65 protein-coding genes, 1 pseudogene and 1 riboswitch (1 of these 67 only partly in view) are annotated in these 56685 nt (G+C 46.1%); of the genes and pseudogenes, 60 read left to right on the forward strand and 6 right to left on the reverse strand.

Annotation, left to right across the window (positions count from 1 at the left end):
* Nucleotides 1-93: 93 nt before the first annotated feature.
* Nucleotides 94-534: a peptidylprolyl isomerase gene (locus tag AB1K91_RS05765; RefSeq protein ID WP_413088834.1), complete on the reverse strand. Its 441-nt coding sequence runs from the start codon at nt 532-534 to the stop codon at nt 94-96.
* 353 nt (nt 535-887) lie between these two features.
* Between AB1K91_RS05765 and AB1K91_RS05770 the strand changes: the two genes are divergently transcribed.
* Complete coding sequence (locus AB1K91_RS05770) at nt 888-1241, forward strand: GNAT family N-acetyltransferase (protein ID WP_413088835.1); 354 nt, start codon at nt 888-890, stop codon at nt 1239-1241.
* Nucleotides 1242-1290: 49 nt separating this feature from the next.
* On the opposite strand, the gene AB1K91_RS05775 is transcribed toward AB1K91_RS05770, so the two are convergent.
* Nucleotides 1291-1371: a YjcZ family sporulation protein gene (locus tag AB1K91_RS05775; RefSeq protein ID WP_038561009.1), complete on the reverse strand. Its 81-nt coding sequence runs from the start codon at nt 1369-1371 to the stop codon at nt 1291-1293.
* 136 nt (nt 1372-1507) lie between these two features.
* Between AB1K91_RS05775 and AB1K91_RS05780 the strand changes: the two genes are divergently transcribed.
* The 14 genes and pseudogenes from AB1K91_RS05780 to AB1K91_RS05845 all read left to right on the forward strand — a co-directional run bounded on the left by AB1K91_RS05780 (nt 1508) and on the right by AB1K91_RS05845 (nt 14047).
* Nucleotides 1508-2260, forward strand: coding sequence for a segregation/condensation protein A (locus AB1K91_RS05780; protein WP_413088836.1), 753 nt, complete (start codon nt 1508-1510; stop codon nt 2258-2260).
* A complete protein-coding gene (gene scpB / locus AB1K91_RS05785) occupies nt 2241-2816 on the forward strand; it encodes an SMC-Scp complex subunit ScpB (RefSeq protein ID WP_413088837.1) in 576 nt (191 codons plus the stop codon). The genes AB1K91_RS05780 and scpB overlap by 20 nt, the downstream gene beginning before the upstream one ends.
* A gap of 288 nt (nt 2817-3104) precedes the next feature.
* Nucleotides 3105-3719: pseudogene (locus AB1K91_RS05790) on the forward strand (superoxide dismutase); the annotation flags it as partial.
* Between the two features lie 339 nt (nt 3720-4058).
* Nucleotides 4059-5114, forward strand: coding sequence for a D-alanyl-D-alanine carboxypeptidase family protein (locus AB1K91_RS05795; protein WP_413088839.1), 1056 nt, complete (start codon nt 4059-4061; stop codon nt 5112-5114).
* Entirely contained in the window at nt 5108-5701 is a 594-nt protein-coding gene (locus tag AB1K91_RS05800) for a nucleoside recognition domain-containing protein (protein WP_413088840.1), read from the forward strand. Before AB1K91_RS05795 ends, AB1K91_RS05800 begins: the two co-directional genes overlap by 7 nt.
* Nucleotides 5698-6231: a spore maturation protein gene (locus tag AB1K91_RS05805; RefSeq protein WP_413088841.1), complete on the forward strand. Its 534-nt coding sequence runs from the start codon at nt 5698-5700 to the stop codon at nt 6229-6231. Before AB1K91_RS05800 ends, AB1K91_RS05805 begins: the two co-directional genes overlap by 4 nt.
* A 62-nt stretch (nt 6232-6293) precedes the next feature.
* The gene (locus tag AB1K91_RS05810) at nt 6294-7034 is read left to right on the forward strand and encodes a pseudouridine synthase (RefSeq protein ID WP_413088842.1); all 741 of its coding nucleotides are present in this window, start codon (nt 6294-6296) and stop codon (nt 7032-7034) included.
* 56 nt (nt 7035-7090) lie between these two features.
* Nucleotides 7091-7624, forward strand: a complete 534-nt coding sequence (locus AB1K91_RS05815; RefSeq protein ID WP_413088843.1) for a redoxin domain-containing protein — start codon at nt 7091-7093, stop codon at nt 7622-7624.
* 17 nt (nt 7625-7641) lie between these two features.
* Nucleotides 7642-9192 (forward strand): cytochrome c biogenesis protein ResB, encoded by a 1551-nt coding sequence (gene resB / locus AB1K91_RS05820; RefSeq protein ID WP_413088844.1) that lies wholly within the window; start codon nt 7642-7644, stop codon nt 9190-9192.
* On the forward strand, nt 9192-10349 hold the full coding sequence (gene ccsB / locus AB1K91_RS05825) for a c-type cytochrome biogenesis protein CcsB (RefSeq protein WP_413088845.1): 1158 nt from the start codon (nt 9192-9194) through the stop codon (nt 10347-10349). Before resB ends, ccsB begins: the two co-directional genes overlap by 1 nt.
* Before the next feature lie 26 nt (nt 10350-10375).
* Nucleotides 10376-11092 carry a response regulator transcription factor gene (locus AB1K91_RS05830; protein WP_413088846.1) on the forward strand — a complete coding sequence of 239 codons (717 nt, stop codon included), beginning with the start codon at nt 10376-10378 and terminating at the stop codon, nt 11090-11092.
* The gene (locus AB1K91_RS05835) at nt 11092-12855 is read left to right on the forward strand and encodes an ATP-binding protein (protein WP_413088847.1); all 1764 of its coding nucleotides are present in this window, start codon (nt 11092-11094) and stop codon (nt 12853-12855) included. Before AB1K91_RS05830 ends, AB1K91_RS05835 begins: the two co-directional genes overlap by 1 nt.
* Nucleotides 12856-12870: 15 nt before the next feature.
* Nucleotides 12871-13049: riboswitch (cobalamin riboswitch) on the forward strand.
* A gap of 75 nt (nt 13050-13124) precedes the next feature.
* Nucleotides 13125-13517, forward strand: a complete 393-nt coding sequence (locus tag AB1K91_RS05840; protein WP_413088848.1) for a DUF4430 domain-containing protein — start codon at nt 13125-13127, stop codon at nt 13515-13517.
* Entirely contained in the window at nt 13517-14047 is a 531-nt protein-coding gene (locus tag AB1K91_RS05845) for an ECF transporter S component (RefSeq protein WP_413088849.1), read from the forward strand. Before AB1K91_RS05840 ends, AB1K91_RS05845 begins: the two co-directional genes overlap by 1 nt.
* A 16-nt stretch (nt 14048-14063) precedes the next feature.
* On the opposite strand, the gene AB1K91_RS05850 is transcribed toward AB1K91_RS05845, so the two are convergent.
* Nucleotides 14064-14312 carry a ferredoxin gene (locus AB1K91_RS05850; RefSeq protein WP_093728324.1) on the reverse strand — a complete coding sequence of 83 codons (249 nt, stop codon included), beginning with the start codon at nt 14310-14312 and terminating at the stop codon, nt 14064-14066.
* Nucleotides 14313-14416: 104 nt separating this feature from the next.
* On the opposite strand from AB1K91_RS05850, the gene AB1K91_RS05855 reads away from it, so the two are divergent.
* The 25 genes from AB1K91_RS05855 to AB1K91_RS05975 all read left to right on the forward strand — a co-directional run bounded on the left by AB1K91_RS05855 (nt 14417) and on the right by AB1K91_RS05975 (nt 38190).
* Nucleotides 14417-15415, forward strand: coding sequence for a YpbB family protein (locus AB1K91_RS05855; protein WP_413088850.1), 999 nt, complete (start codon nt 14417-14419; stop codon nt 15413-15415).
* On the forward strand, nt 15412-16932 hold the full coding sequence (locus tag AB1K91_RS05860) for a RecQ family ATP-dependent DNA helicase (RefSeq protein ID WP_413088851.1): 1521 nt from the start codon (nt 15412-15414) through the stop codon (nt 16930-16932). Before AB1K91_RS05855 ends, AB1K91_RS05860 begins: the two co-directional genes overlap by 4 nt.
* 27 nt (nt 16933-16959) lie before the next feature.
* Complete coding sequence (locus AB1K91_RS05865; RefSeq protein ID WP_413088852.1) at nt 16960-17259, forward strand: hypothetical protein; 300 nt, start codon at nt 16960-16962, stop codon at nt 17257-17259.
* 196 nt (nt 17260-17455) lie between these two features.
* Nucleotides 17456-18037: a genetic competence negative regulator gene (locus tag AB1K91_RS05870; RefSeq protein ID WP_413088853.1), complete on the forward strand. Its 582-nt coding sequence runs from the start codon at nt 17456-17458 to the stop codon at nt 18035-18037.
* A gap of 161 nt (nt 18038-18198) precedes the next feature.
* Nucleotides 18199-19470, forward strand: coding sequence for a Glu/Leu/Phe/Val family dehydrogenase (locus AB1K91_RS05875; RefSeq protein WP_413088854.1), 1272 nt, complete (start codon nt 18199-18201; stop codon nt 19468-19470).
* A 92-nt stretch (nt 19471-19562) separates the two neighbouring features.
* A complete protein-coding gene (locus tag AB1K91_RS05880) occupies nt 19563-20540 on the forward strand; it encodes a YpdA family putative bacillithiol disulfide reductase (RefSeq protein WP_413088855.1) in 978 nt (325 codons plus the stop codon).
* A 16-nt stretch (nt 20541-20556) separates the two neighbouring features.
* The gene (locus AB1K91_RS05885) at nt 20557-21516 is read left to right on the forward strand and encodes an asparaginase (protein ID WP_413088856.1); all 960 of its coding nucleotides are present in this window, start codon (nt 20557-20559) and stop codon (nt 21514-21516) included.
* A 100-nt stretch (nt 21517-21616) separates the two neighbouring features.
* On the forward strand, nt 21617-22294 hold the full coding sequence (prsW, locus tag AB1K91_RS05890; protein ID WP_413088857.1) for a glutamic-type intramembrane protease PrsW: 678 nt from the start codon (nt 21617-21619) through the stop codon (nt 22292-22294).
* A 91-nt stretch (nt 22295-22385) separates the two neighbouring features.
* On the forward strand, nt 22386-23222 hold the full coding sequence (sleB, locus tag AB1K91_RS05895; protein ID WP_413088858.1) for a spore cortex-lytic enzyme: 837 nt from the start codon (nt 22386-22388) through the stop codon (nt 23220-23222).
* A gap of 15 nt (nt 23223-23237) precedes the next feature.
* The gene (gene ypeB / locus AB1K91_RS05900; protein WP_413088859.1) at nt 23238-24587 is read left to right on the forward strand and encodes a germination protein YpeB; all 1350 of its coding nucleotides are present in this window, start codon (nt 23238-23240) and stop codon (nt 24585-24587) included.
* 84 nt (nt 24588-24671) lie between these two features.
* Nucleotides 24672-25340 carry a flagellar brake protein gene (locus tag AB1K91_RS05905; RefSeq protein ID WP_413088860.1) on the forward strand — a complete coding sequence of 223 codons (669 nt, stop codon included), beginning with the start codon at nt 24672-24674 and terminating at the stop codon, nt 25338-25340.
* 89 nt (nt 25341-25429) lie between these two features.
* Complete coding sequence (cmk, locus tag AB1K91_RS05910; protein WP_413088861.1) at nt 25430-26110, forward strand: (d)CMP kinase; 681 nt, start codon at nt 25430-25432, stop codon at nt 26108-26110.
* Nucleotides 26111-26122: 12 nt separating this feature from the next.
* On the forward strand, nt 26123-26707 hold the full coding sequence (locus AB1K91_RS05915; RefSeq protein ID WP_413088862.1) for a lysophospholipid acyltransferase family protein: 585 nt from the start codon (nt 26123-26125) through the stop codon (nt 26705-26707).
* A 108-nt stretch (nt 26708-26815) separates the two neighbouring features.
* Nucleotides 26816-27961: a 30S ribosomal protein S1 gene (gene rpsA / locus AB1K91_RS05920; protein ID WP_413088863.1), complete on the forward strand. Its 1146-nt coding sequence runs from the start codon at nt 26816-26818 to the stop codon at nt 27959-27961.
* A 103-nt stretch (nt 27962-28064) separates the two neighbouring features.
* Nucleotides 28065-28652 (forward strand): YphA family membrane protein, encoded by a 588-nt coding sequence (locus AB1K91_RS05925; protein WP_413088864.1) that lies wholly within the window; start codon nt 28065-28067, stop codon nt 28650-28652.
* 105 nt (nt 28653-28757) lie between these two features.
* Nucleotides 28758-30068 carry a ribosome biogenesis GTPase Der gene (gene der / locus AB1K91_RS05930; protein WP_413088865.1) on the forward strand — a complete coding sequence of 437 codons (1311 nt, stop codon included), beginning with the start codon at nt 28758-28760 and terminating at the stop codon, nt 30066-30068.
* Between the two features lie 21 nt (nt 30069-30089).
* The gene (locus tag AB1K91_RS05935) at nt 30090-31127 is read left to right on the forward strand and encodes an NAD(P)H-dependent glycerol-3-phosphate dehydrogenase (RefSeq protein ID WP_413088866.1); all 1038 of its coding nucleotides are present in this window, start codon (nt 30090-30092) and stop codon (nt 31125-31127) included.
* 57 nt (nt 31128-31184) lie between these two features.
* Nucleotides 31185-31445 carry a stage VI sporulation protein F gene (locus AB1K91_RS05940; protein ID WP_413088867.1) on the forward strand — a complete coding sequence of 87 codons (261 nt, stop codon included), beginning with the start codon at nt 31185-31187 and terminating at the stop codon, nt 31443-31445.
* A gap of 337 nt (nt 31446-31782) precedes the next feature.
* Nucleotides 31783-33261 (forward strand): stage IV sporulation protein A, encoded by a 1479-nt coding sequence (gene spoIVA, locus AB1K91_RS05945; protein WP_413088868.1) that lies wholly within the window; start codon nt 31783-31785, stop codon nt 33259-33261.
* Between the two features lie 227 nt (nt 33262-33488).
* Nucleotides 33489-33761: an HU family DNA-binding protein gene (locus AB1K91_RS05950; RefSeq protein WP_093728344.1), complete on the forward strand. Its 273-nt coding sequence runs from the start codon at nt 33489-33491 to the stop codon at nt 33759-33761.
* 146 nt (nt 33762-33907) lie between these two features.
* Nucleotides 33908-34690: a heptaprenyl diphosphate synthase component 1 gene (locus AB1K91_RS05955; RefSeq protein ID WP_413088869.1), complete on the forward strand. Its 783-nt coding sequence runs from the start codon at nt 33908-33910 to the stop codon at nt 34688-34690.
* 2 nt (nt 34691-34692) lie between these two features.
* Entirely contained in the window at nt 34693-35412 is a 720-nt protein-coding gene (menG, locus tag AB1K91_RS05960) for a demethylmenaquinone methyltransferase (protein WP_413088870.1), read from the forward strand.
* Nucleotides 35413-35447: 35 nt separating this feature from the next.
* On the forward strand, nt 35448-36419 hold the full coding sequence (gene hepT / locus AB1K91_RS05965) for a heptaprenyl diphosphate synthase component II (protein ID WP_413088871.1): 972 nt from the start codon (nt 35448-35450) through the stop codon (nt 36417-36419).
* 65 nt (nt 36420-36484) lie between these two features.
* A complete protein-coding gene (gene ndk / locus AB1K91_RS05970) occupies nt 36485-36934 on the forward strand; it encodes a nucleoside-diphosphate kinase (RefSeq protein ID WP_413088872.1) in 450 nt (149 codons plus the stop codon).
* 482 nt (nt 36935-37416) lie between these two features.
* Nucleotides 37417-38190 carry a CheR family methyltransferase gene (locus AB1K91_RS05975; RefSeq protein ID WP_413088873.1) on the forward strand — a complete coding sequence of 258 codons (774 nt, stop codon included), beginning with the start codon at nt 37417-37419 and terminating at the stop codon, nt 38188-38190.
* A gap of 234 nt (nt 38191-38424) precedes the next feature.
* Here AB1K91_RS05975 and AB1K91_RS05980 read toward each other — a convergent pair whose 3' ends face one another.
* Nucleotides 38425-38658, reverse strand: a complete 234-nt coding sequence (locus tag AB1K91_RS05980) for a DUF2798 domain-containing protein (RefSeq protein ID WP_413088874.1) — start codon at nt 38656-38658, stop codon at nt 38425-38427.
* Between the two features lie 112 nt (nt 38659-38770).
* Between AB1K91_RS05980 and AB1K91_RS05985 the strand changes: the two genes are divergently transcribed.
* From AB1K91_RS05985 to AB1K91_RS06040, 12 genes are all read left to right on the forward strand, one after another.
* Entirely contained in the window at nt 38771-39064 is a 294-nt protein-coding gene (locus AB1K91_RS05985) for a MerR family transcriptional regulator (protein ID WP_413088875.1), read from the forward strand.
* A gap of 113 nt (nt 39065-39177) precedes the next feature.
* Nucleotides 39178-40344, forward strand: a complete 1167-nt coding sequence (aroC, locus tag AB1K91_RS05990; protein ID WP_413088876.1) for a chorismate synthase — start codon at nt 39178-39180, stop codon at nt 40342-40344.
* On the forward strand, nt 40344-41423 hold the full coding sequence (aroB, locus tag AB1K91_RS05995) for a 3-dehydroquinate synthase (RefSeq protein ID WP_413088877.1): 1080 nt from the start codon (nt 40344-40346) through the stop codon (nt 41421-41423). The genes aroC and aroB overlap by 1 nt, the downstream gene beginning before the upstream one ends.
* Complete coding sequence (aroH, locus tag AB1K91_RS06000; RefSeq protein WP_413088878.1) at nt 41420-41794, forward strand: chorismate mutase; 375 nt, start codon at nt 41420-41422, stop codon at nt 41792-41794. The genes aroB and aroH overlap by 4 nt, the downstream gene beginning before the upstream one ends.
* Nucleotides 41791-42891, forward strand: coding sequence for a histidinol-phosphate transaminase (gene hisC, locus AB1K91_RS06005; protein WP_413088879.1), 1101 nt, complete (start codon nt 41791-41793; stop codon nt 42889-42891). The genes aroH and hisC overlap by 4 nt, the downstream gene beginning before the upstream one ends.
* A 1-nt stretch (nt 42892) precedes the next feature.
* On the forward strand, nt 42893-43990 hold the full coding sequence (locus AB1K91_RS06010; protein ID WP_413088880.1) for a prephenate dehydrogenase: 1098 nt from the start codon (nt 42893-42895) through the stop codon (nt 43988-43990).
* 11 nt (nt 43991-44001) lie between these two features.
* Nucleotides 44002-45291, forward strand: a complete 1290-nt coding sequence (gene aroA, locus AB1K91_RS06015; protein WP_413089070.1) for a 3-phosphoshikimate 1-carboxyvinyltransferase — start codon at nt 44002-44004, stop codon at nt 45289-45291.
* Between the two features lie 120 nt (nt 45292-45411).
* The gene (locus AB1K91_RS06020) at nt 45412-46665 is read left to right on the forward strand and encodes a tetratricopeptide repeat protein (RefSeq protein WP_413088881.1); all 1254 of its coding nucleotides are present in this window, start codon (nt 45412-45414) and stop codon (nt 46663-46665) included.
* 44 nt (nt 46666-46709) lie between these two features.
* Complete coding sequence (locus AB1K91_RS06025) at nt 46710-47279, forward strand: ReoY family proteolytic degradation factor (protein WP_413088882.1); 570 nt, start codon at nt 46710-46712, stop codon at nt 47277-47279.
* A 143-nt stretch (nt 47280-47422) separates the two neighbouring features.
* Nucleotides 47423-48001, forward strand: coding sequence for a lipoprotein heptaprenylglyceryl N-acetyltransferase LhaT (gene lhaT / locus AB1K91_RS06030; RefSeq protein ID WP_413088883.1), 579 nt, complete (start codon nt 47423-47425; stop codon nt 47999-48001).
* Between the two features lie 73 nt (nt 48002-48074).
* Complete coding sequence (locus AB1K91_RS06035; protein WP_093728360.1) at nt 48075-48395, forward strand: sporulation protein YpjB; 321 nt, start codon at nt 48075-48077, stop codon at nt 48393-48395.
* A gap of 66 nt (nt 48396-48461) precedes the next feature.
* Complete coding sequence (locus AB1K91_RS06040) at nt 48462-49148, forward strand: zinc metallopeptidase (protein ID WP_413088884.1); 687 nt, start codon at nt 48462-48464, stop codon at nt 49146-49148.
* Nucleotides 49149-49177: 29 nt separating this feature from the next.
* Here AB1K91_RS06040 and AB1K91_RS06045 read toward each other — a convergent pair whose 3' ends face one another.
* On the reverse strand, nt 49178-49702 hold the full coding sequence (locus AB1K91_RS06045) for a type 1 glutamine amidotransferase domain-containing protein (RefSeq protein WP_413089071.1): 525 nt from the start codon (nt 49700-49702) through the stop codon (nt 49178-49180).
* A 66-nt stretch (nt 49703-49768) separates the two neighbouring features.
* The gene (locus AB1K91_RS06050) at nt 49769-50641 is read right to left on the reverse strand and encodes a YitT family protein (protein WP_413088885.1); all 873 of its coding nucleotides are present in this window, start codon (nt 50639-50641) and stop codon (nt 49769-49771) included.
* 144 nt (nt 50642-50785) lie between these two features.
* On the opposite strand from AB1K91_RS06050, the gene AB1K91_RS06055 reads away from it, so the two are divergent.
* The 8 genes in view from AB1K91_RS06055 to panC are tightly spaced (at most 10 nt apart) and all read left to right on the forward strand, a layout consistent with a single transcriptional unit that may run on beyond the window.
* On the forward strand, nt 50786-51136 hold the full coding sequence (locus tag AB1K91_RS06055; RefSeq protein WP_413088886.1) for a nucleotide pyrophosphohydrolase: 351 nt from the start codon (nt 50786-50788) through the stop codon (nt 51134-51136).
* Nucleotides 51129-51935: a 4-hydroxy-tetrahydrodipicolinate reductase gene (dapB, locus tag AB1K91_RS06060; protein WP_413088887.1), complete on the forward strand. Its 807-nt coding sequence runs from the start codon at nt 51129-51131 to the stop codon at nt 51933-51935. The genes AB1K91_RS06055 and dapB overlap by 8 nt, the downstream gene beginning before the upstream one ends.
* Nucleotides 51936-51945: 10 nt before the next feature.
* Nucleotides 51946-52359, forward strand: a complete 414-nt coding sequence (gene mgsA, locus AB1K91_RS06065) for a methylglyoxal synthase (RefSeq protein ID WP_413088888.1) — start codon at nt 51946-51948, stop codon at nt 52357-52359.
* Complete coding sequence (bshA, locus tag AB1K91_RS06070; RefSeq protein WP_413088889.1) at nt 52356-53483, forward strand: N-acetyl-alpha-D-glucosaminyl L-malate synthase BshA; 1128 nt, start codon at nt 52356-52358, stop codon at nt 53481-53483. Before mgsA ends, bshA begins: the two co-directional genes overlap by 4 nt.
* Nucleotides 53480-54649 carry a CCA tRNA nucleotidyltransferase gene (locus tag AB1K91_RS06075; protein ID WP_413088890.1) on the forward strand — a complete coding sequence of 390 codons (1170 nt, stop codon included), beginning with the start codon at nt 53480-53482 and terminating at the stop codon, nt 54647-54649. The genes bshA and AB1K91_RS06075 overlap by 4 nt, the downstream gene beginning before the upstream one ends.
* A complete protein-coding gene (locus AB1K91_RS06080; RefSeq protein ID WP_413088891.1) occupies nt 54633-55613 on the forward strand; it encodes a biotin--[acetyl-CoA-carboxylase] ligase in 981 nt (326 codons plus the stop codon). Before AB1K91_RS06075 ends, AB1K91_RS06080 begins: the two co-directional genes overlap by 17 nt.
* 4 nt (nt 55614-55617) lie before the next feature.
* Complete coding sequence (gene panB, locus AB1K91_RS06085) at nt 55618-56448, forward strand: 3-methyl-2-oxobutanoate hydroxymethyltransferase (protein WP_413088892.1); 831 nt, start codon at nt 55618-55620, stop codon at nt 56446-56448.
* A gap of 2 nt (nt 56449-56450) precedes the next feature.
* Nucleotides 56451-56685: the 5' end (the start) of a pantoate--beta-alanine ligase gene (gene panC, locus AB1K91_RS06090; RefSeq protein WP_413088893.1), read on the forward strand. The gene runs 635 nt beyond the window's last position; the window shows 235 of its 870 coding nt (coding positions 1-235); its start codon is at nt 56451-56453; its stop codon lies off the right edge, out of view.

Here is a 56685-nt window from a genome sequence, read left to right on the forward strand (position 1 = left end):
TTAAATTCTTGACTATATTTAACCATAATAAAGCACCCCAAAAGTTAGTGTTACTCTAACTTTTGGGGTGCAGTTCACATACAGGTTTTTTTATTATTCTTCGTCGAACACTTTGACAGTTTCCATTGTGTCGCCGTTTCTCATATTGCGAGCAGTTTCCAGACCGGAAGTCACTTTACCGAAGACCGTATGGACGCCGTTCAAGTGCGGCTGCGGCTCATGCACGATGAAGAATTGGCTGGAGCCAGTATCTTTACCCGCGTGTGCCATGGAAAGGCTGCCCGCTTCATGTTTATGCGGATTGCCTTCTGTTTCACATTTGATTGTTTTGCCGCTGCCGCCCATACCAGTACCTGTAGGGTCGCCGCCTTGGCTTACGAAACCAGGAATGACACGATGGAATACCACACCATCATAAAAACCGGAGTTGGCGAGCTCTTCAAAGTTCGCTACTGTGTTCGGTGCTTCCTCCGGATAAAGTTCAAATTCGATTTTATCGCCATCCAGCATTAGGATGTAACCTTTTTTAGCCATTAGTTTGTCCTCCTAAAATTGAAAAGAGTATGTACTCCTTGATGATAATACCACATAAACACTTATCCTCGCCATATTCTGCTTGCATCCATTGTATGGCGCATGAAATATAGGGAAAACTAGCAAGGAATTCCCTTGTTGCAGTCGGGTAGTGAGAATATGGATGAAAAGAGAAAGTAAAGTTGACAAAAAACGTAGATAGGTTTTAAATAAGACTACGTAAGCTAGGAGCTGAAACACAGTTGCAGGATAGTGACAAACAAGAGAAGGTGCTTTTTTGGATCATGATGGGAGCGAGTGTCCTTTTTCTTCTGTCTATGATCAGAAGGTTATTTTCTTAATGAGGGGTTATTATGCTAATACGTTACAAGAAGTCAATGGAAAAAATCGCAATGGGACTTTTATCTTTCATGCCCAATGTAAAAGAAGTAAAAAAACTGCAGGGAACGATTCAGGAATACAATGACAATCCAAATTGGCACTTGTTTCTTTGGAAAGATGAAGATGATATCCTTGGGGCGATAGGTGTCGCAATCGATGGGGATGACGCGATCGTGCAGCATATTTCAGTCGACCCATCCCACCGGGGAAATGGCATCGGCAAACAAATGGTTTGTGAGCTGCGCAATATGTACGCGCCGATGCACCAGGTCATGGCGACAGATGAAACAAAGAATTTCCTTGAGAAATGCGAAACAGAAGCTTAAAATAAAAACCAGCCTCCTTTTGAAGGCTGGTTTTCTTTGTACTATCGGCTTATAGCCAAGCAGCACCTACGATGATTAGAAGAATGAAAAGCACAACGATCAAAGCAAATCCTCCGCCGTAGCTACCCATGGTGGAATTCCTCCTTTGTATGAAAGACTCAGATAAATGCTGGAACTACCGAACATTTATCTTACGGTATAAGGTATGACAGGAGGAATGCATAGGGTTGGGCGGTTGTGAACTTTTTTCGGAAGGAGGAGATTCTGTGCAAGGCTACAGTGTAAAACTGGATGGATTCGAAGGACCGCTCGATCTGCTCCTGCATTTGATCAACCAATACGAAATCGATATTTATGATATACCGGTGGCAGTGATCACCGAGCAATATATGCACTATATACATACGATGCAGCAATTGGAACTCAACATTGCCAGTGAGTATCTGGTCATGGCGGCAACACTGCTTGCCATGAAAAGCCAGCTGCTTTTGCCGAATCAAGCAGCACTTGATGAAGAAGCAGTGATGGAGGAGGAAGATCCTCGGGATGAGCTGATGCATCGCTTGATTGAATACCGTAAATTCAAGGAAGCAGCAGAAGAGCTGAAGGCGAAAGAGCTGGCAGCCGACAAACTTTACACAAGACCGCCTGCTCCGCTGCCTGATAAACCGGAATTAAAACCGCTGGAGCCGGGTGAAGTGACTGTTTATGATATGGTGGCCGCTTTGCAGCGGGTCTTTCGCAGAAGGGAATGGAGCCAGCCGCTTGATACGAAAATACAGCGGGCTGAAATCGTCTTGGAAGATCGGATGGGTGAAGTGCTTCAAACTGTCAGGAACAGACAAAATGGAGTCGATTTCTTCGATCTGTTCCCGGAACGGACGAAGCAGCATATCGTGGTCACCTTTATGGCCATATTGGAATTAATGAAGAAACAGCAGATTTTCTGCAGACAAAAACAACATTTTGATGAGTTAATCGTATTTGAAATGGGGATGCATGATGGAAGTACCATATAACAGTATTTTAGAAGGGCTGTTGTTTGCAGCCGGTGATGAAGGACTAACGAAAAAACAGCTCATGCATGCCTTGGAATTAGGGGAAGAGGAAATCGAGAAGGAACTGGCTGCGCTGAGGGAAGCTTATAATGCTCCGACCCGTGGATTATCCATCATGGAACTCAAAGGTGCCTATCATCTGACAACAAAGCAAGAGCATGCAGTTTATCACCGTAAACTTCTCGAATCACCTCAAAACAGCAAGCTATCGCAGGCAGCGCTGGAGACGTTGGCGATCATTGCCTATAAACAGCCGATAACAAGGATCGAAGTCGAGGAAGTGCGTGGCGTTAAAAGTGAGAGACCGATTCAAACGCTCGTAGCCAGAGGTTTCATCGAAGAAAGCGGCCGGAAAGAAGGTATCGGCAGACCGATCCTTTATGTGACGACACTTGCATTCCTTGCTTATTTCGGTCTGCATTCATTGGATGATCTGCCTCCGTTGCCAGAAGGTGTCGACGATCCGGAAAATGCAGCCGAATTGTTCTTTGAAGATTTCCCTGCTGAAATCGATTGACAAGATTCACCTCGCTGCCTGGGTACATATGCTAGGGCGAGGTGAGCGATCTTGAACAATAGAAATTATTTGGAGGCTTTGCTGGAATGGAGCAATGCCATGGAAGCATATGCGGGCGCGTCAAATAGAGGGGAATGGGCAGCCGATCTCAGTGAGCTGCAGCACAACTTGCAGATTACGTTATCGTCGGAAACCATTTCACCGGAGGCAATACTTGAGCACAGGCAGGCTGCGGAAAGAATTGCAGCCAGGGCAGAGCAGGCAGCCCGTCAGAATAGCATTCGCTGGGGGCAGCACCGGCTGCCGCCGCTTCCATACCGTTTTGATGCATTGGAGCCGTATATCAGCAGGGAGATCATGGAACTTCATTACACGAAGCATCATCAATCCTATGTTGATGGACTGAACAAAGCCGAAGAAATGCTTTATCTGAATCGGGAGGATAAAACCAGCTCAGATTATAAGCATTATTTAAGAGAACAATCTTTCCATGGTTCAGGGCATTTTCTGCACACCATCTTTTGGTATAATATGTCGCCTAATGGAGGAGGAGAGCCAACTGGTCAGCTGGCTCAGCAAATCCGAAAAGATTTTGGCTCCTTCAGCAGATTCAAGAAGATGTTCTCCGCTGCTGCGGACAGTGTAGAAGGCGTTGGCTGGGTTGTCCTCGTTTGGGAACCGAGATCACATCACTTGGCTATCCAGACATTGGAGAAGCACCAATTCTTCAGTTTGCTTGATACGATTCCTTTACTTGTCTTGGATATGTGGGAGCATGCCTATTATCTCCAATATAAAACTGAAAAAAAGCAGTATATCGAAAACTGGTGGAACGTTGTCAACTGGGCGAATGTGGCACAAAGATTCCAGACTGCCAAACAAGTGAAATGGGCTCCGTTTTGAGATAAAGGGTATAGGACAAATGTAATTTCAGCTTATTGTAAAACCGAACTTTAGGGCAAAATCCAATTGGATTTTGCCCTAAAGTTCGGTTTGTTTATTTGGGTGTATTTATTTGAGATTTGAAAAATACATTAGACCAGCGCAAGCAGAATACGAGACTTCTGCAGGATAAATGCCTAGGAGAAACCCCGTATTGTGCAGCAAAAGCAGTCTCACCAGTCGCCCGCAGGAAAACGGGGCATTCTGCCGGTCAGGTTTTGTCACCGTCTCTTTTCACTTGTTCATAAGCTTGTCTCTGCTGCATACACTGAAGATAGATGACCAAGGGAGGTTCGAAACATGTTAAAGCGCATGCTGATTGTAATGACTGCCATTATCCTTTGTGTTATGCTCCTGCCGGGACAAGCAGCTGCCAAACCTGAAGTGTCAGCGGATGCTGCTATCTTGATGGAGCTCTCTACAGGCAGGATTCTATATGAAAAGAATGCAACTGATCCAAAACGGATTGCCAGTATCACAAAAATCATGACGGCTATCATCGCCATCGAATCCGGAAAGATGGATGAGGAAGTCACTGTCAGCAAAAACGCTGTGTATACCGAGGGTTCTTCCATTTATTTGGAGGAAGGTGAAAAGATTCCGCTGAAAGACTTGGTATATGGTCTGATGCTTCGATCCGGCAATGACGCAGCAGTAGCCATTGCGGAGCATGTTGGCGGCAGCGAAGAGGGTTTTACCCATCTGATGAATGAGAAGGCTGCTTGGCTAGGGATGCAAGATTCCCATTTTGATAATCCGCACGGGCTGGATACGGAAACACATCACAGTTCAGCATATGACATGGCATTACTGACGAAATATGCCATGCAAAATGATACGTTCCGAAAAATCAGTGCTGCGAAACAATACAAAGCGGACACCAAGAAGTATGCCTGGGGCAACAAGAATAAGATGCTGACCCGTTACTATGAATATTCGACAGGCGGGAAAACAGGTTATACGAAGAAAGCTGGCAGGACACTTGTGAGTACGGCAGAAAAGGACGGTATGGAACTAGTCGTCGTCACGATCAACGATCCGGATGACTGGCGGGATCATATGAATCTTTTTGATTGGGGCTTTGAGGAATATAAGCTCACCAGGCTGAAACAGTCCGAAACGGGCACTTCGATCATCTATCCTGTATCCGAACAGGAAAAGCAGCAGGCCCAAACGAAGACGTATCTTCTGAATACGGACAAACAAGAAGACAAACAGCAGATTGGTGCGGATGTTTATTATCTGAATGATAAAAAAATCGGCACTGTCCCGATTTACTCAGTTCCGCAAAAACCAACACTGGCAGGCATGACCAAGCAAGTCTTTGATGAACTGGCAGGTGTCCGGTTATGGTGAATTACATTTGGGCAGTGATGGCAATCGGGGGCATCATTTATGCCATGATAAACGGTACGATGGACGAAGTGAATAAAGCAATCTTCCAAAGTGCGGATGATGCGGTGGTACTTGCGATCAGTTTAATCAGCGTGATGGTGTTTTGGCTTGGTATCACGAAAATAGCAGAAGCAGCAGGGCTTTTGAATGGCCTTGTCAAGGTGGCAAAACCATTCATCGCCAGATTGTTTCCGGAAATCCCGAAAGATCACCCTGCCATGGGGTATATTTTATCCAATTTGACCGCCAACTTTTTCGGGCTCGGCAATGCCGCGACACCAATGGGAATCAAAGCGATGGAAGAGATGAAAAAATTAAGCAACAGTCCGAAGGCGAGCCGTTCGATGATCACCTTCCTGGCCGTCAACACTTCCAGTTTGACGCTCATTCCGACGACAGTGCTGGCTGTCCGGATGAAATATGATTCCCAGTCACCAACCGAAATTGTCAGCGCTACCTTGCTGGCTTCCATCATTTCTTTCATCGGGGCGATCCTAATCGATCGGATTTTCCATGAAATCCGGAGGCGGAAGGAGCGGCATATATGAGCCTTCTCACAACAGCCAGTATTTGGATCATCCCTTGTCTGATCCTCGTAGTATTGGCTATCGCGACAGCCAAACGGCTGCCGACATATGAGCTGTTTGTGGATGGTGGGAAGGAAGGCATCAGTCTGGCAATCTCCATTCTGCCTTTTTTGCTTGGCATGCTCGTCTCCATTTCCATTCTCCGGGCATCCGGTGCATTGGATGCGCTTATTGGTCTGATTACACCTATTTTAAGTTTTATCGGGATGCCTGCTGATATCGTTCCGCTGGCACTTGTCCGACCGATCAGTGGGACAGCTGCCCTGGGCATGACCACGGAGCTGATAGCGACCCATGGTCCCGACTCTTTCATCGGCCGGCTCGCATCTGTCCTTCAAGGGAGTACGGATACGACCTTCTATGTGCTGACTGTGTATTTTGGTGCTGTTGGTATCCGGAAAATGGGAGATGCATTAAAAGTTGGACTGTTGGCAGATGTTATTGGTATAATGGCTTCAATCATTGTAGTAACGATTATATTCGGAGCATGAGAAGCGTTGACAATCGTTAACGCTCTTTCTTTGTTCCTGATGATAAAAGTGAGGATCAGTACATGGATAAACAAGCAGAACGTTTGCAGAAAGTCATCGCACATAGCGGTATTACATCAAGAAGGAAAGCAGAGACGATGATTTTGGAAGGCAAAGTCAAAGTAAATGGCAAAGTCGTAAAGGAACTTGGCGTAAAAGTAACCGATAGGGACACCGTCGAAGTGAATGGTATACCGCTTGAGAAAGAAAAGTCGGTCTATTATATGCTGTACAAGCCGCGCGGCGTCATTTCCAGCGTGCAGGATGAGAAAGACCGGAAAGTCGTGCTGGATTTGATGCCGGAAGTGATGGAAAGGGTCTATCCGATCGGCCGACTTGATTACGATACTTCTGGCTTGCTGCTTTTGACCAACGATGGGGAATTTGCCAATATGCTCATGCACCCGAGCCAGAAAATCGATAAAGTCTATGTAGCCAAGGTCAAAGGCATACCGAATCAGGAAGAATTGAAACAACTGAAACGGGGCGTCATGATCGATGGGCATAAGTGCAAAGCTGTCTATACGAAATTGATGAGCGCAGATAGGAAGAAAAACACAAGTCTCATCCAGATCATCCTGCACGAAGGGCGCAACCGTCAGGTGAGAAAGATGATGGAAAAAATTCAATTCCCAGTCCAAAAACTCAAGCGGGAACGGTACGGATTCCTGACACTCGAAGGATTGCAGCCGGGGGCCTATCGCAAACTTACACCGGAAGAAGTTCATCGTTTCAAAAAGGAATACAAAGAAAAACGTAAATAATTTGTCAAAATTGGCAGGTGGTCGACATGCTATACTTGGCTAAGAGGTGAGTATATTTGACATCCACTCGCAAAAAGCGTTTCTACATACGACTGACCGTGCTTGCTGCCTTGGCGGGCCTAGTTTTGACAGCAGGCTGGCAACTGCTGGTTGAGGGAAAGTCCGAGAAGGTGGAAACCGGGGAGAAAGCTCCGGATTTCATGCTCAAGGATATCCAGACCGGCGAGGAGTTCAAACTATCCGAGATGAAAGGCAAAGGAGTCCTTGTCAACTTTTGGGCAACCTATTGCGAACCTTGCAAGCAGGAAATGCCTTTATTCGAGGAAGCATCCAATACATATGAAAATGATAATGTCATCTTTGCCGCCATCAGCGAGGATGAAAGTAAGCTCGTAATCGATCGCTTTCGTGAGCAACACAATCTTTCTTTTCCGATCATGCAGGATAACGGACAGGTGATGGAAGCATATGGAGTAGATGCACTGCCGGCTACCTTTTTCATTCGTGCCGACGGAACTGTCAGCAGGACAGTATATGGTCCATTGCAGACTGATCGTCTGGAGGATTATCTGGATGAGATAGTGCCTTGAGGGAAGAGGCGATATATATGCAGCAATGTCCTTTTTGTAAGGATGGAAACAATTTGGATGGCGGTCCATGTCCAAGCTGTGGGTACCATATGACCGAAAAATTGGATATGCGCTATGAAGGGACTGTCCGGCGCTCGCAGCGGTATAATCGGACGTTGATCGATAAGGTATGGCGTTTTTTCTCCTCTGTACGTAACGGGATGTATATTCTGCTCCTGACATTACTGGCGACAGCCGCCGGAACCATCCTGCCGCAGCGGGCTTACATACCTATCGGAAGGCTGCCTGGGGAATTTTATGAAGACGAATATGGTGCGTTCGGCAGATTATATCATTACTTAGGTCTTGATCAGCTGTATAGCTCATGGTGGTATATGACACTGCTTGGGTTGCTGGGAGCAAGTATCCTGATTGCCAGTATCGATCGATTTTTCCCTTTGTACCGCGCTTTGAGAATGCAGCCTGTAAAACGGAGGGAGCATTTTTTGAAGCGTCAGCTGTATGTCCGACATAGCGTAATCCATGATCGGGAAGGATTGATGAAGGATTTACGAGCTAGGCGCTATCGCATTCGGCAGGACGGGGATGACTATTTGGCAGAGAAGAACAGATTCGCCAGATGGGGCCCTTATGTAAACCATATCGGCTTGCTCCTCGTTTTGCTTGGTGCTTTTTTACGCCTGTTCCCTTTTTTCTATCAAGATGAATTCATCTGGATAAGAGACGGAGAGACTGTAGTCGTACCAGACACCAACCAATCGCTGTTCATCAAGAATGAACAGTTCAAAGTGGATACATATGACACGGATGATCCAAAATTCAAAGCTGCTATCGAACAAGAAGGCAGAACGATACCGAAAAACTTCACGACGGATATTACGGTTTTTGAAGCGGGGGAACATATCGCTGGTGATACACCGGATTTAAAACCACTGAAACAAATGCAGGTTGCCGTGAACCATCCAGTACATGCAGCTGGATACACAATCTATCAATCAGGTTATCAGCTGCATGAGTTCTCCAGCCTGACTCTCCGTACAGAGAATCAAAATGGCAGCACAGCGGATTTTCGTGTCGATACAGAGAATCCGCAAGTGATGTATGAGCTTGATAATGGGCTGCACGCGGAATTGATCGATTATTATCCGGATTACCGATTGGAAGAAGGCAAGGTTATCACGGCAACAAAATATCCTCGTAATCCAGCTTTTGTTTTCGATATATCTGATAGCGAGGATCACACGGAAAGACTGTTCGTAGCAATTGATGATGTAGTGTCAGAATCAGGAACGAACCGATACAGCATCCGTGCAGTCGATTACGATACCCATCATGTAAGCGGGTTATCGGTGAAACGGGATTTGACATTACCGATATTTTTGCTCGGAGGTGTCATCTTCATGATCGGCCTCGTGCAAGGGCTTTATTGGCAGCATCGCCGAATTTGGCTCCAAAGGCAGGCCGATGGGTCATATCTGATTGCCGGGCATACGAATAAACATGCCTCCTCCTTTGAAAGAGAATTGGAGCGATTATTGGATGGCTATAAAAAAGGGGGGAGCAGCTGATGGAAAATCTATCTATCATAAGCGGTCATCTGCTTGAAGCTGCTTTCATCAGTTATTTGTTTGGTGTCATCTTGTTTACATGGTCTGCAGTCAAAAAACAGCAGCGCTACCTTGAACGGTTCGCTTGGGGGATCACTGCTGCCGGATGGCTTGCGCAGCTTGGCTTTTTCACCCTCCGATGGATATACAGCGGTCATGCACCCGTCAGCAATCTATTCGAATTCATGACTTTCTTTGGTATGATGCTCATTTTAGTATTGTTGATCATGTATCGCTTCTATCGCTTTCCGTTGTTCGCGGTGATGGCTTTGATGATCAGCATCCTGATCATTGGCTGTGCCGCTATGTTTCCTCGTGAAGTGGCGCCGCTTGTGCCTTCCTTGCAAAGTCATTGGCTGTACATCCATGTAACGACCGCAGCACTTGGGGAAGCGGTACTTTCCGTCAGCTTTTTTGCGGGTTTTTTATATATCCTGCATGAAACGAACCAGGAGAAACAGCATAAAAGAGCATGGGTGATCGAAGGTTTTCTCATTCTTATTCTTTCTGTGGCAGGCTATGTACTGCTTGCATTTTCGTTCCGGATGTTCGGTTATACTGCTAATGTGACAGGAGCAGAGGCAAGCATCATCTACCAGCTTCCGCCTGTCTTTGTTCCAAGTGACACGGTATCTTCGTCGCTTCCGATCCGGATTATGGTACCGGAATGGCTCCGCGGCGAGAATGCTGCGCAAAAGCTTAATACAATCGTATTATCTTTGGTCGCAGGCTGTTTGCTTTACACGGTTATCCGAATCATTACCAGGAAAAGGGTTGGAGCAGCATTGCAGCCATTGGTGCGAAAATTGCCGAAGGATGTGCTGGATGACATCGGCTATCGATCTGTGGCAGTCGGGTTCCCCATCTTCACGCTTGGCGCGCTCATTTTCGCGATGATTTGGGCCCAGCAGGCCTGGGACCGTTTCTGGGGCTGGGATCCCAAAGAAGTATGGGCGCTGGTCACTTGGCTTTTCTATGCTGCTTATCTGCATATCCGCATGCAAAAAGGCTGGCAAGGTATTCGTTCTGCTTGGCTTGCGGTGATCGGCTTTTGTGTGATCATGTTCAATTTACTGGCAGTAAACTTGCTTATCGTAGGATTACACGCGTATGCTTAACATAAAAAGAGAAAAGGGGAAGGATCATGGAAACAGATGCACATATTCTTGTAGTGGACGATGAAGAAAGAATCCGCAGACTCGTACGTATGTATTTGGAAAAGGAAGGCTATACGCTTGATGAAGCAGCTGACGGAGAGCAAGGACTTCAAATGGCGCTCGAGACAGATTACGATATCATCCTGCTGGATGTCATGATGCCTGGAAAGGATGGAATCGAGGTTTGCCAGGAAATACGTAAGGAAAAAGGTACGCCGATCATCATGCTCACTGCCAAAGGGGAAGAAGCCGACCGGGTGGAAGGTTTCGAAGTCGGCGCAGATGATTATATCGTGAAGCCATTCAGTCCACGTGAAGTTGTTCTTCGAGTAAAAGCCTTGCTGAGACGCTCTTCGACGACAAAATACTTGCATACCGATGCAAAAGCGAAGGATCTGCTTGTATTTTCCCATCTGACCATCGATAAAGATGCCCACCGGGTGACAGCTGATAACCAGGAAGTGACATTGACACCGAAAGAATATGAACTGCTCCACTTCCTTGCTTCGACACCGGATAAAGTATACGGACGGGAAGAGCTGTTGAAGCAAGTTTGGAAATATGAATTCTTCGGGGATCTGCGCACAGTGGACACGCATGTCAAAAGACTACGTGAAAAACTGAGCAAGGTTTCGGAAGAGGCAGCCAGCATGATTGTGACCGTATGGGGTGTCGGTTACAAATTCGAAGCGGATAAGAACTGATGCTTTGGGGAAGTGTTGTCAACAAGCTATGGCTGACCATCTTGGCACTGGTGTCAGTCGTGCTTGGTCTGCTTACTTTCCTCCTGCTGGAGTTCTTCGGCAACTTTCATATTGAAGAGGCGGAAGAAAGTCTGCTGCAGACAGCGACAAAGGTTTCTATCTTGATGGAAGAAATAAACAACAGGGATACGGTTTATGATACAGCTGAGCGTGTACAGGATAAGAATTCTCGCATCGCCATCCTCCAAGATGACCAAGTATGGTTATCCGACCCAGACCAAGAGTCGGAGCCTTTGCCGGATGTGGACAGAGAGTGGCTGTTACAGGATACAGAATTGAAAAAGGCCGCTACAGAAGGTGAGGATGTTTCGAAGCAGCTTATCCTGCCTGATACCGACAGAAGTGTCATTGTTGTCGGGACTCCGCTCCAGGACGGATCAGGCGCTGTTTATGTCTATCAGTCTCTCTCTGTCGTGAAGGAAACCGGTAACCAAACGACACAAATCATCCTGCTTGGAGCAGGTATTGCCTTTGTCCTTACTACTGTATTTGCCTTTTTCCTGTCATCCAGAATCACCAAACCGTTGATCAAAATGCAGGATGCGGCACTGAATGTCGCCAGGGGTCAATTCGGGACCGAGGTGCCTGTAGTCACGCATGATGAAATAGGGATGCTGGCAACGGCTTTCAACAAGATGGGAAAACAGCTGGAATTCAATATAAATGCCCTCAGCCAGGAAAAAGAACATCTATCACGCGTCGTCAATGCGATGGTGGATGGTGTCGTCATGATCAACCGGCAAGGGGAACTGACAGTGTCGAATCCGCCAGCTGAAGCATTCATTCATGATTGGCAGTTCGAGAATGGGGAAACCTTCCACGAAGTCCCGGGTGTCTGGCTGGAAATCATGGAAAATGTTGTAGCGACCGCTTCTGACGTAACACGGGAAGTGACGATCCAAGGCAGGGAATGGGTGATCATCGCAACGCCTTTGTACGAGGATGCAGCGATTCGGGGTGCAGTGGCAGTCGTACGGGATATGACGCAAGAACGCAGGCTCAATAAACTGCGGGAAGATTTCATCACCAACATCACCCATGAATTACGCACTCCTATCTCCTTGCTGCAAGGTTATAGTGAGGCGATCATTGATGATATAGCCGATACAGTCGAAGCAAAAAATGAACTTGCTCAAATCATCCATGATGAATCATTGCGGATCGGAAGGCTTGTCAACCAGCTGCTCGACCTTGCACGGATGGAAGCAGGCGATACCAATCTGGTAATGGAAGAAGTGGAAATCAATCCGTTCCTGGAACGCATCGTGCGCAAGTTCCAAGGATTGGCTGATGAACGGGAAATCAAGCTGGGGTTGGTCAACGCGGTTGAAAGAAGCACGTATCACTTTGCTCCTGATGCAATGGAACAAGTCTTGACCAATTTGATTGATAATGCCATTCGGCATACGGACGATGGAGGTGCAGTACAAGTACTTGTATCTGATGAGAAAGAACGGCTTGTCATGATCGTCAAGGATACCGGAAGAGGTATACCGGAAGAAGATTTGCCTTTTGTTTTCGAACGATTTTACAAGGCAGACAAATCAAGGACGAGAAAGACCGCAAGAACCGGTAATGGTTTAGGTCTGGCCATCGCTAAAAATATCGTGCAGGCCCATGATGGTACGATCAAGGTGACGAGTAAACTTCATGAGGGAACAACATTCACCATTCGTATTCCGCAGGATACAATCCTGAAATAATATGATAAAATAAGCTGGATTCAAAGCATGCAAGGTGTCGAACAGACTTGATAGGGAATACGGTGTGACTCCGTGACTGTCCTCGCAGCTGTGATTACCGACGAACAGGACAAAACCACTGTCTTTTATGATGGGAAGGGTTCTTAGTAGGTGAAGGTATCAGTCAGCAGACCTGCCCTGTATGTTTTTTGTTTCACCGCTTCGAGGACTGAGCGGGTGGAGCGGCAGCTTCTGATGCTCTTTCCTTTACAAAAAGGGAGGATTTTTTTATGAAGAAAGCACTACATATGCTCTCGGCACTACTGTTGGCAGCAGGTATACTGGCGGGCTGCGGGACGACAGAAGAGCCAAAGCAGCAAAATCAGCAGGCGGAGCAAAAGACCGAACAGCAGGTTACTGTTACGCTGACTGAGGACGGCAAGGAGATTTCCTCAAAAGAAGTCAGCTTTGAGGAAGGCGACAGCTTGATGGATGTGATGAAGGAGAACTTTGACGTGGAAGATGATGGAGGGATGATTACATCCATTGACGGCCACAGTCAAGATAAAGGCGAGAACAAATACTGGCTGTATACAGTCAATGGGGAGATGGCACAGGTCGGGGCTGCTGACCTGAAGCTGTCAGAAGGCGATGAGATTGCTTTCAATTTACAAGCTTCTTAATGTTCTCAACTCGTAAACTGACGCTGTTGGCAATGCTCACAGCACTTGCAGCGGTAGGAAGGATATATGCCAATGTGCTGTTTCCCTTCCTGCCGAATATGCAGCCGATGACGAGTGTCATCATCATTTGTTCGCTGCTTTTGGGGCCGATTGCTGGTATCATCATTGCTGTGCTGTCAACGCTGCTGTCGAATATGATATTAGGGATGGGGATATGGACAGTGTGGCAGATGCTTGCTTGGGGATTGATCGGGCTATCATTCGGCCTCATAGGCAGGTTTTGGAGAAATCCGCCGCTGATGCCGATGACCATTGCCAGCATTCTTACAGGTTATGTGTACGGATTATTGATTTCCCTGCCGAATGTGTTCATCATGGAACATTTCTTAGCCTATTATATAGCAGGCCTAAGCTTCGATACGATGCATGCAATCGGTAATGGAATCTTCTTTTTCATCCTGTACCCAGTCCTTCGCAGGCTATTTGCCAAATGGATACCTGCCTCAATGAAAAGAACCACTTCCTCTTGATGAGGGAAGTGGTTCTTCATATATGGGATAATGCTTCTTTTCCGATTACAAGATCACTTAACTTGATCGACTCGGTCGGACAGCCTTCATGGGCTTCCATTACATCCTCCTGCAATTCCTCGGGTACAGAAAAAGTACCGGTGTTGCGGTCGAGCAGGACAAATGCCAACCCTTCATCATCATAATCGTATACATCAGGCGCGACAGCTCCGCATGTACCGCAGGCAATACAAGTATCCTGATCGACATATGTATACATTGCCATCTGCGCTTTTCCCCCTTCCGCTTTCAACAAAGCTGCTTCTTGCTTTATACTAAGTGTATCGCGTACCGAAACGGAATACAAGCTAACAGAAAGGTTTGATTAGCATGCTACTGGCGTCCATCATCATGCATGCCGCCCAGCCCATCCGCAAGGAACGGAGTGCGGCTTCCATCTATCATCTGCTGCAAGGCAAACGCTCCGCTCAAACGCTGCAAGATGCCCATATGTACGGTCTTACCCATTTGTTTGGCATTTATCCAAAGCTATCAAGACAGCTGTTCGACCAGGTTGCTGCTGATGTAATGAATGGAGCGGGGCAATCTGAAGACCAAGACATCCCATATTTTAGAGGTATGACCTATCAAACCCAAACGGAGTCTTTCTTATATCGCTTGCTGCTGCTTATTCAGCTGCTCTCCAATCATGTAAGGGAGGAGAAGCAGTACATACCCGTAACCGATAATCCGGCTGTTAAGCATTGGATAAAACTATGGTATCGACAGGAGCACCACCGATTGGATGAATGGCGCAATGCCATATATAGGGAGCTTTACGAACTGCTTGGAAAATTACCTCCGCTGCAAGCAGAATTATTCGTTGATCGACTTACCGGATATCAGCGTATTGGCTTGACACCTGGACAGCTTGCAGGAAAATACAATATCCATGAAACCGATGTGCTACTGTATCAGACATCGACAGTTCATCATCTTCTGCTTCATGGTGAAACTAAAGCTGCGGTTTTTCCGTATCTTGCTGCACTAACGAATAAACCTGAACACAAGACTCGTACGATCACCTCCACTGCTCGGAAGACCCGGACAATGCTCGAGCGGGGCTTGACGCTGGATCAGATTGCGGCAGTCAGAGGGTTGACGGAAAATACAATCAAGGATCATATTGTGGAAATGGCCTGGCTGGATGGAGAGGAACTGTCCAGGAGATTCCTTTCCGATAACGATGCCAGCATCATTCTGGAATGTGCGGCCAGGGCCGGTACGAAAAAACTTAAACAAATACACGCTTTATTGGATGGGAAATATAATTATTTTCAAATCAGATTGGCATTGGCATTACGTAGTGGACAGGAGGTGGAAGCATGAAGACAGAGCTGCAGCAAGCATTGCAGACGTATTATGGATATGAGACTTTCCGGACAGGTCAGGAGGAAATCCTGGAGAGTGTCATGCAGAACCATCATACATTAGGTGTCTTACCGACTGGAACTGGGAAGTCTGTCTGTTACCAGCTGCCCGCCTTCATGCGAAGCGGACAAGTCATCGTGGTTTCCCCATTGCTGTCGCTGATGGAAGATCAGGTAAAACAATTGCGTGCTAAGGGATTCAAACGGGTTGCTGCGCTTAATAGTTTTCTTGATTTTGAAGATAAGCAGCAGATCATGCGGAATCTGCATAACTATGATCTACTGTATGTCTCTCCGGAAATGCTGCAAAATGAATATCTGATCAGACATTTGCAGCAGCTGCACATCCAATTGTTTGTCGTCGATGAAGCACATTGTATTTCCCAATGGGGACAGGAATTCCGGACGGATTATCTGCGTCTGGCCGAAGTGATTCGGAAGCTTGGAAGTCCGCCGGTACTTGCATTGACCGGTACAGCCACTCCTGAAGTCCAGACGGATATCCAGCATTTGCTCGGTGATTTGGATATGGATGAGCATATCTATCCAATGGATAGGGAAAACATTTCTTACTTCGTACAGGAAGTGCAGGATCAGCAGGAAAAAAATGATACGATGCTTGCGCTGCTCCATAAAATACAGGCACCGACCATCATCTATTTTTCCAGCCGCAATATGGCAGAAAGCACGGCAGCCATCATCCGGACAAAAATGCCGGAGATGCCTTGTGCATATTATCATGGGGGCATGGAAAACGAGGATAGGATCCTGATCCAGCAGCAGTTCCTGTCTGGTCAGCTGCAGATCATTTGCTGCACAAGCGCATTTGGCATGGGCGTGGATAAAGAGGATGTACGCCTGGTCATCCACTACCATTTGCCAAGTGACAAAGAATCCTTCATCCAGGAGGTCGGCAGGGCTGGAAGGGATGGGAAAGAAAGTGTCAGTGTAGTACTTTACAGTCCGGGGGATTGGCAAATTCCGGTTCATTTGATCGAACAAGACCTGCCGGACAAATCTTCGATCCAGCAAATGATGCGTTTTCTGTATCAACGGGTAAAAGCACATCAAATCGAATTGCCTGCGTATGAATTGGTCGTCCAGCATATCCCCATCAGTGAGACACAATGGCGATTTTTACTTTATCAAATGGAGAAACATGATATAGTAAAGGGAAATCATCTGCTATACGGAAAGAAAGCTTGGAAGGATTTCCTGGATCAAATAGAGAAGTTTGTTGGAGACAGGAAAAAGCATAAGCTGAAGCAGCTGCAACGGATGAAAGACTGGGTCTATACGGATACATGCAGACGACAGTCACTTTTTGCAGAATTCCAACAAACAGTGCGCCAAGCTAAGGGGCGCTGTTGTGACAATTGCGGCGATACACTTGCTGGATGGCAGGTGAGCTTCACGAAACCACAGCCAGAACGTATTGGCTGGCGTGAACAACTGCGTCACCTCCTGTATCAGTGAAAATGGAAATGGAAGGATGGACACTTCATGGCAAAGACAGAAGAGAAGGACCAGAATCTAGAGGAACTGGTAGCGTCTGTGACGCAGTCTCCGGAGGAAAAGGAATCACAACCTGAACAAGGGGAATCGGATACTGAAGTCCAGCGCATCGACATTCTTAATTTACCTCCGCGCCGTGCGGTTCATGACGGGCAGCGGACAGGCTTTCGCCTGCATTGGAACGGAAGTCTTGCCAGGTTCATCCTCCTGACGGTCATCGTATTGGCGGTGATTGGTTTCATCCTGCTGTACACGGATGTACCGCAGTCGATCCCGACCTTGTTCTAGACCGTTTCCAGTTTGGACAACAAGGGTATTTTTAACACAAAGATTAATATACTAATTATACGTACAAATCCTTTCTGTTCGAAAGCCAGAGCGTATCATCAAAATGGACGCACCCATCTGGGGTTGTGCCGCGTACAAAACATAAAGCGAATCATATGCTATCTATATCTAGAATGGCATCCAAGGGGGAAAAGTGATGAAGTTAGAGCGCGTATCATTAAATCAATTCAAGATCTTTCTTACCTTCGACGATTTAATCGAGAGAGGCTTGACTAAAGAAGATCTGTGGCATGATCTTCCAGGCGTTCATCAGCTTTTTCACGATATGATGTTTGAAGCAAGCGATGAATTGGGCTTTGAATTGGAAGGTACACTTCTTGTTCAGGTGCATATTCTGCAAGCGCAAGGGATGCAAATCATCGTTACACAGTATCCGCAGACGGAAGACTTCGAAGAAGAAGAGGATTATATCGAGATGAAAGTGACACTGGACGAAAGCAGGGAGCTAATCTTCTCATTCACTGATTTTGAGGATATCATCAGCGTTTCGCGTCAGCTGGATCTAATCGGCATCGAAGACGCTGCTGTGTATTTTATGAATGATCTATATTACATGGAGATCCGTACATTGCTTCATCCGTCCGCAAGGGAAAACTTGATTGCGGTCATGTCGGAATTCGCCAACCCGAGTATCGTCACTTCGGTCCGGCTGAACGAATACGGCAAGATAATTTTTGAGAAAGATGCAATACGGCAGATATGCACGTATTTTGCATAAATCGATGAAGGTACCGGCGCCTCTGCCGGTATCTTTTTAAATTCGATCGAATAATCAGTTCTCATTATCCATACGTCCGCTTTTTTGTTAGAATGGATGTGGAGATTAGAAGTGATTATATCGCTATACAAGATGGGGAAATATATAGGAGGTACAGAACAGTGGCCGACAAAGCTGCGGAATCTACCAACAACAAGCATAGGGACTTATTAGAATCGACACAAAGGGTCGTTCAATCTGCTTTACAGAAACTTGGCTATCCGGAGGAAGTGTATGAATTACTGCGGGAGCCAGTCCGATTGATGACAGTCCGTATACCAGTGCGGATGGATGATGGCAGTACGAAAATTTTCACCGGGTACCGGGCCCAGCACAATGATGCAGTCGGTCCTACCAAGGGCGGTGTGCGTTTCCACCCGGAAGTAAGCGAGGATGAAGTGAAGGCATTATCTATTTGGATGAGTCTGAAAGCAGGAATCGTCGACTTGCCTTATGGCGGCGGTAAGGGCGGCATCATATGCGACCCCCGCGAAATGAGTTTCCGGGAGCTTGAAGGGGTGAGCCGTGGATATGTACGGGCCATCAGTCAGATTGTGGGCCCGACGAAAGATATACCAGCACCTGATGTGATGACCAATTCTCAAATCATGGCATGGATGATGGATGAATACAGCCGGATGGATGAATTCAATAATCCAGGTTTCATCACTGGAAAGCCGATTGTACTTGGCGGTTCAGAGGGCAGGGAAACAGCAACTGCCAAGGGCGTCACAATCTGCTTAAGGGAAGCTGCCAAGCAAAGGGGCATCAGCATCGAAGGAGCCCGGGTCGTCATCCAGGGTTTCGGAAATGCCGGCAGTTATCTGGCTAAGTTCATGCACGAAGCCGGGGCCAAAGTAATCGGTATCTCGGATGCTTATGGCGCGCTGCATGATCCGGATGGCTTGGATATCGATTATTTGCTTGATCGGCGTGATAGTTTTGGAACGGTGACCAACTTATTCAAGTCCACCATTTCCAATAAGGAATTATTGGAGCTTGATTGCGATATACTGGTGCCAGCAGCAGTGGAAAACCAGATCACCAAGGATAATGCACACAACATCAAAGCCCAAATCGTCATTGAAGCTGCGAATGGGCCGACCACTTTCGAAGCAACCGAAATTTTGACGGAACGTGGTATCCTGTTAGTTCCAGATGTGCTTGCATCTGCTGGAGGCGTGACTGTTTCCTATTTTGAATGGGTGCAAAACAACCAAGGTTACTATTGGACAGAGCAGGAAGTGGAAGAAAAATTGGAGAAAGTCATGCTGAAAGGATTCCAAAATGTCTACCAGACTGCACAGACAAGGCGCGTCGATATGCGACTGGCAGCTTACATGGTGGGGGTACGGAAGATGGCGGAAGCTTCCAGATTCAGAGGCTGGATCTAATTCTATCAATCGTAAAGATGCTCTTATCCTGAACGTAAGGGGATAAGAGTTTTCTCTTTTCTTTTGGAAAAGGGTCAGAAAGGGGCAGTACAATGCAAAAAGAGCAAGTGATAATCATAGGAGCAGGGCCATGCGGTATGTCTGCAGCAATCGAGCTGCAAAAAGTCGGCATCGAACCGCTTCTAATCGAAAAAGGCAATGTCGTTAACAGCATTTATCGATACCCTACACATCAGACATTTTTCAGTTCCAGCGAACGGCTGGAAATAGGTGATATCGCCTTTGTTACCGAAATGAAGAAACCGGTCAGGAATCAAGCGCTTGCCTATTATAGAACAGTGGCGCAGCGCCGGGATTTGCGAATACATACATTCGAACGTGTCACGCAGGTATCTGGCAGTAAACACGACTTCACGGTAACGACAAAGACAATCAGAGAAGAAGAAAAACAGTACAAAGCCGATTATGTCATCGTGGCAACAGGGTACTATGATCAGCCTTATTTAATGCAGGTGCCTGGTGAAGATCAGCCTCATGTTTTTCATTATTTCAAGGAAGCTCATCCATACTTCGGCAAGAATGTAACGGTGATCGGCGGAAAGAATTCAGCTGTCGATGCTGTGCTTGAACTTCATAAAGCGGGTGCCAATATCACAGCCCTCTATCGTGGCAGTACGTACTCCAAAAGTGTGAAGCCGTGGATCCTGCCGGAATATGAATCATTGGCTCGCAATGGATACATCGATCATAAGTTTAATGCACATATTAAAGAAATCACAAAAACACAGGTCATTTACGAAATGGAAGGATCGACGCATGCCGTCGATGCTGATTTCGTCTTTGCGATGACGGGCTATCGTCCTGATTTGAAGCTGCTGCAAGACATGGGCATCTTAATCCATCCTGAGACAGGCAAACCTGATCATGATCCGGAAACGATGGAGTCCAATGTTCCTGGCATATTCATAGCCGGGGTAATTGCAGCTGGTAATAATAACAATGAAGTATTCATCGAGAATGGACGTTTCCACGGCGGACAGATTGCCCGGTCGATCGCATCGCGTAACTGAAGAAAGGGAGCTGCATATGAAAGGGAAAGTTGTATTGGTAACTACAGGCGGCACGATTGCCAGTGTGCCGAATGAAGAAAGCGGGAAGCTCGCTTCCGGTGAAATGACGGGTGATCAGCTGCGGAGTCAGATTGACTTACCAGATCATATCGAAGTGACGGTTGTGAATGCATTACAGAAACCGAGTATGCATATTGCATTCGATGATCTGCTAACGTTAAAAGAAATGATTGAGAAGCAATTGGAGGATCCGGAAGTCAACGGAATCGTAGTTACGCATGGAACGGACTCTTTGGAAGAAACAGCTTATTTTCTTGATTTGACCATTCAGGATGCTCGGCCTGTCATAGTGACCGGTTCACAGCGAGCAATCCATGAACTCGGATCGGATGTTTTCATTAATCTGCGTCATGCAGTTCTTGCGGCCAATGATGATCAGTTGGTTGATTGCGGAACAGTCGTTGTCTTTAATGAGCGTATTTTTCCTGCCAAATATGTAAAGAAAGAACATGCCTCTAATATTCAAGGCTTTAATGCGTTCGGATTCGGCTATTTGGGCATTATCGACAATGATAAAGTGTATCTTTACCAAAGACCAGTCAAACGGTATACATATGAGCTGAAGCGCAAACTGCCGGATGTGGATATCATTAAGTGCTATTTGCAGGCGGACGGAAAATTCATCAAAGCAGCGCGTGAAGCAGGCGTCCAGGGAATCGTGCTGGAGGGAGTGGGGCGAGGGCAGGTTGCGCCGAAAATGAAAGAGGAGATTCTCCTTGCCCTGCAAGCTGGTATTCGTATCATCTTGACGACTGCATCGGAAGAAGGCAATGTTTACACGACATATGATTACGAGGGCAGTGCTTATGATCTGTATAAGGCTGGCGTTCTGTTAGGTAAGGACCAGGATAGCAAGAAGGCACGAATCGAGCTTGCTGTTGCACTTGCATCCAATCAGATGGACAGATTACTATAGACCTCAGGACCTATTTCCTGTTTCTTTCCAGCAATATATTCCAAAAGGATTGAGCACATGGTACGATAAAGGTAGATTGTTAGTTGGAAGAGGTGCTATCATGCTTACCATCCTTTCCGCTGCGATTGCCCCAGCACTCGCGCTGCTTACCTTCTTCTATTTGAAGGACCGTTTGGAGCCCGAGCCGCTCGGCATGGTATTGCGGACTTTTCTATATGGCGCGCTGCTTGTATTTCCAATCATGTTCATTCAATATGCATTGAAAGCAGAAGGAGTCAGTACGCATCCGCTCGTCTATTCTTTCTTTACCATCGGATTCATGGAGGAATTCTTCAAATGGTTCATTTTCCTGTATACTGCTTTCCGGCATACAGAAATGGACTCTGTTTATGATGGAATCATCTATGGTGTCAGCATAAGCTTAGGTTTTGCTACGGTAGAGAATGTACTTTATTTATTTGCTCATGGTGTTGATTATGCTTTTACACGTGCCCTTTTCCCAGTGTCATCCCATGCACTGTTTGGCGTATTGATGGGATATTACCTCGGTCGGGCAAAGTTTGGGAGCAGGCATCCTCGTTTACGCGTATTCGGTGCGATGCTGGTTCCTTTTTTGCTGCATGGATTGTACGATTACATCCTTTTGGCAGTGACATTCAATTGGGTTTATGTACAGGCACCGTTCATGATCATTCTTTGGATCATCGGACTCCGTAAAGTGCGAGCAGCAATCCGCCATCCTATTGAACAGATACAAATGAAAGAGTCAGGCAGTTAATCTGCCTGACTCTTTTTTTGTTGCATAATATAGTCGCTCTGGAAGAAAGCTATCGGTAGTCAGATCATAGTTAGGTTGGAGGAAATGAACAATGGAATTCAAGAAGTTTCGGCTTTGTCAATTGTTTTGTGCTGCTCTGCTCCTATTAGGTTTAATCCTGTCGGCACCTGTGCAGACCAGTGCCTTTTCCGAACAGGTGATCCAGCACGGAGCCACAGGGGATGACGTGGTGGAATTGCAAGCCCGTTTGCAATATGCAGGATTCTATAATAAAAAAATAGACGGCGTTTTCGGCTGGAGTACGTATTGGGCATTGCGCAATTTCCAATATGAATTCGGAATGGAAATCGACGGTGTCGCAGGCAAGCAGGCAAAAGATAAATTGGTATCCATTACAAATTATGATAAAGCCTTTGTCATGCGTCAAATCCAGGAAGGAAATACATTTACCTATTATGGCGGCACACCGCAGGAGCAGCAAGTGAAAAAGCGCGGTAACGGTGGTAACGGTGGTAATGAAGGCAGTAAGGCAAAACCGCAGAATACATCCGCGGTCAACGTTCCCAATGGTTATTCCCAGAATGATATTAAACTGATGGCAAATGCTGTGCATGGAGAAGCACGCGGGGAACCATATGAAGGACAGGTAGCGGTCGCAGCCGTCATCCTGAACAGAGTGGAAGATCCATCGTTTCCGAATACGATTTCCGGTGTCATCTTTGAGCCAAGAGCATTTACGGCAGTTGCTGATGGACAAATATGGCTGACGCCGGATGAAACAGCCGAACAGGCGGTAATCGATGCAATCAACGGCTGGGATCCTTCGGGCGGAGCGATTTATTATTTCAATCCGAACACAGCCACTTCACCATGGATTTGGGGCAGACCGCAAATCAAAACGATTGGTGAGCATATTTTCTGTATGTAGAAAGGAGAGCGAAGGATGTACAAATGGGTGATAATCGGAGTTCTTGCTTTGGCGCTTACAGGAACCGCAATCTGGGGTATGAATGAACGTCAGGAAAAGAATGACATTAGGATGCAGGCAGAAAACAACTATCAGCGTTCCTTCCATGAGCTGACTTATCGGATTGACACGCTGCATGATAAAATCGGAGCGACACTTGCAATGAATTCCAGGGATTCCCTGTCACCGCAATTGGCGGAAATTTGGCGGTTATCCTCCGAAGCGCATACGGATGTCGGCCAGCTGCCGCTTGCACTGATGCCCTTTGAAAAAACGGAGAAATTTTTGACCAACATCGGGGATTTTACGTACAAAACAGCTGTAAGGGACTTGGACAAGGAACCGTTGTCAGAGGAAGAAATGCAGCGCTTGGAGAAATTGCATGATAACGCAGGTCAAATCAAGGATGAACTTCGGAATGTCCAAAACACCGTCCTCGGTAATAATCTACACTGGAGCGATGTGGAAATGGCATTGTCGGATGACGAACCGGATCACTCGGATAATGCCATCATTTCAAGTTTTGAGACAGTAGAGAATAGTTCAGGCGGTTTCAACGAAGAAAAGGACTTTAACAATGGCGCTTTGCCCGCCTCCAATGAAGAGCATAAATTCGAAGGAGTCACCGGTGAGCGAATCAACCAGAAACAAGCGAAAACAATAGCAGCGAAAGCCTTTGATTTGAATACCATCAGTGGTATCTCAGGCGGAAAATCAGGCAAGGGATCGGATGTACCGCTTTACAGTCTCTCATATGAAAAGGATGGGGAAAGCGGTTATGCTGATATCAGTCAAAAAGGCGGCCATATCCTCACATTGATGATGCAGCGGGATCGGGAGGATCCGAAATTAGGCTTGCATGATGCGCAGCAAAAAGCTCAGGACTTTCTTGAAAAACAGAAATTGACGGAAATGGAAATGGTCCAGAGCAGTCAATACGATTCCGTGGGTATCTTCTTCTTTGTACCTGTCCAGGACGATGTACGCATTTATGCAGATATTGTCCAGGTCAAGGTCGCGCTCGATAATGGCGATATTCTAGGTTATAATGCCCGTGACTATTTCATGAATCATCACGAGCGTGACATAGCCAAACCTAAGCTGACAGAAGAACAAGCGACCAAGAAACTCAACCAAAATGTCCAAGTCCAGGAAACCCATCTTGCTTTGATCGAGAACGATACACATGAAGAAACGCTTGTGTATGAAATCATGGGCACACGTAATGATGAAACGTACCGTATCTATGTAAATGCGGATACAGGACAGGAAGAAGAAATCGAGAAACAGACGACGACAGAAGCACGTTTCTTGCAAAGTACGTAAAGGGGATGGCAAACAGCCTTCCCCTTTTTGATTATTTTTGCAATAATAGGAAGAAAGAACGATTCAAGGGAAGAGGAGAGGCGCTTGCTGAAAATCGGTAGTACTTTGTTATTAGAAATAACAGATGTTTCAAATAGTGAAAAATGGCTACGATATCGGTCCAAAGTAATAGATTTGACAGACGATGAGATTTATATCGGGTACCCGATAAATGAAAAGACAAAAAGGACAGACATTTTTCCAGTCGGAACGGTTTTCAAAGCCTTATATGTAACAGAAGATGACAACGCCTATACATTTGTTACAACAATAAAAGGCAAGGAAATGTTAAAAGTTCCTGCTTTGATGCTATCCATGCCAAAAGAAGGAGAAATCCGGAAAATACAGCGTCGTCAGTACGTGCGGATATCCGCATGCACGGATGTGGCTCTCTATAGTGAGGAAAGAGAGATCAACCCTGTCTCATCCATTACACTTGATATCAGCGGGGGCGGGTTATCCATGCTGCTGCCAGAAAATCATGGGTTCCAGGAAAAGATGAAGGTGAAGCTGTATATTGCTTATACCTTGCAAAAAGACGGTCCAGCTTTTTTGACTGCGCCCGGACACATCGTCCGTATCGCCCGCAATGAAAAATCAGGGAAAATCCTTGCCAGTATTCAGTTTGACAATATCCAGGAACGGGACAGACAAGCAATTATACGCTTTTGCTTCGAGCGCCAGCGGGAACAGCGAAAAAAGGACAGCAGATGATGTAGACTTCAAATAGACCAGGCTGCTATCCTATGTTATGCTTTATTAGGTTTTATTTCCGATTACGATGAGAAAAAGGATTGAATTAGATGAAGTCGAAAAATATCGCTATCGCTATTGATGGACCTGCTGCTGCAGGCAAGAGTACCGTATCCAAGTTGGTTGCCAAGAAATTACAATTCGTCTATGTGGATACTGGTGCTATGTATCGGGCGCTTACGCTGACAGCACTCGAAGCAGGAGCCGACTTGGAATCAGAAGAAGCGCTGCTAACCTTGCTTCAAGGGATAGATATCGTCCTGATGCAGCACGACGACGGTCAAAAAGTACTTGTGAACAGCAATGACGTGACTGAAGCAATTCGTACGAATGAAGTGACGAATAATGTATCCGTCGTTGCCAAACATCCGCTGGTACGGGAAGAAATGGTGAGACGCCAGCAGAAACTTGCAGCTGATAATGGCATCGTCATGGATGGCCGCGACATCGGGACTCGTGTCCTTCCGGATGCCGACGTGAAGATTTTCATGATCGCTTCTGTGGAGGAACGCGCAGAGCGTCGTTATAAAGAGAATATCGCCAAAGGGTTCGAGGCGGACTTGGCGCAGTTGAAAGAAGAGATACGCCTCCGGGACAAGCTCGATTCCGAAAGGGAAGCATCCCCGCTTGTAAAAGCGGAAGATGCTGTGGAGATCGATACGACTGCGCTATCGATCGAGGGAGTCGTCGAGAAGATTCTTGACGCAGTTTACAACGTGATTGGGAAATAAGGAGAGGGGATTATGTCATTATATTCCGTTGGTAAGGTGATAGTAAGTGCCGTCCTTTATCCGATTTTTCGTATAAAGGTATACGGTAAGGAGCATGTTCCTAAGGAAGGCCCGGTACTGGTCTGTGCCAACCATATCTCCAATTTCGATCCACCCGTTTTAGGAATCACTTGTCCGCGTGATATTTCCTTCATGGGAAAAAGTGAGCTTTTCAAATTCAAGCCGCTCGGTTTCTTGATGAAACATTTGAATGTGTTTCCGGTCAAGCGTGGCATGCAGGATCGGAGTGCGATTCGCGTTGGCTTGGATATCCTGGCAGAAGGCAAGACAATGGGACTATTCCCGGAGGGGACCAGAAGCAAGGATGGCAAGCTCGGTAAGCCGCTTCCTGGAATAGGATTCTTTGCGATGCGTTCAGAAGCGAAAGTTGTACCTTGTGCGATTATCGGCTCCTATAAAGGGGTAAAAGCATTGAAAGTAATCTATGGACCGCCGATTGATATGGAAGAGCTGAGAGCGCGGAAAGCACCAGCCAAAGAAGTGTCGCAAGTGATCATGGATGAAATCCAACTTCTGATAAACAAGCATGCCGGATAGATGCCCTATCACTTGACAAATATCTTCAAATGTTAGAAGTTAGAAAAAAGGACATTTCTATGTTTTTTTACTTATGTTTTGTCTTGTAAACTGAAGGAGGTCTCTTTGATGGATGAAATGAATGAGCAAGCTACTGATTTCAAGGAATTGTCTGTAGGTGATACTGTAACCGGTAAAGTGGTGAAAGTAGAAGATAAACAAGCTTTGGTAGACATCGGCTACAAAGTGGAAGGTATCCTGCCAATCAGTGAATTATCCAGTCTTCATGTAGAGCGTGCTGCCGACGCAGTAAGTGAAGGTGAAGAGTTGACACTAAAAGTGAAAAAAGTGGATGACGAAGAAGTCGTCCTTTCCAAGCGCGCGGTTACAGCTGAACTTGCTTGGGAAGACTTGGAAGCGAAATTCGAATCCGGAGAAGTATTCGAAGCAGAAGTCAAGGAAGTCGTCAAAGGCGGTCTTGTCGTAGATGTGGGTCTTCGCGGATTCATTCCAGCTTCACTTGTGGAAACGTATTTTGTCGAAGAGTTCGAAGAATACAAAGGCAAACCGCTTACGTTGAAAGTGGTCGAGCTTGATCGCGAACAAAACCGTGTCATCCTTTCCCACCGTGCAGTAGCAGAGGAAGAGGAAGCTTCCAAAAAGCAGGATGTGCTGGACAGCCTGGAAGCAGGTCAAGTGATTGACGGTACAGTACAGCGTTTGACTGATTTTGGTGTCTTCGTCAGCATCGGAGGCGGAATCGACGGTCTCGTACACATCTCCCAACTTTCCCACGAACACGTGGAAAAGGCATCCGATGTGGTGACAGAAGGCCAGGAAATCAAAGTCAAAGTGCTAAGTGTCGACAAAGACAGCGAGCGCATCAGCCTATCCCTGAAAGAGACACTCCCTGGACCATGGGAAAACATCAGTGACCGCGCACAAGCAGGGGATGTGCTTGAGGGTGAAGTGAAACGTCTGGTAAGTTTCGGCGCATTCGTCGAAGTATTCCCTGGTGTCGAAGGTCTTGTCCACATTTCCCAAATCGCCAACCGTCACATCGGTACGCCGCAGGAAGTATTGGAGCCAGGACAAAAGGTACAAGTGAAAGTACTTGATGTGAACGAGTCTGAAAAACGAATGAGTCTGAGCATCAAGGAATTGGAACAAGATGAAAATAATGCTGTCATCAAAGAATATGAAAAAGAAGAGGAGCATTCCGGCTTCCAGCTTGGAGATATTCTCGGTGACAAATTGAACAAGTATAAGCAGTAAAAATGAGACCAAGATTGCCTCTGGGCAGCCTTGGTCTTTTTTTGCCCTCGACGTATAGTTTTCCTCCTCTCTTGTCATAATGCTGATAAAAGGAGGCGAATATATGGAGGGGTTTTACTTTTTCTGGGCAACTTGGATCAGCTGGGTCCTGGTGACTTTTTTTATGAGACATTCATTGGCAAGGACATTATTTGGATTTGCCATATTACTCACGATATCATTATCTGGTTTTTCCTTTGATTTTGCTGGACACCGAATTTTTGCAACGGTTTTTCTGCTTGCTGTCATCGGTTACTTATTTATATTTGCCAGTAAACGAGTGGGCCGCGGCACTTTTGGAAGTATTTGTCTGGGGATTGGTTATACTGGCATGTTGCTTTGGGAACTGACAAATCCTATCGCACTGCCGATTCCGCGTATTCTTATATTTTCACTGATTTTATTTGCACTTGTCTTTTACCTGACTAGGGATTTTTACTTGCAGCTTGGTATCATTTGCTTAGGATTTGCCATGGGGGAAGTGATGTATCTATTTTTATTGGATATCTATGGACTTCATCAGGAAGCAGGCGGTTTTAAAGCATTGGATGTGTTGGGTACCGTTTTGTTATTGTTGATAGTTGCTAAACTTGCGGGTGAGCTGAGAAAATATCTGCGGAATAGATCGAAATGGACTGCCAAACGTACATGATGTCGAAATATATTGTTTCCCTATGGCGCTTTTGCTAGAATGAAACAGTTAGGTTGCAACAGAAGGACCAGCATATAAAGGAAAGTAGGAAAGGATGTTCCTTTCATGAGGAAATCAGTAGTTGCCATTGTAGGCAGACCAAACGTAGGAAAATCAACCATATTCAACCGTCTGGCCGGGGAAAGGATCTCCATTGTGGAAGATACACCTGGTGTGACACGTGACAGAATCTATACGGAAGCTGAATGGCTGAACCAGCCGTTTAACATAATTGACACCGGCGGTATCGAAATCGGAGATGCACCATTTCTAGTGGAAATCCGCGAACAGGCAGAACTTGCCATAGCAGAAGCAGATGTCATCATCTTTATGGTGAATGGACGCGAGGGTATCACGGGAGCGGATGAAGAAGTAGCGAAGATTTTATTCCGTTCCAATAAGCCAGTTGTACTGGCTGTCAATAAAGTGGACAACCCGGAAATGCGGGATCAGATTTATGAGTTTTACAGCCTTGGCTTTGGAGAGCCATTCCCGATTTCTGGTACACATGGTTTAGGTCTGGGTGATTTGCTTGACGCAACTGTCCAGCATTTCCCTGAACGTGCCGAGATGCAGGAAGATGAAGAGACGATCCATTTCAGTTTGATCGGCAGGCCGAATGTCGGTAAATCATCCCTGGTGAATGCACTGCTCAATCAAGAGCGTGTCATCGTAAGTGATGTTGCAGGGACGACACGTGATGCAGTGGATTCAACATTTACCAGAGAAGGACAGGATTTTGTCATCATCGACACTGCCGGTATGCGCAAACGCGGAAAAGTATATGAAACGACAGAGAAATACAGCATTCTCAGGGCATTGAAAGCGATTGAACGCTCCGATGTCGTCCTTGTCCTGATCAATGCGGAAGAAGGTATTATCGAGCAAGATAAGAAAATTGCCGGATATGCACATGATGCGGGTAAGGCAATTGTAATTGTCGTTAATAAATGGGACACCGTTGAATCAGATGAGAAAAAAATGAAAGAGTTCGAAGATGAAATCAGGGCGCATTTCCTTTACCTGGATTATGCTCCGATCGTCTTCTTGTCCGCCAAGACGAAAAAGCGGATTCATACACTAATGCCAGCGATACTGACGGCGAGTGAGAACCATGCCAAACGCATTCAGACGAATGTGTTGAATGATGTGATCATGGATGCCTTGGCGATGAACCCGGCTCCGACATATAAGGGTCAGCGTTTGAAAGTGCTTTATGCCACTCAAGTGGCGGTCAAGCCGCCAGCTTTTGCAGTATTCGTCAATGATCCGGAATTGATGCACTTTTCTTATGTCCGTTTTTTGGAGAATCGCATCAGGGAGGCATTCGGATTCACTGGTACACCAATAAAGATTTTCCCAAGAAGAAGATCCTAAAAAGGGACGAGGAGGATTTATATGACACAACGAATAGCAGCAATACTCGGTGCCGGCAGTTGGGGAACCGCCCTTGCCATGGTTTTGGCGGATAATGGGCATGAGGTCAGACTTTGGTCGCATAATCCTGGACAGGTCGCAGCAATCAATGAAGAACGGCTGAACGAGAAGTACCTGCCCGGAGTGACGCTTCCTGAGTCCATTACCGCATATGCAGACTTAGGAGACTCTGTACGCGATGCGGATGCTGTCATACTTGTCGTCCCTGCCAAAGCAACTCGTGAGGTGGCGTCAAAGCTGTCATCGTATCTTCCAGCAGACGCTGTCATCGCGCATGCTACGAAGGGAATCGAGCCGAAAACAAGCAAGCGGGTTTCCGAGATGATCGAAGAAGAACTAAATGCTGTCGATCATCGTCCTGTCGTTGTTCTATCTGGTCCAAGCCATGCCGAGGAAGTGGCGAAAAGGCAGCCGACGACGTTGAGCGCTTCCTCTGTCGCAATGGAAGAAGCAAAGAAGATCCAAGAGCTGTTCATGAATGAGAATTTCCGTGTATACACGATCACGGATATGGTCGGTGTGGAACTTGGCGGGTCGTTAAAAAATATCATTGCGCTTGGAGCAGGTATTTCTGATGGTCTTGGATACGGAGATAATGCCAAAGCGGCTTTGATAACTAGGGGGCTCGCAGAGATTGCCCGTCTAGGTACGAAGCTTGGGGCGAATCCGCTGACATTCATCGGCTTATCCGGTATGGGAGATCTTATTGTGACATGCACAAGTGTGCACAGCCGGAATTGGCGTACTGGCAATATGCTCGGAAAAGGCATGAGTTTGGAGGAAGCGCTTGCGCAGATGGGGATGGCTGTCGAAGGTGTCCGGACGACAGAGGCTGTGGCAGAGCTCGCCGCCAAAGCTGGTGTCGATATGCCGATTACGAAGGGTATCAATCAAATTCTCTTCCATGGCGCCAAAGCAAAGGACATCGTCGATCAGCTGATGACACGTCTGCCGAAGCATGAAATGGATGATCTTCAAGATGTACTGAATGCCCGCTAACGTTTTCTCATTCCTTGCATATACTGTTTCGTAGCTAATCTGCAAGGAGGAATGAATGTGGCAGACTTTCAGAAGAACCTGATTGACCAGATTCAGAAAAAATCGAATGTGAAGGCTGATGATATCTACAAGGTAGCCAACTCCGTAAAAAGTGCGAACTTCCAAGATGAGGCGACGGTGCGCGGTTTGGTGAAGCAATTGGCTGCTATGGCAGGCAAGCCTCTTTCGCAAGAGAAAGAAGATAAAATCGTCAAAGCGATCATCGGTAACAACATGCCAGCCGATATGAGCACATTGAGCAAATTATTCAAAAACTAACAGCGGCAATTGGGCAGAACAACTTACCATCCCTTGCCCTTTACGCATAAACTAACTCGCACCAGCATATTTTTCTAGGTTGCCTTGGGTATATTTAGTCTATTTCAAGAAGAAGCTTCTGCTTCTTCTTTTTTTTATGGTATGAACCCCCAGGCATGCGCATAGATTATCGGCAGAGGGCAATATGCTGTTCGTCCTTTCCTGCAAAAACGCCCTTTGATGCCAGCAGGCAAGGAATCCATTATTTCTAGCATATTTGGATAGGACAACATCATAAACTGCTAGTGTATGTAGCTAAGACTGTCCATGCATCGAAAGTAGATCGGGAGGGGATCTTTTGGAAAGAGTAGATATTTTTAAAGATATCTCGAAACGGACAAATGGCGATATCTACCTTGGGGTGGTAGGGGCTGTCCGAACCGGGAAATCGACTTTTATCAAGAAGTTCATGGAGCTGGTTGTCCTGCCTAACATGGAAGATGAAGCCGAGCGGGCCCGGGCCCAAGATGAATTACCCCAAAGCGCTGCGGGTCGGACAATCATGACAACCGAACCGAAATTCGTCCCGAACAACGCCGTCTCCCTTCAGGTGGACGAAGGTCTGGAAGTAAGTGTCCGGGTCGTCGACTGTGTAGGATATACGGTGGAAAGTGCGAAAGGTTTCGAGGATGAAAATGGGCCGCGTATGATCAATACGCCTTGGTATGAAGAGCCAATTCCTTTTCATGATGCGGCAGAGATCGGGACTCGCAAGGTCATACAGGAACATAGCACCATTGGTGTCGTCGTGACAACGGATGGCACAATCGGTGAAATTCCCCGCAGTGACTATGTGGAACCGGAAGAGCGTGTCGTATCTGAGCTGAAGGAAGTCGGCAAACCGTTCATCATGGTCATCAACTCTGTCACACCGCATAATCAAAACACAGAGCTGCTCCGCCAGGAATTGAGTGAGAAATATGACATCCCGGTGATTGCGATGAGCGTGGAAAGCATGACAGAGCACGATGTGTATAACGTACTGCGCGAGTCCTTGTATGAGTTCCCGGTTTTGGAAGTGAACGTCAATCTGCCAAGCTGGGTCATGGTGCTTAATGAAGATCATTGGCTTCGTTCCAATTATCAAGCGGCCATCCAGGAAACGGTAAAGGATATCAAGCGCCTTCGTGATGTGGATCGCGTGGTAGGATACTTTGATGAATATGATTATATTGAAAGAGCCAATCTGGCAGGAATGGAGCTTGGTGAGGGGATTGCCGAAATTGATTTGCATGCTCCGGATGCTTTGTACGACCAGGTACTGAAGGAAATCGTCGGCGAAGAAATCCGCGGTAAGGATCATCTGCTGCAGCTTATGCAGGATTTCTCACACGCCAAACGGGAATACGACCAAGTGTCTGATGCACTGCATATGGTCAAACAGACAGGTTATGGTATTGCTGCACCGAGTTTGCAGGACATGGCTTTGGATGAACCAGAAATCATCAGACAAGGTTCCCGATTCGGTGTTCGGCTGAAGGCAGTGGCGCCTAGCATCCATATGATCAAAGTGGATGTCCATTCCGAATTTGCACCGATTATCGGAACAGAGAAACAAAGTGAGGAACTGGTACGCTATCTGATGCAGGACTTTGAGGAAGATCCGCTTTCCATCTGGGATTCAGATATCTTCGGTCGTTCCCTCAATAGCATCGTACGAGAAGGAATCCAAGGAAAAATCAGTTTGATGCCAGAGAATGCCAGATACAAATTGAAGGAAACACTGGAAAGAATCATCAACGAAGGATCGGGTGGTTTGATTGCGATCATTCTATGAGCGGCAAATGAGCCGCTTTATTTTTTTTGTCAAAAATATACTGTAATAGAGATAAATTTAAGGTTTTATGGCGTTTTGTGTTGAATTATGCTGCTAAGTCGTTTATTATAAGCGTTGATATCGCAACGCGAGCGGTATTGATAGGTATAAAACCTATCTTTATGGTGAACAAATGATAGCAAATGCTATTGTTTTTCTGTTCAAGGTAATGTCAGGGAGGTGTAAACATGAATAAAACAGATCTAATCAATACTGTTGCTGAGAAAAGCGACCTTTCCAAAAAGGATGCTACGAAAGCTGTCGATGCGGTTTTCGATTCAATCATGGATTCTTTGAAACAAGGTGACAAAGTACAATTGATCGGTTTCGGTAACTTCGAAGTACGCGAACGTGCTGCACGTAAAGGCCGCAACCCGCAGACTGGGAACGAAATCGAGATTCCAGCGAGCAAAGTTCCAGCGTTCAAAGCTGGCAAGGCCCTGAAAGACAGTGTGAAATAATTACATATGGGCTAGGATAAGGGATGCCTGAATCTATCAGGTGTCCCTTTTTATTTGACGAGCTTGCAGACAAGACGAATCGGGACATGCTGTGCTATAATACTTTTTATACAGTTTGAAATACGAAAAGGGCGCAGGTGATTGTTTTGTCCTATGCATCCATGGAAGAGCTACATACATTACGAAATAAAATAGAGAAGCGCATGCAGCTGGCTTATCTGGACGAGAATACAGAGGAACCATTCTTGGATGAGAATAAGCTGTTGGCATTGCAGACGCTATTTGGTCAAACGAACCTGCCCGATAAGCAGCAGACAGACTACGCGGTTACGATCATGCTGATTCAGATGGCCTTGGATACGCATGATAAAGTGATCAGGATTACCAAGGCCGACGAGACCGACGAAGAACGGAAGAACAGACAGCTGACGGTGCTGGCAGGTAATTATTACAGTGCGCTCTATTATCAGATACTTGCCGGACTTGGAGAGATTGATATGGTGGCGTTGCTGGCAACCAGTATCAAGGAAATCAATGAACAGAAAATGTCGCTTTACTATGATACGACAACAGCGGAAGCATTCTTTACAAAGCTCGGACGTCTGGAAGGCAGCTTGTTCCGGACAGCAGCTTCCCGCTACACCGATACAGCAAGTCTTGAGCCACTGGATGACTATTTCTTGATCAGCAAGCTAAAGCGAGAAGCAAGGGGCAACAAACAGGCCCCCCTCTCCCTGAAGCTTGCTGCAATCCTCGAAAATCAAGAGAGTGGAATGACTGCGATGGAAGCGATACACGAGGAGATGGAAGCTGCTAAAGTCAGACTCCTAGCAAAGCTGGATCTACTGCCGCCAGCCTATGCGCTGCTTTCCCGTAAGCTTTTGCTTCAGGGGAATCGGCAAAAAGAGTTATATCTGGAAGAAGGGTAATTATGGCACAAGAAACGAAAGAACAGCGTGTACATCACGTATTTGAAAAGATATATGACCGCTATGATTTTATGAACTCCGTCATTTCCTTCAGGCGCCATAGAGCCTGGAGAAAGAGTGTCATGAAGAAAATGCAGGTGAAGCCAGGCGATGCTGCACTGGATGTATGCTGCGGCACAGGTGATTGGTCCTTTTCCCTTGCGAAGGCTGTTGGGCCAAATGGAAAAGTGACAGGACTCGATTTCAGTAAAAATATGTTATCAGTAGCAGAAAAGAAAAATGAGGGAAATCCGCATGAGCAGTTATCTTTCATTTGGGGAAATGCAATGGAACTGCCATTTGAGGATGATTCCTTTGATTTTGTGACAATCGGCTTTGGCTTACGGAATGTGCCGGACTATCTTCAAGTATTGAAGGAGATGTACCGCGTCGTGAAGCCTGGAGGCAAGGTAGTATGCCTGGAAACTTCCCAGCCGACAATGATTGGATTCAAACAAGCATATTATTTTTATTTCAAGCGGATCATGCCAGTGCTTGGTAAGCTTTTGGCGAAAAGCTATGCTGAATATAGCTGGCTGCAGGAATCTGCAAAGGACTTTCCCGGAAAGAAAGAGCTCCGTGCATTATTCCAGCAGGCAGGATTGACGAACGTGAAGATTAAGACATATACAGGCGGCGTAGCGGCTATGCACATGGGAGAGAAGCCGGCGGTCAGAAGCTGACTGGTAATATGTCTGGACGGATGAAGGTGACATGAATGAAACTACCGATGATCTACTCATATTTAAAAAAGGACTTGGACAAGATCGAGGATGCGATGACCAATACGATTCGAGCAGAGCATCCTGTCCTGGAAGATGCGTCGGTACAGCTTCTCCGAGCCGGCGGGAAACGGATTCGGCCGGTTTTTGTTTTGCTCAGCGGGAAGTTTGGTACATATGAGCTTCCTCGGATACAAACCGTTGCTGTCGCACTCGAATTGATCCATATGGCATCATTGGTCCACGACGATGTCATTGACGATGCTGAACTCCGTCGAGGCAAACCGACTGTAAAAGCGAAGTGGGATAATAAAGTGGCCATGTATGCGGGGGATTATATATTCGCCCGTTCCCTGGAATACTTATCGAAGCTCGAGGAACCTAGGGCACATCAGATCCTTGCACATACGATCGTGGAGCTTTGCATCGGTGAAGTGGAACAGATCAGGGATAAATATCGGATTGAGCAGCATCTGAAGGACTACCTACGCCGGATACGCCGCAAGACGGCAATCCTAATCGCTGCGAGTGCCCGGCTCGGAGCGATTGCCTCTGGTGCGGCGCTTGGTTATGAACAAGCATTGTATCGATATGGTTATTACGTAGGGATGAGCTATCAGATCATCGATGATGTGCTTGATTTTACAGCATCCGAGACAGATTTGGGTAAACCGGCCGGAGGCGACTTGCTCCAGGGCAATATGACGCTCCCTGCACTCTTGGCTTGCGAAGATCGCTTGTTCAAGGAACGGCTCACACAAGCCTTCCGTGATCCGGAAGCGCTCGATCGGGAAGCCTTGGAACCATTTATCCAGCATATCAAAACATCCGATGCCATCGAGAGATCGCTTGCGATCAGTGACCGTTATCTGGAGAAGGCATACCGGGAATTGGACAAGCTGCCGCCAACAAGAGATCGGAATACACTGAAACAAATTGCAAGACATATAGGTAAGCGCAGCTCCTGATTGTAAAACGCTTACACTTTTGCTATTATTACTGTGAAGTTCATAAAGAGGGAGCTGCAGTGAAAATGGAAAAAACATTTTTGATGGTGAAACCGGATGGTGTGCAACGAGGACTGATTGGGGAAATCGTGACGAGATTCGAAAAGAAAGGCTTGAAGCTCCTTGCGGGAAAGATGATGGTAGTGTCGGAAGAACAAGCAAAAACGCATTACATAGAACATGAAAGCAAACCCTTTTTCGATTCACTGATAAGCTATATTACATCAGGTCCCGTATTTGCGATGGTCTGGGAAGGTAAGGATGCCATTACGCTGACACGGAGTATGATCGGGGCAACCAAACCAACGGAAGCAGCACCTGGTACGATCAGAGGCGATTATGCAGTGGAGATGAGCCGTAACCTTATACATGGTTCTGACAGTGCAGAAAGCGCTGAACGCGAAATAGCGAATATGTTCGAACCAAATGAACTGATCCAATATGAACAAGTAATAGCAAAATGTCTATATGAATGAATTTAAAAAGCTGGGACAAAAGTCTTCCACTAGATGAAAACCCGAACTATGACGCAATTCTTTAACAAAGATTTGCGTAAGTTCGGTTTTTTTTTATATTAGTCTTACACTAACTAAGCAGATTACGAAGACTCCTCATATCTTTTTGTATTTGTTTTCATTTCCTGCAGGAATAGCACGAGTCTGAACACCTCGCTTTTCCATTAGAAAAGCGAAAAGACTGTTTGGAAACACTGGGAAAGGGCTGAACCGGTCGTTTTATCCTGCAAGGCAATTGCTTATCCCGTAGTTATTGGTCTTTGGCTCTAGAGCGTGAAGATGCTGAGACCATGCTTATAGAAAGTGAAATGTTTTGCCGAGTCATTGTTCGCGGAGTATTGTATGTTTTGTCTTGAGTAAGCACTTTTTTCTATTTTCTCCTACCAACTATCCTTTATATACAGTAAAATGGAACTAGATACATATAGACAGGAGAACATGATGTGGCAGCAGATTATGAATACTTTGTGCAGCAGATTAAAGCAAATACCGGCATAGATTTATCTCAATATAAAGAAGCACAGATGCTAAGGCGTCTGACTACGCTTCGCGAAAAAAGGGGCTACCAGGATTTCAAGGCATACTTCCAGGCAATCCGTGGTGATGCAGCGCTAATGGACGAGTTCCTGGATCGCATGACTATCAATGTGTCTGAATTTTATCGTAATTATCAGCGATGGGAAGTGCTGGAACGACGCATCCTCCCTGAACTGCTTAAAAAAAAGAAGCCGTTGAAAATATGGAGTGCAGCTTGTTCCACCGGCGAAGAACCTTACACATTGGCCATCCTGCTCGAGCGTTACGCAAAAGGTACAGCCTACACGATTCATGCCACTGATCTGGATCAACGTGTGCTGGAAACAGCGAAAATCGGAAAGTACAATGAAAGGGCACTGAAAGAAATGCCAGCGGCAATCAAATCCGCTTATTTCACACAAGAGGGTCCTATATTCCAAATTAAAGAAGAATTAAAGCAGCATATACAATTCAAGCAGCATAATCTGCTTGCGGATGCTTATGATACAGATTATGATCTCATCATCTGTCGGAATGTCCTCATTTACTTCACAGAAGAGGCAAAAGCAGATATCTATCATAAGTTCAGTAAGTCACTGGCGTACAACGGCTATTTGTTTGTAGGCAGTACTGAGCAGATCTTCAATCCGAATACGTACGGGCTGCGGGCTGTGGACACATTCTTCTACCAAAAGCAATAAGGCCCGAACGATAGTATCCGGTCAAACAAAAATCCGAACTATGCAATTTGCCAATGAATTTGCATAAGTTCGGATTTTTAAGTTAAACTGCCGGAATACTGTAACGTCTTCGCACAGTTTGTCAGCTCGACAAAGCTCACCAGCCCCGTTCCCTCAGAGTATTTCCAGGGCGACAATTCAGAGCAGCTTATCACTTTTCATCCCGTAGGGCTTGATCAATTTGAATAGCGTGTTTTATTCTTTGACTTTGATGATTCTTGATACATGACGAATTACGAATTTCGGCAGGAAGAAGGAAATGGAAAACACGAGCAGGAAGGCAATAATCCAAGATCTGAACCAGGTGGCGTATGGAAAAGCATGCAGACCTGAATTGACAGCTGTAAGTGTAAATGAAATGATGGCGGTCATGATGGTTGCAGTGACGACACTGCATAGAATGCGATGGGTTTTTGAATTTACAAACATGTTCGTACTCCTTTTGTAACTAATCTCCAATAATTATATATAATCTTCATAAGTTGTCAAATATACTATTTCACGTATAATGGGCTTACATCGACAAAAGGGGTGGGGGACAGTGGATGAAATAGATTATGGATTGCTTAAACAAATGGCGGTGACGATAGGGGATGCATCCAAAATTAGTGACATCCCGATTCGCAAGCTGCGTTATTGGGAAGACAAAGGTTATATCGACAGCGTGGAGGAAAAATCGAATGCAACAAGAAGATTCGATTATTATGCTATCAAGAAGATTATCCTGATGAAAGAATTAATCGAAGATGGGTATACAGTCGAGGCTGCCTCTCAAAAGGCAGAAACCCGTATGAAGAGGCTTCGAAAAGCTATTGATGAATTAAGCAGAAAATAATGATAAGTTTGCGATCACGTTCGGAAATATTGTCAGAATTGTTCCCACTTAAGAAACAAGTTATGTTATAGTAATTAAAATTACAAAGAAACAGATATAACGGAGGAATATACATGCGCTACTTAACAGCAGGTGAATCACATGGTAAACAGCTTACAACCATCATAGAAGGTGTTCCTTCCTATTTACCATTGACTGCCGCGGATATCAATGCATCCCTGCTTGAAAGGCAGAAAGGGCATGGCCGGGGCAAGCGAATGCAGATTGAAAAAGACTTGGTCGATATTGTCGGCGGTGTCCGTCATGGTTACACCCTGGGATCCCCGATTGCACTGGTTATACATAATGACGATTTCAAGCACTGGATAGATGTAATGGGAGAAGACCCGGTCGAGGATCCCCAAGCAGTCCGGCGTATTGTCACACGCCCAAGACCTGGGCATGCAGATCTGAACGGTGCCTTGAAATACGGTCATCGGGATATGAGGAATGTGTTGGAGCGCTCCTCGGCTCGTGAGACTGCTGCACGCGTGGCAGCCGGTGCAGTTGCCAAGAAGCTCCTGGCTGAACTGGATATCCATATTGTCGGCTACACAAAGGAAATTGCCGGCATCAAGGCAGTCGAGTTCCCGGAGTATACATATGAAGAAAGAGACAGTATTTCAAAAGCATCTTCCGTACGCTGCCTTGATCCTCAGGCTGCCGAGCAGATGACAGAAGCGATCGATCAGGCGAAAAAGGACGGAGACTCCATCGGCGGCGTGGTGGAAGTTTATGTGGAAGGGTTGCCGGCAGGTATTGGCTCTTACGTCCATTACGATCGAAAGCTTGATGGTCGTATTGCCGGTGCAGTGGCGAGCATCAACGCATTCAAAGGTGTGGAATTCGGCATTGGTTTCGAAGCGGCGAGATTGCCGGGAAGTCAGGTGCATGATGAGATTGCCTGGGATAAAGAAAAAGGCTATTACCGGAAAACGAACAGACTCGGTGGTTTGGAAGGTGGTATGACAACAGGGATGCCTCTCGTTGTCAAAGGTGTCATGAAACCAATCCCGACGCTTTATAAACCATTGCAGAGCGTGGATATTGAAACGAAGGAACCTTTCAACGCCAGCATCGAACGTTCCGATAGCTGTGCTGTTCCGGCGGCAGCACTGGTAATGGAGCATGTTGTGGCATTCGAAATTTCAAAAGCAATTCTGGAACAATTCCCGAATGACCAGTTTCCTAAGCTCAAGGAAGCAATCAAAAACTATCGGGAAGAAATCCGGGTGTTCTGATGGAACAGATAACAGTCAAAGCGAGTCAATCAAGTTATAAAGTTTCTGTAGGTGCGGGAATCAGACATAGATTGGCTGAATTCCTCCCCAAAACTTATCAAAATGTATTCATTGTATCGGATACAAGTATCGCCCCGCATTATCTTGATGATTACATAGCGTCACTTTTGCCGAATGCGAAAGTGACCAAGAAAATCATCGAACCAGGCGAAGCGGCGAAAAGCAAAGAAATGTATTTCGATATATTGGACAGCATGTTTGAAGCGCAACTTGATCGCAAATCGCTGGTCCTTGCTCTTGGCGGAGGGGTCATCGGGGATCTTGCTGGATTTGTCGCAAGTACCTATATGAGGGGAATTGATTTCATCCAGCTTCCGACAACGATCCTTGCGCATGATTCCAGTGTTGGCGGTAAAGTTGCGATCAATCATGGGACCGGTAAGAATCTGATTGGAAGCTTCTACCCTCCAGTGGCTGTTGTCTATGATGTCGATACGATTAAGACTCTTCCGGAAAAGGAAGTGCGGAGCGGCTATGCAGAACTGATTAAAGAGGCTTATATCGGGGATGGATCTTTCCTTGACCATCTGTTTGCACGAAAGACACTCGACAAAGACAACCAGGACCAGCTAATCAAGGATTTGTCATCAGGCATCAAGGTCAAAACGAAAATCGTTGAAGCAGACGAAAAAGAAAATGACATGCGCAAGTTTTTGAATCTGGGTCATACACTGGGCCATGCGATTGAAGCCGAAGCAGGATATGGCACGTTTACGCATGGAGAAGCTGTAGCGATTGGCATGCTGTTTGCTTTGGAATTAAGTGAGAAAAGATTCGGCGCAAATTTGTTGCTTGATGAATTCCAAAGCTGGCTGAAGCGGAATCAATACCCTTTGCATTTGCCTGATCTTTCTGCAGCAAGACTCGTCACTAGGATGCAAATGGATAAGAAATCGGAAAATAAGGAAGTCCACATGGTGCTGCTGCGTGAAATCGGACATCCGGTGACGGAAAAAGTCGATCACGACATGCTTCTTGATGCTGTCACATCTTTCCTCGAAAGGATGAGCAGAGCATGATACGAGGTTTCAGGGGAGCCACTACTGTGGCAAATAATGAAGAAAAACAAATCATAGAGGCAACTGCAGCGATGCTGGATGAGATGGTCGTGAAGAATGGCATCGAACCAGAAGACGTGGTACAAGTACTCATTTCAGCTACGCCTGATCTGACCAAGACATTCCCTGCAAAAGCAATGCGTGTCTTCCGTGATGATTGGACTTATGTACCTGTCATGTGCATGCAGGAGCTGGCAATCGAAGGCGGTTTGCCGAAATGCATCAGGGTTATGCTGACTGCACGCACTGATTTAGCGCAGCAGGAGATTCATCACGTTTATCACGAGCAGGCAATCACATTACGTCCCGATTTAAAGGAGGAGCATCAATGAGAGCGAAACAGATTTTGAATGAATTGACAGCCTACAAACCAGGAAAACCGATGGAGGAGGTTCAGAAGGAATTCGGATTGGATCGCATCGTGAAACTTGCTTCCAATGAGAATCCATACGGCTTTTCCCCGGAAGTGAAAAAAGCGTTGCCGACGTTTGCCGATGATCAAGAAATCTACCCTGATGGGTATGGCACGGCATTGAAAGAGAGATTGGCAGAACACTTCAATGTAGGACTCGATCAAATCGTTCTTGGCGCAGGATCTGATGAAATCATCATGATGCTCTGCCGTACCTTCCTGGCTCCTGGTTTGAACACGGTGATGGCGCATCCATCCTTCTCCCAATATCCGCACCATGCTTTGATCGAGGGGGCCGAGGTTAGGGCTATCGAGACAAAAAATGGGTTCCACGACCTTCCTGCCATGCTGGAAGCAATCGACGAAAACACAGGTATCGTTTGGCTTTGCACACCGAATAATCCGACAGGAAACCATATAGCCAAAGCAGAATTCGGCAACTTCCTCCGTCAAGTTCCAAAAGAAGTGTTGGTAGTAGCGGATGAAGCATATATCGAGTTCCTGGAGACGGATGACTACTTCGACACTCTTGCTGCATTGGATGAATACCCGAACCTGATTACGCTTAGAACTTTTTCTAAAGCATACGGTCTCGCTGCGCTTCGAGTCGGTTACGGTATCGGCCATCCGGAAGTCATCCATAAAATCAACGTGGTAAGAAGTCCGTTCAATAATACGACGATTGCACAGAAAGCGGCGATTGTGGCGCTTGACGATCAGGATTTCATCAAAGAATCGATTGCAAAGAACAACCAAGTCAAACATAACTTCCTTGCATTCTGTGATGCGCATCAGATCAAATATTACGAATCCCATACTAACTTCGTCCTTATCTATGATCTGCCTGTAAGCGGGGATGCAGTCTTCCAGCATATGCTCTCCAAAGGATTCATCGTCCGTTCCGGCGATGCGCTCGGTATGCCGAATAGTGTCAGAATTTCACTCGGCAATGAACAGGATATGACTGCATTCACTGTTTTGCTTGAACAATTCCTGACAAGTGTGAAAGAAAGCTGATATGGAGACGGTTGTTATCGCGGGGCTCGGATTGATCGGCGGCTCGCTTGCCCGTAATATTCAACAGCATAAAGAAGTTCATCTGATCGGGGTGGACCAGAAGGACAGTACATTGAAGTACGCCCTTCAGCATGGCATTATCGATGAAGCAGTATCCTCTTTTCAAGCGGCCGCTAAAAAGGCTGATATCATTTTACTTGCAGCACCAGTGTCCAAGTCTGTCGAGTTGCTTAAACAGCTCGATGATATGAAACTGGAAAAGGAAGTGCTTGTGACGGATGTTTCTTCGGTCAAAGGGCCGATATTTCATCAGGCTGCTTCCTTGCGATCGGATAAAATCGTCTTCGTCGGCGGTCATCCGATGGCTGGATCCCATAAACATGGAATCGAAGCATCCAAAGCGCATCTTTTTGAAAATGCCATCTATGTACTAACTCCAGTACAGCAGGCAAGAGAAGACGACCTTGATCGGTTGAAGGATCTTCTCGATGGTACCAAAAGCACATTCATCACGCTGACTGCCGAAGAACATGATGAGATGACGGGAGTTGTCTCCCATTTCCCGCATTTGATTGCCTCGGCATTGGTGCAGCAAGCCAAGAAATGGGAAACAAAGCACAGCTTTCTCCCGAAACTTGCTGCTGGCGGGTTTCGGGACATTACCAGGATCGCTTCCAGCAATCCTGGTATGTGGCAGGACATCTTCTTTCAGAATAAAGAAAAGATGGCTGTCTTGCTTGATGATTGGATCGAAGAAATGCAAACTTTCCGTAAGCTTCTGCTTGAGGATCATAGATCGGAGATCCATGCATATCTGGAAGAAGCGAAGCATTACCGGGATGGTTTGGAACCTCGGAAAAAAGGTGCGATTCCGGGCTATTATGACTTGTATGTCGATATTACCGACCGACCAGGAGCCTTGCAAAAGGTACTCACCATTGTCGCCGATGCTGGCTTGAGTATTGTCAATATCCAAATACTCGAGCTTCGGGAAGGTCTGACAGGAGTTCTTCGCCTCAGCTTCGCCGAGCAGAAAATCCAGCTGAAGGCAAAAGGTGTGCTGGAAGTGTTTGGTTATGAAGTAAAGATTGAAGATTGAAGGTGAAAATAGTGACAGATATCCGTTTGCAACCGACAGAAAAGGGACTTTCTGGTTCCATTACCGTACCTGGAGACAAGTCCATTTCCCATCGGAGCATCATTTTTGGTTCTTTGGCCAAAGGGAAGACAACTGTCCGCCATTTCCTAAGCGGGGAGGACTGTCTCCGGACAATCGATGCTTTTCGTGCGCTTGGCGTTTCGATTGAAAAGGATGGCGAGACCGTCATCATTGAAAGTGAAGGAAAAGATGGCTTCAAGGAGCCATTGCAGCCGATTAACTTTGGAAACTCGGGAACGACAGCGCGTCTTCTGCTTGGTGTTTTCGCTGCTTTGCCATTCCATATCACGGCATATGGGGATGCATCTTTGACGAAGCGGCCAATGGACCGTGTCGCAAAGCCGCTTCGTCAAATGGGTGCAAAGATAAATGGGCGTGAAAAAGGTAAGTATTTGCCTTTGGCAGTTGACGGACAGAAGCTGTCGGAGCTTACATACCACACACCCGTCAAGAGTGCCCAAGTAAAATCCGCCTTGCTGTTGGCTGGTCTTTTAGCTGATGGTGAAACACGGATTTCAGAAGATGTCAAAACGAGGGACCATACCGAACAGATGCTGCAAAGCTTCGGGGCAAGCATCGATGTGTCTGGAACGACTGTGACTGTTCAAGGCGGTCAGCAGCTCGTTGGTACGGATGTATATGTTCCGGGTGATATTTCTTCAGCCGCATTCTTCCTTGTCGCTGCCTGTTTGGTACCAAACAGTGATATTACCTTATCCAATACCGGACTGAACGAAACACGAACCGGCATCCTGGATGTATTGCGGGATATGGGAGCCGATATGGAAATCAAAGAGCATAAAATCCAAGCTGGTGAGCGCATCGGGGACATTAGGATACGCTATCGATCGTTGAAAGGAACAGAGATTAGCGGAGGTATCATTCCCCGGCTTATCGATGAATTGCCTATATTAGCATTGCTCGCCACTAAAGCCGATGGAGATACGGTTATCAAAGATGCTGAAGAACTCCGATTCAAAGAAACAGACCGGATTGAAGCAATAGCTTCTACGCTGCGAAGTTTTGGGGCGGAAGTGGAAACGACGCCTGATGGCATGCGGATTCCAGGGAATCAATCTCTGCAAGGTGCATCTGCTGATTCTTTCGGTGATCATCGTATCGGAATGATGATTGCCATCGCCAGCTTGATCGCAAATGGAGAAACGATCCTTACTGATGCAGATAGCATCAATATCTCATATCCATCATTTTTTGAGGATCTCCGTGCACTGCAAAATTGAATATGTCTGATTCCCAAGAGGGAATCAGGCTTTTTTACTGTTCTAAAGCACTTGCTTTAGGTTACACTGAAGAAAGACTATAAAAGCTGATAAGTGTGTGAATAGAAGGAAGTGGCATAAATGGAAGAATTGCAAAAAGCGATAACATATATGGAAAATGATCAGCCGCAGGAAGCTGTCGATACATTGGAGGCATATTTGCCGCGCGCCAATGAGGAAGAGAAATTTACCATTGCAGAATTGTATATGCAATGGGGTATGCATGAAGAAGCAAAAGCCGTCTTGCTTCAGCTGGAACAAATGTTCCCTGGCGAAATGGAGCTCAAGATGATGCTTGCTGAGCTCCATATCGATTTGAATGAAGACCAAGAAGCAATCGATAAGCTTGATCAGATTGTCGAAGATGAAGACTATTTTGTACCAGCTCAAATGCAACTCGCTGATTTATACGAAGCGCAAGGATTATTCGAAGTGGCGGAGCAGAAATTATTAGCTGCCAAGCGCTTCGATCCATCTGAAACTGTCATCGATTTGGCATTGGGTGAGCTGGCGTTATCAACAGGATCATACCTGAAGGCGATCACCTACTATGAAAAGGTTTATGAAAAAGAAACCGTAATGGGAGATATCGATGTTGCCCTTCGTTTGGCCGAAGCTTTTGCAGCTACGGGCGAATTTGAAAAAGCATTGACTTATTATCAGGAAACGGATGTCGAGGATGTGGAGCAGCTGTTCAGCTACGGTTTCACGGCATTCAAATTATCCAGATACGACATTGCGATCAGTACTTGGGAGAAGCTTCTAAAAGAAGAAGCTGATTATCTGTCTGTCTATGAATATCTAGCCAAAGCCTATGAAGAAGAAGGCATGATGGAGAAAGCTTTTGAGACGGCAGAAAAAGGTTTGGCATTGGATGAATATAACCAAAAGCTTTATTTCACAGCAGGTCGTCTCGCCAGGCAGCTGGGCAAGAATGATCGCAGTTACTTCCTGATCCGTCATGCTATCGCGCTTGATCCGGGATATAAAGAAGCGATTCTATATTTGATCGAGAATTTCAAGCTGGATGAAGATCATGAGGCAATCATCGAATTATTGACGCATATCCTGGAAACGGATGAAGAAGATGCAGCGTACCGTTGGGAGCTTGCGCGCGCCTATAATGAAACTGAAATGTTCGATGAGGCATTAAAGGCATACAGGGAAGCATATACTAACTTCAAAGATGATAGCGATTTTCTAAAAGAATACGGTTATTTCCTATTGGAAGAAGGGAGGATGCAAGAGGCTGTCGAAATACTAAAAGAGTATCTTCGTTTGGAGCCATCAGATATCGAAGTCGAAGAGAATATCAACCGGCTCTTGTCTCAATAAATGCATTGAATTGAAATCATTTCGCTTTCTGGGAGGGGGCACATATGAATATTTCCGTTACCATGCAGGATAAAAAGACGTTCATTCGCTGGTTTTTGGATAATTACCAATTGAAGCGCAGGGAAAGTGTCTGGATCTTGAATTACTTGATCAATCACGATTCGTTTCTTGATAATGTACATTTCATTCGCGAAGCAAGATTCAGTCCCAGAGGAATCATCATATCCGCCCATTGTTCCGAAGAAGTACCATTCCGTTTTTACAAAGATAATATCGTCACGACAGATGCGGAAAAATCATTCCATGATATCCGTATGAACAAGAAAGATCCTGTCTATATTCAACTCAATTTCAAGAATTCCCATCAGAGCATGGAATATGTCGCAGTGTTGGAAGACAATCCTTTCCTGCCGGAGGATCATTATGTAACAAAAGAAGACCGGCAGCTGGCAGCAAAACTTCTTGATGCATCGCATTATCAATACAAGAAGAAAAAATTGCAAGAAGCAATTGATTTGGCTCTTGATAAGAGGGATGAAGATAAATTCCGATTATTGAGCAAGGCGATGCGTCAATTGAAAGAAGAAGCGGAAGACAAAATTGAACATATTTAACAGGATGCGCTTTATTAGCGCATCTATTTTTTTATCTTTCTAGTTTAAATTTCCGATAGAAAAGAATATTCTGCTAAAATAAAGTGACGGCTCATTCATGGGCAGTTTGGAATACATAATTGAAATGAAAGGATAAGTACATCATGTATCGTCTTCTTTTCCATCGTTATAGCATCTTATCATTGTTTATCATCAATCTTTTCGGGACGATTTACGGATATATGTGGTATGGCTGGCAGCTCGAAATAACGCCGGCGATTTTTCTGCCCTTTGTACCGGATAGTCCAACGGCCAGTCTCTTTTTCACTATTTTTCTAGGCTTATTATTAATCGGAAAACAAAACGGTTATATCGAAGCGCTGGCAGTCACTTCTTTGTTCAAATATGGTATCTGGGCGGTCGTGATGAATCTTTTGACTTTGTCAGTAGCAGGAACACTTTCCTGGCAGGGGTATATGCTCATTGCTTCCCATTTAGCAATGGCTGTCCAAGGGATTCTGTATGCACCGCTTTATCGAGTGAAATTGCGTCATTTAGCTTTGGCTGCCGTCGTTGTCTTGCATAATGATATCATTGACTATGTTTTCGATATGATGCCGATATACGGCAATTTGACTGATTACAGTGATGTGATCGGATATTTCACTTTCTGGCTGAGCATCGTTTCCATCTTAGTCGGTTATATGGTCACACAGCGGAAGTCGTCAACTTATCCAAATTAATAAGGCTGATACCGACATACATGATCATTCACCAGCATAGGCTGTAGGAACTTCTAAAAAAGAGGGGATGCTTATGAAAAAGCTGCTTCTCGTCGTTGTTCTGACAGCCTCTTTTTTTGTACTTGCCAACATTGCTGAATTGATGCTGCAGCCGCAAACGGAGGCTTTATCGTCATCTTCCGACAAAATGGAACAAACGTTTGATCAACAATTCAATTCACTGCCTGCATACTTGTATAGCATTGCAGTACCTGATAAAAGCAGTTATGGAACGGGACGATTCTGGGGAATACTTGGTATTAGTGCAAGCATAGTAGGGACACTTATTTATGTCGGCTATAAGAAGTATCGAGCTGAAAATGACAAAAGTGTGAACAAGGATCCTAATAGTTGATTTTTTTTGAATTCTTGACTAAAATTGACCTTAATAAGTTCCAAATATTTTTATGGAGGAATGTATATGTCACTAGGTGCTTATATTATCTATATAGCACTGCTTCTGATTATCCCATTATGGGCTCAATCAAAGGTTAAAAGTACGTACAAGAAATATTCGAAAGTAGAAACTTCTTCTCTGATGACTGGTGCACAGGTTGCGAGAAAGATTCTCGATGATAACGGTATATATGATGTGCAGATCGAGGAAACACGTGGTATGTTATCTGATCATTATGATCCCCGTCACAAAGTGGTCCGTCTATCCACCGACAACTATCATGGTCATTCCATGGCTGCGGCAGCTGTCTCTGCCCACGAAGTCGGACACGCAATACAGGATGCAGAAGGGTACGGCTTCCTTAAATTCCGTACAGCGCTTGCACCAGCAGCTGCTTGGGGTAATAACCTTTCCTTCATGCTCATCATTGCAGGGGCGATTTTCGGAGCGCTACAACTAGTGGGTGTTGGTATCGCGTTATTCGCTATCGCGGTATTGTTCCAGGTCGTAACTTTGCCGGTCGAGTTCAACGCATCCAACCGTGCGATGGCACAGCTGGTTTCAACCGGAATCATCCGCAATGATGAAGAACGCTCCACGAAGAAAGTCCTGAATGCAGCAGCAATGACTTACGTTGCCGCAGCTCTAGTAGCTGTAGCCGAGCTCGTACGCTTCATCCTTATGTTCTTCGTTGGAAATAACGAAGAGTAAGAAAAGGCATCCCGCCGTGGGATGCCTTTTTATTGTGACTGTATGACTTTGATCAGTTCGCGAAGGTAGTCGGGCAGATCAGGCGGACGTCGGCTGCTGACGATGTGACCATCGACGACGACTGCTTCATCATGCCAGATGGCACCGGCATTTGTCATATCATCCTTGATTCCTGGCGTGCTCGTCACGTTTACACCTTTCAGGATGCCTGCAGATATCAACACCCAGCCAGCATGGCAAATTTGGCCGATCGGTTTTTTATGCGTGTGAAAGTGACGGGTGATTTCCAATACAGCATGATAGCGGCGCAATTTATCCGGCGACCAGCCGCCGGGGACAAGCAACGCATCGTACTCATTCGGAATGACTTCATCAAATGTTACATCCGATGTCGCAGGGACGCCATATTTACCTTTGTAGACTGTATTGGCTGCTTCACCCGCCAAATGCACTTGTGCACCAGCCTCGCGAAGTCTCAACACAGGATACCATAGCTCCAGATCTTCAAAATCATCACTGACAAAAGACAGTATTTTCTTCCCAGTAAGCTCCATCATCACACCTCTTTCGTTTATTCCTCTCCACTTTACCAATTCATTCGTATGAATGCATGCAAAATGCTATTCTGTATGATAAGGCTTTTTATTTTCATCCAGCGTGAAACCTTCGCCCATCACATCATGCACCTCACTGAGCGCCACAAAAGCATGCGGGTCGACCGAGGTGATGATCGCTTTCAGTCTAACGATTTCGTTGCGGGCAACCACGCAATAAAGCACATCCCTTTTTTCACCGGTGAAACTGCCTCTGCCGTCAAGGACGGTGACACCCCGGTCCATCTGTTTCAGGATCTGATTGGCGATATCGGCACTTTGTGTGGAAATGATGGTTGCTCCCCTTGCCGAGTAGGCGCCTTCCTGAATGAAGTCGATCACCCTGGCGCCGACAAATACAGCAACCAGTGTGTACATCCCCCTAATCAAATCAAGATAGGTGAGAACAGAGGTGACGATGACGACAGCATCGAACATGAACATGGTCCGTCCCATCGTCCAGCCGGCATACTTGTTAACCAGGCGGGCAATGATGTCGACTCCGCCTGTAGTGCCTCCATATCTGAAGATGATGCCAAGTCCGACACCGATGAATACCCCGGCTAATAACGAGGCAATCAGCAAATCATTCCCGAGATCAATATGGAAGTCATATGTTTGGAATAAGCGGAGGAACAAGGAAACAGCAACTGTCCCGATGATCGTATAGGCGAAAGTTGTCCGACCTAAGAATTTCCATCCGATCAAAAATAGCGGAATGTTCAGCACCAGATTCGTAATTGCCGGGTCCCAGTCAAATTCGAATAGTAAAATGAGCGTTATTCCGGTGAATCCGCCTTCCCCCAGTTTATTTGCAATATTGAAATGTACAATACCGAATGAAAAGATGGCAGCGCCTAACAGGATGAACAGAATGTTCTTCAAACGCAGTCTTAACATAACCCACCTCCTAAGATGACAATTCCTTCTATATTATAGACAACAAAACCCATCTCTACAAATATGCCCAATAGGTAAAAACATTTGTCAAACGCCTTATTTTTAGGCTAACATGGTAATGATATAGCGAAAGGAAGATCGCACATGAACACTGCATATACAACCAAGGAGATACAAGCACGTGTCGAGGCTTATATTTCCCAGTTCAAAGAAGGATATTTCTCGCCGCTCAGCATGCTTGCCCGCATGACCGAAGAAGTCGGGGAGCTGGCCAGGGAAGTGAACCATACATATGGCGAAAAGCCGAAGAAAGCGAGTGAAGCGGCCAATACAGTTACAGATGAGCTTGGAGATATCATCTTTGTACTGACTTGCTTTGCCAATTCCCTTGATATCGATCTGTCAGAAGCATTCGAGAAATCGATGACGAAGTTTGAAACCAGGGATAAAGACAGATGGACGAAGAAGACACAGGAGGATTTACAGAATGACTAAAGATACTATCAGAATCATTGTGGCAGGACCAAGAGGACGGATGGGATCGGAAGCATTGCAGCTTATCGAGAAAACAGCACATTTTGAGCTTGTAGGGGCTATCGATCGAAAAAATGGAGGAAAGCGCATTGCCGATATCGATGGATTGACGGTAAGCGATGCCGTCATCTACGAGGACGCAGCAGCATGTTTGAGTGCGGTTGAAGCAGATGTGCTCATTGACTTGACTGTACCGGAAACAGGCTACAAACATATGAAGCTTGCAATCGAACATGGCGTCCGCCCGGTGGTTGGTACTTCCGGGTTCACCAAAGAACAAGTGCAAGAGCTGGAGCAGTTAAGTGAAGAGAAGGGTATCGGAGCGATCATCGCACCGAACTTTGCAATCGGCGCAGTACTCATGATGCAATTTGCCAAGCAAGCAGCGAAATACTTCCCGACAGTGGAAATCATCGAAAAGCATCATGATCAGAAACTTGACGCACCGAGCGGTACAGCAGTAAAAACGGCACAGCTTATCCAGGAAGTGCGAAAACCGGCGAAACAAGGGCATCCGGATGAAACAGAGACGATGCCTGGAGCCCGGGGGGCGGATGTAGATGGTATGCGGATTCACAGTGTACGTCTTCCAGGCCTTGTGGCCCATCAAGAAGTCATTTTCGGTGCACCGGGAGAGCAATTCACTCTTAAACATGATAGTTTCAACCGGGCATCGTTTATGTCGGGTGTGGAGCTTGCAGTAGAACGCGTCATGAAGATGGACATCCTTGCATACGGTTTAGAAAATATACTGGAATGAGGCGATAGACATGCATATTGCTTTGATTGCCCACGATAAAAAGAAACCTGAAATGGTCCGTTTTACGGTTGCATATAAGGAAATGCTGAAAAAACATACCCTGTATGCTACAGGCACAACCGGCACACGCATCAAGGAAGCAACTGGGTTACCGGTGGAATTGTTCCAGTCTGGCCCGCTTGGGGGAGATCAGCAGATCGGCGCCCGCATCGCAACGAATCAAATGGACCTGATCATCTTTTTCCGGGATCCGCTGACTGCGCAGCCGCATGAACCTGATGTAAGTGCGCTTATGCGACTGTGTGATGTGCATCGCATACCGCTTGCCACCAATCTGGCAGCTGCCGAAATATTCATTCGCGGATTGGACCGGGGCGATTTCGATTGGCGCCAGATCATTCGTGACCGTGAGCCGGAGCTATGAAAAAATTGAAAATCGGAATCACATGTTATCCGACGCTCGGCGGTTCCGGTGTCATCGCGACAGAGCTCGGCAAGAAGTTGGCCAAAAAGGGACATGACATACATTTCATTACATCCAGTGTCCCTTTCCGGCTGGATATGCTGCTTCCAAATGTGTTTTTCCATGAGGTGGAGATGAGTCATTACCCTGTATTTCAATACCCACCGTACGATCTTGTATTGGCTAATAAGATGGCAGAGGTAATCGATGAAGAAAAATTGGATATTTTGCATGTCCATTATGCTGTTCCCCACGCAATTTGTGCAATTCTGGCCAAAGCCATCGCCAAGCACGATGTCAAAATCGTGACGACATTGCACGGGACAGATATCACTGTACTCGGAATTGATAATGGCTTGCGTAAGATGATCATCCATGCGATCGAGGAAAGTGATGTCGTCACTGCCGTGTCACAGAGCCTTGTGGATCAGACTAGGGAAATGCTCGATGTAGTCAGTCCGATTGATGTCGTTTACAATTTTGTGGATGAAGAAGTGTACCGTCCGGCTGATGTGCGTGATGTGAGACAGCAGTTCGGTATCGCAGAAGATGAGAAAGTACTCGTACATATAAGCAATTTCCGTAAAGTGAAGCGTGTACAGGATGTTGTACAGGTTTTTTCTTATGTACAAGAAAAACTGCCGGCTAAACTGCTGCTGATCGGAGACGGTCCCGAGTACTCGGATATTTTGAGGGATGTGCAGCAGCGCGGGTTGGAAGATAAGGTCCTGTTCCTGGGTAAGCGCAATAATGTGGCCGCTCTTTTAAACATGGCAGACATCATGCTGCTTCCTTCTGAAAAAGAAAGCTTCGGTTTGGTTCTTTTAGAGGCGATGGCTTGCGGAGTACCTTGTATCGGAACGGATGTCGGCGGTATTCCTGAAGTGATAGAAAACGGAAAAAATGGCTTTGTGGCACAACTGGGTGATGTGAAACAAATGGCAGACTATGCAATGGATCTGTTGACAGATGAGAAGCTTTGGCAACAGTTTTCCGAAGCAGCGATCCAGCATGCAGCCCAAGCTTTCCATTCCGAACAAATTGTTGCACGATACGAAGCAATCTATGAAGGGATTTTGCCATGAAAATATTTGATAAAGCATTCCGGGTCATGCAGCAGCTTGAATCCCATGGTTATGAAGCATACCTGGTCGGAGGCGCTGTAAGGGATCATCTCATCGGTAAGCAGGTCGGGGATTTGGATATTGCAACATCAGCCAAACCGAATCAGGTAATGCAAGTCTTCGATAAAGTCATTCCGATTGGCATTGAACATGGAACCGTACTCGTGCGTTTTGAGGAGGAAAGTTTCGAGATCACCACTTTCCGGACAGAGGGGACATATTCCGATTACCGGCATCCCGACAGTGTGAACTTCGTTACGGATGTCACAGCTGATCTTGCACGTCGTGATTATACGGTCAATGCAATCGCAATGAACAGGAACGGAGAATTGGTCGATCCTTTCGGTGGCAGGGATGCAATAGAGAAACAAGAGCTGGTCACTGTCGGCAACGCCTTTGACCGTTTCCAGGAAGATCCTTTACGGATGATGCGTGGTGTCCGATTTGTCTCCCAGCTGGGGTACAATCTGGATGACGACGCCCGTAAAGTAATAAAAGAGCAGCGTTTATGGCTGACACGCATAGCAATCGAACGTGTGGCGATTGAAATGGAAAAATTATGCGGCGGTGACTATGTAAAAACGGCTGTACATCTCCTTGAAGAAACTGGATTATGGGAAGCAATGCCGATTTTCTGTGATCAATCCGAACTGATGGGCGAAATGGCGTCAAGGATCAAGCCTCTTGGAAGTTTCGCAGAGTGGATTGCCCTTTGTTCTTTATTGAGCGACATATCAGTCATGGAATGGGTTAAAGAATGGAAGCTCTCCAAGAGCATCAAACAAGATGCTCAAAGCCTGGTGCAGATGAGTCACTGCGATATCGATGCATGGTCTGTTTACCAGCTGCCGGTTCATCTTGATCAAGGCTATTGTCGTTTAATGGAGATTTGCAAGGAAAGAGATGTGCAGGATGAACTTATTTCCATCAGGAGAAAGCTGCCTATCTCCAACGGTTCGGAATTGGCTATATCCGGCGGGGATTTGATCAACTTATTTCCTGACAGGAAAAAAGGCAGCTGGATCCGTGATCTTTTGCTTGCTTCTGAAAAAGCGGTGGTGGAGAACCGGATCGAAAATGAAAAAAACAAGCTGAAGGAGTGGATCATCCATGGACACGACGCGTAATCGTCTCATAAGAATCCTTCAGGAACATAGTACCTCGTATATTTCCGGTCAGTCTTTATCGGAACAGCTAGGCATTTCAAGGGCAGCCGTCTGGAAGCATATGAAAGCGTTGGAAGCAGATGGATATGAAATAGATGCTGTCCCGCGCAAGGGCTACCAAGTAAGACGATCACCAGATAAGCTAAGTAAAAATACGCTGAACTGGCTGCTTGATACCAAATGGATCGGTCGCAAGATCATTTTTGAGGAGGAGCTTGACTCGACGCAAGTACTGGCCAAATCATTGGCCAATCAAGGAGCAGTCCATGGCACGGTTGTAATTGCTGACCAGCAGGTAAGCGGCAAGGGAACGAAAGGGCGCAACTGGCATTCCCCTGCGGGTACAGGCATATGGATGAGTTTGATCATTCGGCCGGAATTTGGACCGCGCGAGGCTGCACAGCTAACGCTGGCTGCAGCAGTTTCCATTGCGCGAACCTTCCATAAGCAAGGGATAATGGCTGCTATCAAATGGCCGAATGATATCTATCTGGGTGATAAGAAACTTGCTGGAATCCTGACAGAAATGCAGGCTGAGCAGGATTTTATCCAGCATATCGTACTTGGTATCGGCATCAATATCAATCAGACAGAGACGGAAATAGGACCTGATATCCGACATAAGGCAACTTCATTACGTATCGAGACTGGCAGGGAATGGAACAGGCAGGAGCTAATTCATCTGATTTGGAAAGAGTTTGAAGAAGTCTATTCGTTGTACACAAATAAAGGTTTTCAAGTCATCCGGGATGAGTGGATGCAGTATGCTCTGCGCCTTGGACACCGCGTAATAGCAACAACGCCTACAACAGTTTTTGGTGCAGTCTTCAAAGGGATCGGTGAAGACGGCGAGCTTTTATTGGAAAATGACGATGGCAGTATACAGCGGCTGTTTTCTGCTGAATTGGAATGGAAAGAGGAGTAACGCGATGAAAACAAGACTCGATTTTCAAAAAATGAAAGAAAACAACGAGAAGATTACCATGGTCACAGCCTATGATTATCCGACAGCCAAATTGGCACAGCAAGCTGGTATCGACATGCTTTTAGTCGGAGATTCACTTGGAATGGTCGTCCTCGGCTATGACAGCACCATCCCTGTCACGGTCGAGGATATGATACACCATGGGAAAGCTGTCACAAGAGGTGGAAATGATACGTTTGTCGTCGTGGATATGCCGTTTATGACTTATCATGTGTCGGTAGAGGCAACCGTACCGCAAGCAAAGCGCATCTTCCAGGAAACAGGTGCTCAGGCCCTCAAGCTCGAAGGAGCTGATCAAGTCATCCTGGACAGCATAAAAGCATTGGCAACGGGCGGCATTCCCGTTGTCGGGCATCTTGGTTTGACACCTCAGTCTGTTCATATGCTGGGCGGTTATAAAGTACAGGGAAAAAACGAGCAGACAGCCAAACAGCTGCTTGAGGATGCACGAAAAGTAGAGGCAACCGGAGCAATCGCTGTCGTTTTGGAATGTGTTCCCAAACAATTGGCAGCACGCATTGCGAAAGAGCTATCCATCCCGGTCATCGGGATCGGTGCAGGGGCAGAAGTGGATGGGCAGGTGCTTGTCTTCCATGATTTAAGCAGGTATGGTGTCGACCGATTGCCGAAATTTGCCGTAAGCTATGCGGACTTGAACGAAACCGTCACGAATGTGTTCGCCACTTATCGTGAGAATGTAAAACATGGTATTTTCCCGAATGACGAACAGAGTTTTACAATGGACGAATCAGCATTACCGAAAGTAGGTAAATGACGATGAAGATCATTACGACATTAGAAGCGTTACAGCAGGAGAGAAAACAGCTTGCAAAAGAGCATAAATCCGTCGGTTATGTAGCGACGATGGGTTTTTTGCATGAAGGTCATCAGGCCTTGATGAAACGCTCCAAGGCAGAGAATGATATAACCGTATTGAGCATTTTCGTCAATCCGCTGCAATTCGGCGAAGGTGAGGATTTTGAAACATACCCGCGTGATGCCGAGCGTGATC

Source organism: Terribacillus jepli (assembly GCF_047228925.1).
Taxonomy (GTDB): domain Bacteria; phylum Bacillota; class Bacilli; order Bacillales; family Amphibacillaceae; genus Terribacillus.

Coding starts and splice junctions, on each gene's coding strand:
- AB1K91_RS05765 (WP_413088834.1), bottom strand. CDS start 534: ATGGCTAAAAAAGGTTACATCCTAATGCTGGATGGCGATAAAATCGAA.
- AB1K91_RS05770 (WP_413088835.1), top strand. CDS start 888: ATGCTAATACGTTACAAGAAGTCAATGGAAAAAATCGCAATGGGACTT.
- AB1K91_RS05775 (WP_038561009.1), bottom strand. CDS start 1,371: ATGGGTAGCTACGGCGGAGGATTTGCTTTGATCGTTGTGCTTTTCATT.
- scpB (WP_413088837.1), top strand. CDS start 2,241: ATGATGGAAGTACCATATAACAGTATTTTAGAAGGGCTGTTGTTTGCA.
- AB1K91_RS05795 (WP_413088839.1), top strand. CDS start 4,059: ATGTTAAAGCGCATGCTGATTGTAATGACTGCCATTATCCTTTGTGTT.
- AB1K91_RS05800 (WP_413088840.1), top strand. CDS start 5,108: ATGGTGAATTACATTTGGGCAGTGATGGCAATCGGGGGCATCATTTAT.
- AB1K91_RS05805 (WP_413088841.1), top strand. CDS start 5,698: ATGAGCCTTCTCACAACAGCCAGTATTTGGATCATCCCTTGTCTGATC.
- AB1K91_RS05810 (WP_413088842.1), top strand. CDS start 6,294: ATGGATAAACAAGCAGAACGTTTGCAGAAAGTCATCGCACATAGCGGT.
- resB (WP_413088844.1), top strand. CDS start 7,642: ATGCAGCAATGTCCTTTTTGTAAGGATGGAAACAATTTGGATGGCGGT.
- ccsB (WP_413088845.1), top strand. CDS start 9,192: ATGGAAAATCTATCTATCATAAGCGGTCATCTGCTTGAAGCTGCTTTC.
- AB1K91_RS05830 (WP_413088846.1), top strand. CDS start 10,376: ATGGAAACAGATGCACATATTCTTGTAGTGGACGATGAAGAAAGAATC.
- AB1K91_RS05835 (WP_413088847.1), top strand. CDS start 11,092: ATGCTTTGGGGAAGTGTTGTCAACAAGCTATGGCTGACCATCTTGGCA.
- AB1K91_RS05840 (WP_413088848.1), top strand. CDS start 13,125: ATGAAGAAAGCACTACATATGCTCTCGGCACTACTGTTGGCAGCAGGT.
- AB1K91_RS05845 (WP_413088849.1), top strand. CDS start 13,517: ATGTTCTCAACTCGTAAACTGACGCTGTTGGCAATGCTCACAGCACTT.
- AB1K91_RS05850 (WP_093728324.1), bottom strand. CDS start 14,312: ATGGCAATGTATACATATGTCGATCAGGATACTTGTATTGCCTGCGGT.
- AB1K91_RS05855 (WP_413088850.1), top strand. CDS start 14,417: ATGCTACTGGCGTCCATCATCATGCATGCCGCCCAGCCCATCCGCAAG.
- AB1K91_RS05860 (WP_413088851.1), top strand. CDS start 15,412: ATGAAGACAGAGCTGCAGCAAGCATTGCAGACGTATTATGGATATGAG.
- AB1K91_RS05865 (WP_413088852.1), top strand. CDS start 16,960: ATGGCAAAGACAGAAGAGAAGGACCAGAATCTAGAGGAACTGGTAGCG.
- AB1K91_RS05870 (WP_413088853.1), top strand. CDS start 17,456: ATGAAGTTAGAGCGCGTATCATTAAATCAATTCAAGATCTTTCTTACC.
- AB1K91_RS05880 (WP_413088855.1), top strand. CDS start 19,563: ATGCAAAAAGAGCAAGTGATAATCATAGGAGCAGGGCCATGCGGTATG.
- AB1K91_RS05885 (WP_413088856.1), top strand. CDS start 20,557: ATGAAAGGGAAAGTTGTATTGGTAACTACAGGCGGCACGATTGCCAGT.
- prsW (WP_413088857.1), top strand. CDS start 21,617: ATGCTTACCATCCTTTCCGCTGCGATTGCCCCAGCACTCGCGCTGCTT.
- sleB (WP_413088858.1), top strand. CDS start 22,386: ATGGAATTCAAGAAGTTTCGGCTTTGTCAATTGTTTTGTGCTGCTCTG.
- ypeB (WP_413088859.1), top strand. CDS start 23,238: ATGTACAAATGGGTGATAATCGGAGTTCTTGCTTTGGCGCTTACAGGA.
- cmk (WP_413088861.1), top strand. CDS start 25,430: ATGAAGTCGAAAAATATCGCTATCGCTATTGATGGACCTGCTGCTGCA.
- AB1K91_RS05915 (WP_413088862.1), top strand. CDS start 26,123: ATGTCATTATATTCCGTTGGTAAGGTGATAGTAAGTGCCGTCCTTTAT.
- rpsA (WP_413088863.1), top strand. CDS start 26,816: ATGGATGAAATGAATGAGCAAGCTACTGATTTCAAGGAATTGTCTGTA.
- AB1K91_RS05925 (WP_413088864.1), top strand. CDS start 28,065: ATGGAGGGGTTTTACTTTTTCTGGGCAACTTGGATCAGCTGGGTCCTG.
- der (WP_413088865.1), top strand. CDS start 28,758: ATGAGGAAATCAGTAGTTGCCATTGTAGGCAGACCAAACGTAGGAAAA.
- AB1K91_RS05935 (WP_413088866.1), top strand. CDS start 30,090: ATGACACAACGAATAGCAGCAATACTCGGTGCCGGCAGTTGGGGAACC.
- AB1K91_RS05950 (WP_093728344.1), top strand. CDS start 33,489: ATGAATAAAACAGATCTAATCAATACTGTTGCTGAGAAAAGCGACCTT.
- menG (WP_413088870.1), top strand. CDS start 34,693: ATGGCACAAGAAACGAAAGAACAGCGTGTACATCACGTATTTGAAAAG.
- hepT (WP_413088871.1), top strand. CDS start 35,448: ATGAAACTACCGATGATCTACTCATATTTAAAAAAGGACTTGGACAAG.
- ndk (WP_413088872.1), top strand. CDS start 36,485: ATGGAAAAAACATTTTTGATGGTGAAACCGGATGGTGTGCAACGAGGA.
- AB1K91_RS05980 (WP_413088874.1), bottom strand. CDS start 38,658: ATGTTTGTAAATTCAAAAACCCATCGCATTCTATGCAGTGTCGTCACT.
- aroC (WP_413088876.1), top strand. CDS start 39,178: ATGCGCTACTTAACAGCAGGTGAATCACATGGTAAACAGCTTACAACC.
- aroB (WP_413088877.1), top strand. CDS start 40,344: ATGGAACAGATAACAGTCAAAGCGAGTCAATCAAGTTATAAAGTTTCT.
- aroH (WP_413088878.1), top strand. CDS start 41,420: ATGATACGAGGTTTCAGGGGAGCCACTACTGTGGCAAATAATGAAGAA.
- hisC (WP_413088879.1), top strand. CDS start 41,791: ATGAGAGCGAAACAGATTTTGAATGAATTGACAGCCTACAAACCAGGA.
- AB1K91_RS06010 (WP_413088880.1), top strand. CDS start 42,893: ATGGAGACGGTTGTTATCGCGGGGCTCGGATTGATCGGCGGCTCGCTT.
- AB1K91_RS06020 (WP_413088881.1), top strand. CDS start 45,412: ATGGAAGAATTGCAAAAAGCGATAACATATATGGAAAATGATCAGCCG.
- AB1K91_RS06025 (WP_413088882.1), top strand. CDS start 46,710: ATGAATATTTCCGTTACCATGCAGGATAAAAAGACGTTCATTCGCTGG.
- lhaT (WP_413088883.1), top strand. CDS start 47,423: ATGTATCGTCTTCTTTTCCATCGTTATAGCATCTTATCATTGTTTATC.
- AB1K91_RS06035 (WP_093728360.1), top strand. CDS start 48,075: ATGAAAAAGCTGCTTCTCGTCGTTGTTCTGACAGCCTCTTTTTTTGTA.
- AB1K91_RS06040 (WP_413088884.1), top strand. CDS start 48,462: ATGTCACTAGGTGCTTATATTATCTATATAGCACTGCTTCTGATTATC.
- AB1K91_RS06045 (WP_413089071.1), bottom strand. CDS start 49,702: ATGGAGCTTACTGGGAAGAAAATACTGTCTTTTGTCAGTGATGATTTT.
- AB1K91_RS06050 (WP_413088885.1), bottom strand. CDS start 50,641: ATGTTAAGACTGCGTTTGAAGAACATTCTGTTCATCCTGTTAGGCGCT.
- AB1K91_RS06055 (WP_413088886.1), top strand. CDS start 50,786: ATGAACACTGCATATACAACCAAGGAGATACAAGCACGTGTCGAGGCT.
- dapB (WP_413088887.1), top strand. CDS start 51,129: ATGACTAAAGATACTATCAGAATCATTGTGGCAGGACCAAGAGGACGG.
- mgsA (WP_413088888.1), top strand. CDS start 51,946: ATGCATATTGCTTTGATTGCCCACGATAAAAAGAAACCTGAAATGGTC.
- bshA (WP_413088889.1), top strand. CDS start 52,356: ATGAAAAAATTGAAAATCGGAATCACATGTTATCCGACGCTCGGCGGT.
- AB1K91_RS06075 (WP_413088890.1), top strand. CDS start 53,480: ATGAAAATATTTGATAAAGCATTCCGGGTCATGCAGCAGCTTGAATCC.
- AB1K91_RS06080 (WP_413088891.1), top strand. CDS start 54,633: ATGGACACGACGCGTAATCGTCTCATAAGAATCCTTCAGGAACATAGT.
- panB (WP_413088892.1), top strand. CDS start 55,618: ATGAAAACAAGACTCGATTTTCAAAAAATGAAAGAAAACAACGAGAAG.